Source organism: bacterium, from assembly GCA_030647005.1.
Classification (GTDB): Bacteria; Patescibacteriota; Patescibacteriia; order JACPHY01; family JACPHY01; genus JAUSKG01.
The window spans coordinates 1-54,468 of record JAUSKG010000008.1; the positions used below are offsets into that span (position 1 = coordinate 1).

61 protein-coding genes and 1 tRNA gene are annotated in these 54,468 nt (G+C 62.1%); 11 read left to right on the forward strand and 51 right to left on the reverse strand.

What is annotated here, in order from left to right:
* The first annotated feature begins 88 nt into the window (after positions 1–88).
* Together Q7S96_00720 and Q7S96_00725 are read left to right on the forward strand one after the other, a co-directional pair.
* The gene (locus Q7S96_00720; GenBank protein MDO8462784.1) at positions 89–1,309 is read left to right on the forward strand and encodes a hypothetical protein; all 1,221 of its coding nucleotides are present in this window, start codon (positions 89–91) and stop codon (positions 1,307–1,309) included.
* A 150-nt stretch (positions 1,310–1,459) separates the two neighbouring features.
* The gene (locus Q7S96_00725; GenBank protein ID MDO8462785.1) at positions 1,460–2,428 is read left to right on the forward strand and encodes a DUF5671 domain-containing protein; all 969 of its coding nucleotides are present in this window, start codon (positions 1,460–1,462) and stop codon (positions 2,426–2,428) included.
* Here Q7S96_00725 and Q7S96_00730 read toward each other — a convergent pair.
* The 19 genes from Q7S96_00730 to Q7S96_00820 all read right to left on the reverse strand — a co-directional run bounded on the left by Q7S96_00730 (position 2,425) and on the right by Q7S96_00820 (position 16,248).
* Entirely contained in the window at positions 2,425–2,667 is a 243-nt protein-coding gene (locus tag Q7S96_00730) for a DUF167 domain-containing protein (protein MDO8462786.1), read from the reverse strand. The genes Q7S96_00725 and Q7S96_00730 overlap by 4 nt on opposite strands.
* A complete protein-coding gene (locus Q7S96_00735) occupies positions 2,664–3,149 on the reverse strand; it encodes a hypothetical protein (protein ID MDO8462787.1) in 486 nt (161 codons plus the stop codon). The genes Q7S96_00730 and Q7S96_00735 overlap by 4 nt, the downstream gene beginning before the upstream one ends.
* A 207-nt stretch (positions 3,150–3,356) precedes the next feature.
* The gene (locus Q7S96_00740) at positions 3,357–4,280 is read right to left on the reverse strand and encodes a peptidylprolyl isomerase (GenBank protein ID MDO8462788.1); all 924 of its coding nucleotides are present in this window, start codon (positions 4,278–4,280) and stop codon (positions 3,357–3,359) included.
* 164 nt (positions 4,281–4,444) lie between these two features.
* The gene (atpC, locus tag Q7S96_00745) at positions 4,445–4,879 is read right to left on the reverse strand and encodes an ATP synthase F1 subunit epsilon (GenBank protein MDO8462789.1); all 435 of its coding nucleotides are present in this window, start codon (positions 4,877–4,879) and stop codon (positions 4,445–4,447) included.
* A 534-nt stretch (positions 4,880–5,413) separates the two neighbouring features.
* Complete coding sequence (gene atpD, locus Q7S96_00750) at positions 5,414–6,775, reverse strand: F0F1 ATP synthase subunit beta (protein ID MDO8462790.1); 1,362 nt, start codon at positions 6,773–6,775, stop codon at positions 5,414–5,416.
* Positions 6,776–6,841: 66 nt separating this feature from the next.
* The gene (atpG, locus tag Q7S96_00755) at positions 6,842–7,762 is read right to left on the reverse strand and encodes an ATP synthase F1 subunit gamma (GenBank protein MDO8462791.1); all 921 of its coding nucleotides are present in this window, start codon (positions 7,760–7,762) and stop codon (positions 6,842–6,844) included.
* A gap of 8 nt (positions 7,763–7,770) precedes the next feature.
* The gene (gene atpA / locus Q7S96_00760) at positions 7,771–9,300 is read right to left on the reverse strand and encodes a F0F1 ATP synthase subunit alpha (GenBank protein MDO8462792.1); all 1,530 of its coding nucleotides are present in this window, start codon (positions 9,298–9,300) and stop codon (positions 7,771–7,773) included.
* A gap of 14 nt (positions 9,301–9,314) precedes the next feature.
* On the reverse strand, positions 9,315–9,845 hold the full coding sequence (atpH, locus tag Q7S96_00765; protein MDO8462793.1) for an ATP synthase F1 subunit delta: 531 nt from the start codon (positions 9,843–9,845) through the stop codon (positions 9,315–9,317).
* Positions 9,842–10,351, reverse strand: a complete 510-nt coding sequence (gene atpF / locus Q7S96_00770; GenBank protein ID MDO8462794.1) for a F0F1 ATP synthase subunit B — start codon at positions 10,349–10,351, stop codon at positions 9,842–9,844. Before atpF ends, atpH begins: the two co-directional genes overlap by 4 nt.
* Positions 10,352–10,353: 2 nt before the next feature.
* Positions 10,354–10,623: an ATP synthase F0 subunit C gene (atpE, locus tag Q7S96_00775; protein ID MDO8462795.1), complete on the reverse strand. Its 270-nt coding sequence runs from the start codon at positions 10,621–10,623 to the stop codon at positions 10,354–10,356.
* Positions 10,624–10,697: 74 nt separating this feature from the next.
* On the reverse strand, positions 10,698–11,444 hold the full coding sequence (gene atpB, locus Q7S96_00780; GenBank protein ID MDO8462796.1) for a F0F1 ATP synthase subunit A: 747 nt from the start codon (positions 11,442–11,444) through the stop codon (positions 10,698–10,700).
* 6 nt (positions 11,445–11,450) lie between these two features.
* Positions 11,451–11,684: an AtpZ/AtpI family protein gene (locus Q7S96_00785; GenBank protein ID MDO8462797.1), complete on the reverse strand. Its 234-nt coding sequence runs from the start codon at positions 11,682–11,684 to the stop codon at positions 11,451–11,453.
* A gap of 90 nt (positions 11,685–11,774) precedes the next feature.
* Positions 11,775–12,686 (reverse strand): TatD family hydrolase, encoded by a 912-nt coding sequence (locus Q7S96_00790; GenBank protein ID MDO8462798.1) that lies wholly within the window; start codon positions 12,684–12,686, stop codon positions 11,775–11,777.
* Positions 12,687–12,691: 5 nt separating this feature from the next.
* Positions 12,692–13,219 (reverse strand): CvpA family protein, encoded by a 528-nt coding sequence (locus tag Q7S96_00795; GenBank protein ID MDO8462799.1) that lies wholly within the window; start codon positions 13,217–13,219, stop codon positions 12,692–12,694.
* Positions 13,220–13,245: 26 nt separating this feature from the next.
* Complete coding sequence (locus Q7S96_00800; GenBank protein ID MDO8462800.1) at positions 13,246–13,755, reverse strand: GreA/GreB family elongation factor; 510 nt, start codon at positions 13,753–13,755, stop codon at positions 13,246–13,248.
* A 166-nt stretch (positions 13,756–13,921) separates the two neighbouring features.
* A complete protein-coding gene (locus Q7S96_00805) occupies positions 13,922–14,287 on the reverse strand; it encodes a metallopeptidase family protein (GenBank protein MDO8462801.1) in 366 nt (121 codons plus the stop codon).
* Positions 14,288–14,685: 398 nt separating this feature from the next.
* Positions 14,686–15,690, reverse strand: a complete 1,005-nt coding sequence (locus Q7S96_00810) for a tRNA-dihydrouridine synthase (protein MDO8462802.1) — start codon at positions 15,688–15,690, stop codon at positions 14,686–14,688.
* A gap of 6 nt (positions 15,691–15,696) precedes the next feature.
* On the reverse strand, positions 15,697–15,924 hold the full coding sequence (locus tag Q7S96_00815; GenBank protein MDO8462803.1) for a VF530 family protein: 228 nt from the start codon (positions 15,922–15,924) through the stop codon (positions 15,697–15,699).
* A gap of 144 nt (positions 15,925–16,068) precedes the next feature.
* Positions 16,069–16,248: a hypothetical protein gene (locus Q7S96_00820; GenBank protein ID MDO8462804.1), complete on the reverse strand. Its 180-nt coding sequence runs from the start codon at positions 16,246–16,248 to the stop codon at positions 16,069–16,071.
* Positions 16,249–16,545: 297 nt separating this feature from the next.
* Here Q7S96_00820 and Q7S96_00825 point away from each other — a divergent pair, with 297 nt between their 5' ends.
* Positions 16,546–17,244: a hypothetical protein gene (locus Q7S96_00825; protein ID MDO8462805.1), complete on the forward strand. Its 699-nt coding sequence runs from the start codon at positions 16,546–16,548 to the stop codon at positions 17,242–17,244.
* Between the two features lie 187 nt (positions 17,245–17,431).
* Here Q7S96_00825 and Q7S96_00830 read toward each other — a convergent pair whose 3' ends face one another.
* The 3 genes from Q7S96_00830 to metG (Q7S96_00840) all read right to left on the reverse strand — a co-directional run bounded on the left by Q7S96_00830 (position 17,432) and on the right by metG (Q7S96_00840) (position 20,189).
* A complete protein-coding gene (locus Q7S96_00830; GenBank protein MDO8462806.1) occupies positions 17,432–18,253 on the reverse strand; it encodes an SAM-dependent chlorinase/fluorinase in 822 nt (273 codons plus the stop codon).
* 155 nt (positions 18,254–18,408) lie between these two features.
* Positions 18,409–18,484: transfer RNA gene (locus Q7S96_00835), tRNA-Met, on the reverse strand.
* 37 nt (positions 18,485–18,521) lie between these two features.
* The gene (gene metG / locus Q7S96_00840; protein MDO8462807.1) at positions 18,522–20,189 is read right to left on the reverse strand and encodes a methionine--tRNA ligase; all 1,668 of its coding nucleotides are present in this window, start codon (positions 20,187–20,189) and stop codon (positions 18,522–18,524) included.
* A gap of 326 nt (positions 20,190–20,515) precedes the next feature.
* On the opposite strand from metG (Q7S96_00840), the gene metK reads away from it, so the two are divergent.
* Positions 20,516–21,664 (forward strand): methionine adenosyltransferase, encoded by a 1,149-nt coding sequence (metK, locus tag Q7S96_00845; GenBank protein MDO8462808.1) that lies wholly within the window; start codon positions 20,516–20,518, stop codon positions 21,662–21,664.
* Positions 21,665–21,746: 82 nt separating this feature from the next.
* Positions 21,747–23,003 (forward strand): PLP-dependent aspartate aminotransferase family protein, encoded by a 1,257-nt coding sequence (locus Q7S96_00850; GenBank protein MDO8462809.1) that lies wholly within the window; start codon positions 21,747–21,749, stop codon positions 23,001–23,003.
* A gap of 167 nt (positions 23,004–23,170) precedes the next feature.
* On the opposite strand, the gene metG (Q7S96_00855) is transcribed toward Q7S96_00850, so the two are convergent.
* The 8 genes from metG (Q7S96_00855) to Q7S96_00890 form a co-directional block, all read right to left on the reverse strand.
* Positions 23,171–24,694, reverse strand: coding sequence for a methionine--tRNA ligase (gene metG, locus Q7S96_00855; protein ID MDO8462810.1), 1,524 nt, complete (start codon positions 24,692–24,694; stop codon positions 23,171–23,173).
* Between the two features lie 12 nt (positions 24,695–24,706).
* Positions 24,707–25,174, reverse strand: coding sequence for a peptide-methionine (S)-S-oxide reductase MsrA (gene msrA, locus Q7S96_00860; protein MDO8462811.1), 468 nt, complete (start codon positions 25,172–25,174; stop codon positions 24,707–24,709).
* A 62-nt stretch (positions 25,175–25,236) separates the two neighbouring features.
* A complete protein-coding gene (locus tag Q7S96_00865) occupies positions 25,237–25,599 on the reverse strand; it encodes a hypothetical protein (GenBank protein ID MDO8462812.1) in 363 nt (120 codons plus the stop codon).
* A gap of 71 nt (positions 25,600–25,670) precedes the next feature.
* Positions 25,671–27,143 (reverse strand): DUF4173 domain-containing protein, encoded by a 1,473-nt coding sequence (locus Q7S96_00870; protein ID MDO8462813.1) that lies wholly within the window; start codon positions 27,141–27,143, stop codon positions 25,671–25,673.
* Positions 27,140–27,847, reverse strand: a complete 708-nt coding sequence (gene rsmI / locus Q7S96_00875; protein ID MDO8462814.1) for a 16S rRNA (cytidine(1402)-2'-O)-methyltransferase — start codon at positions 27,845–27,847, stop codon at positions 27,140–27,142. The genes Q7S96_00870 and rsmI overlap by 4 nt, the downstream gene beginning before the upstream one ends.
* Positions 27,837–28,325 carry a CBS domain-containing protein gene (locus Q7S96_00880; protein ID MDO8462815.1) on the reverse strand — a complete coding sequence of 163 codons (489 nt, stop codon included), beginning with the start codon at positions 28,323–28,325 and terminating at the stop codon, positions 27,837–27,839. Before Q7S96_00880 ends, rsmI begins: the two co-directional genes overlap by 11 nt.
* Positions 28,326–28,374: 49 nt before the next feature.
* Positions 28,375–29,085, reverse strand: coding sequence for an endonuclease III (gene nth, locus Q7S96_00885; GenBank protein MDO8462816.1), 711 nt, complete (start codon positions 29,083–29,085; stop codon positions 28,375–28,377).
* A gap of 71 nt (positions 29,086–29,156) precedes the next feature.
* Complete coding sequence (locus Q7S96_00890) at positions 29,157–29,882, reverse strand: hypothetical protein (protein ID MDO8462817.1); 726 nt, start codon at positions 29,880–29,882, stop codon at positions 29,157–29,159.
* Between the two features lie 243 nt (positions 29,883–30,125).
* Here Q7S96_00890 and Q7S96_00895 point away from each other — a divergent pair, with 243 nt between their 5' ends.
* Positions 30,126–30,995, forward strand: coding sequence for a hypothetical protein (locus tag Q7S96_00895; protein ID MDO8462818.1), 870 nt, complete (start codon positions 30,126–30,128; stop codon positions 30,993–30,995).
* A 55-nt stretch (positions 30,996–31,050) separates the two neighbouring features.
* Here Q7S96_00895 and Q7S96_00900 read toward each other — a convergent pair whose 3' ends face one another.
* From Q7S96_00900 to mnmA, 15 genes are all read right to left on the reverse strand, one after another.
* On the reverse strand, positions 31,051–32,490 hold the full coding sequence (locus Q7S96_00900; protein ID MDO8462819.1) for a hypothetical protein: 1,440 nt from the start codon (positions 32,488–32,490) through the stop codon (positions 31,051–31,053).
* Positions 32,491–33,040: 550 nt separating this feature from the next.
* The gene (locus Q7S96_00905; GenBank protein MDO8462820.1) at positions 33,041–33,727 is read right to left on the reverse strand and encodes a glycosyltransferase family A protein; all 687 of its coding nucleotides are present in this window, start codon (positions 33,725–33,727) and stop codon (positions 33,041–33,043) included.
* The gene (locus Q7S96_00910) at positions 33,724–34,776 is read right to left on the reverse strand and encodes a glycosyltransferase family 4 protein (GenBank protein MDO8462821.1); all 1,053 of its coding nucleotides are present in this window, start codon (positions 34,774–34,776) and stop codon (positions 33,724–33,726) included. The genes Q7S96_00905 and Q7S96_00910 overlap by 4 nt, the downstream gene beginning before the upstream one ends.
* Positions 34,773–36,293 (reverse strand): flippase, encoded by a 1,521-nt coding sequence (locus tag Q7S96_00915; protein MDO8462822.1) that lies wholly within the window; start codon positions 36,291–36,293, stop codon positions 34,773–34,775. Before Q7S96_00915 ends, Q7S96_00910 begins: the two co-directional genes overlap by 4 nt.
* Before the next feature lie 64 nt (positions 36,294–36,357).
* Complete coding sequence (rpsI, locus tag Q7S96_00920; protein MDO8462823.1) at positions 36,358–36,774, reverse strand: 30S ribosomal protein S9; 417 nt, start codon at positions 36,772–36,774, stop codon at positions 36,358–36,360.
* Positions 36,771–37,139 carry a 50S ribosomal protein L13 gene (gene rplM, locus Q7S96_00925; GenBank protein ID MDO8462824.1) on the reverse strand — a complete coding sequence of 123 codons (369 nt, stop codon included), beginning with the start codon at positions 37,137–37,139 and terminating at the stop codon, positions 36,771–36,773. Before rplM ends, rpsI begins: the two co-directional genes overlap by 4 nt.
* An 11-nt stretch (positions 37,140–37,150) precedes the next feature.
* Positions 37,151–37,501 carry a 50S ribosomal protein L17 gene (gene rplQ, locus Q7S96_00930; protein MDO8462825.1) on the reverse strand — a complete coding sequence of 117 codons (351 nt, stop codon included), beginning with the start codon at positions 37,499–37,501 and terminating at the stop codon, positions 37,151–37,153.
* A 5-nt stretch (positions 37,502–37,506) separates the two neighbouring features.
* The gene (rpoA, locus tag Q7S96_00935) at positions 37,507–38,334 is read right to left on the reverse strand and encodes a DNA-directed RNA polymerase subunit alpha (protein MDO8462826.1); all 828 of its coding nucleotides are present in this window, start codon (positions 38,332–38,334) and stop codon (positions 37,507–37,509) included.
* 95 nt (positions 38,335–38,429) lie between these two features.
* Positions 38,430–39,041: a 30S ribosomal protein S4 gene (gene rpsD, locus Q7S96_00940; GenBank protein ID MDO8462827.1), complete on the reverse strand. Its 612-nt coding sequence runs from the start codon at positions 39,039–39,041 to the stop codon at positions 38,430–38,432.
* Positions 39,042–39,077: 36 nt separating this feature from the next.
* A complete protein-coding gene (gene rpsK, locus Q7S96_00945) occupies positions 39,078–39,500 on the reverse strand; it encodes a 30S ribosomal protein S11 (GenBank protein ID MDO8462828.1) in 423 nt (140 codons plus the stop codon).
* Between the two features lie 111 nt (positions 39,501–39,611).
* Positions 39,612–39,998: a 30S ribosomal protein S13 gene (gene rpsM / locus Q7S96_00950; protein MDO8462829.1), complete on the reverse strand. Its 387-nt coding sequence runs from the start codon at positions 39,996–39,998 to the stop codon at positions 39,612–39,614.
* A 38-nt stretch (positions 39,999–40,036) separates the two neighbouring features.
* Entirely contained in the window at positions 40,037–40,150 is a 114-nt protein-coding gene (gene rpmJ, locus Q7S96_00955) for a 50S ribosomal protein L36 (protein MDO8462830.1), read from the reverse strand.
* 4 nt (positions 40,151–40,154) lie between these two features.
* Positions 40,155–40,370 carry a translation initiation factor IF-1 gene (gene infA / locus Q7S96_00960; GenBank protein MDO8462831.1) on the reverse strand — a complete coding sequence of 72 codons (216 nt, stop codon included), beginning with the start codon at positions 40,368–40,370 and terminating at the stop codon, positions 40,155–40,157.
* A 253-nt stretch (positions 40,371–40,623) separates the two neighbouring features.
* A complete protein-coding gene (locus tag Q7S96_00965; GenBank protein MDO8462832.1) occupies positions 40,624–42,471 on the reverse strand; it encodes an alanine--tRNA ligase in 1,848 nt (615 codons plus the stop codon).
* Between the two features lie 94 nt (positions 42,472–42,565).
* Positions 42,566–43,606, reverse strand: a complete 1,041-nt coding sequence (gene mnmA / locus Q7S96_00970) for a tRNA 2-thiouridine(34) synthase MnmA (GenBank protein ID MDO8462833.1) — start codon at positions 43,604–43,606, stop codon at positions 42,566–42,568.
* 26 nt (positions 43,607–43,632) lie between these two features.
* Here mnmA and rlmD point away from each other — a divergent pair, with 26 nt between their 5' ends.
* The 3 genes from rlmD to Q7S96_00985 all read left to right on the forward strand — a co-directional run bounded on the left by rlmD (position 43,633) and on the right by Q7S96_00985 (position 46,196).
* Entirely contained in the window at positions 43,633–44,958 is a 1,326-nt protein-coding gene (gene rlmD, locus Q7S96_00975) for a 23S rRNA (uracil(1939)-C(5))-methyltransferase RlmD (protein ID MDO8462834.1), read from the forward strand.
* Positions 44,959–44,979: 21 nt separating this feature from the next.
* On the forward strand, positions 44,980–45,828 hold the full coding sequence (gene era, locus Q7S96_00980; protein MDO8462835.1) for a GTPase Era: 849 nt from the start codon (positions 44,980–44,982) through the stop codon (positions 45,826–45,828).
* Between the two features lie 98 nt (positions 45,829–45,926).
* Positions 45,927–46,196 carry a hypothetical protein gene (locus Q7S96_00985; GenBank protein MDO8462836.1) on the forward strand — a complete coding sequence of 90 codons (270 nt, stop codon included), beginning with the start codon at positions 45,927–45,929 and terminating at the stop codon, positions 46,194–46,196.
* A gap of 204 nt (positions 46,197–46,400) precedes the next feature.
* On the opposite strand, the gene Q7S96_00990 is transcribed toward Q7S96_00985, so the two are convergent.
* The 6 genes from Q7S96_00990 to Q7S96_01015 form a co-directional block, all read right to left on the reverse strand.
* Positions 46,401–47,054 (reverse strand): alpha/beta fold hydrolase, encoded by a 654-nt coding sequence (locus Q7S96_00990; protein MDO8462837.1) that lies wholly within the window; start codon positions 47,052–47,054, stop codon positions 46,401–46,403.
* A 253-nt stretch (positions 47,055–47,307) separates the two neighbouring features.
* Positions 47,308–48,048, reverse strand: coding sequence for a slipin family protein (locus Q7S96_00995; GenBank protein ID MDO8462838.1), 741 nt, complete (start codon positions 48,046–48,048; stop codon positions 47,308–47,310).
* A gap of 256 nt (positions 48,049–48,304) precedes the next feature.
* Positions 48,305–49,036 carry a hypothetical protein gene (locus tag Q7S96_01000; protein MDO8462839.1) on the reverse strand — a complete coding sequence of 244 codons (732 nt, stop codon included), beginning with the start codon at positions 49,034–49,036 and terminating at the stop codon, positions 48,305–48,307.
* Complete coding sequence (locus Q7S96_01005; protein ID MDO8462840.1) at positions 49,033–49,596, reverse strand: RNA polymerase sigma factor; 564 nt, start codon at positions 49,594–49,596, stop codon at positions 49,033–49,035. The genes Q7S96_01000 and Q7S96_01005 overlap by 4 nt, the downstream gene beginning before the upstream one ends.
* Positions 49,597–49,679: 83 nt before the next feature.
* Positions 49,680–50,249 carry a prohibitin family protein gene (locus Q7S96_01010; GenBank protein MDO8462841.1) on the reverse strand — a complete coding sequence of 190 codons (570 nt, stop codon included), beginning with the start codon at positions 50,247–50,249 and terminating at the stop codon, positions 49,680–49,682.
* 1 nt (position 50,250) lies between these two features.
* The gene (locus tag Q7S96_01015; GenBank protein ID MDO8462842.1) at positions 50,251–50,937 is read right to left on the reverse strand and encodes a YidC/Oxa1 family membrane protein insertase; all 687 of its coding nucleotides are present in this window, start codon (positions 50,935–50,937) and stop codon (positions 50,251–50,253) included.
* A gap of 261 nt (positions 50,938–51,198) precedes the next feature.
* Between Q7S96_01015 and Q7S96_01020 the strand changes: the two genes are divergently transcribed.
* Together Q7S96_01020 and Q7S96_01025 are read left to right on the forward strand one after the other, a co-directional pair.
* The gene (locus tag Q7S96_01020) at positions 51,199–53,115 is read left to right on the forward strand and encodes a helicase-related protein (protein MDO8462843.1); all 1,917 of its coding nucleotides are present in this window, start codon (positions 51,199–51,201) and stop codon (positions 53,113–53,115) included.
* A 105-nt stretch (positions 53,116–53,220) separates the two neighbouring features.
* On the forward strand, positions 53,221–54,336 hold the full coding sequence (locus tag Q7S96_01025) for a hypothetical protein (protein ID MDO8462844.1): 1,116 nt from the start codon (positions 53,221–53,223) through the stop codon (positions 54,334–54,336).
* The last annotated feature ends 132 nt before the right edge of the window (positions 54,337–54,468 follow it).

Consider the following 54,468-nt stretch of genomic DNA (forward strand, 5'->3'; position numbering starts at 1 on the left):
AGTCGCCCACACCCTCGGATGGAGGTCTAAAGACCTCCGCTACAATCTTTGACGCTCACGCGCCAGCCGCGGAGAGAGAAGATCCATTATGTCCGAACGTCCCCCCTCCGAATCCCCCCGCTCCCACATTGCCAGGGAAAACCTCCCCCGCGAGGTCCGTTCCTACGTCCGCAACCTCGAACAGCAAATCCGAGACCACTTCCGCTCCCTCGGATACCAAGGACCCCTCACGAACATTGATGAGGTGGAAACCGCCGTCGCCTCCCTCCGCACCACCGCCACCCCCCGCGACCTCCCGAGCATCACCCACCTCACCACCCTCTCCCACGCCCTCTCCGAGGCATACCGCACGGGAACCATCCCCGAATCCGAATCCTTCTCCCTCCCCATCACCGCAACCGTCCTCCCCCATGAGGACTCCGCCTCCTCCTTTGAGGCAGAGCGCGAGATCACCCTCGATCTCCAAGAAATCCTCGACTCCTCCCTCACCTTCCTCCAGGACAAAGCCCCACCATCCTGGGTATCCTCCCTAGAAGAAGAGTTCCCCACAGGCCTCCGCCTTACCCCCGAGCAGCGCGAAACCATCAAAACCGCTATCGAGCACGGCTTCACGAGCGCGATCCTCCTCCCCGATGCCAAAACCCAAGGCATCACCCCCACCCCCGAGCACCCGGAAACCCTCGAGGACACCACGAATCACCTCCTGAACACCTGCTCCAACGCCGATGGCGCTCATCCTGTCCCAGGACTCCCCACCAATGACCCCGATGGCCAGTACGCCGCTCCCTACCTCAGAGGCGAAACCCTCAAAACCCCCACCCTCCCACCGGAAACCACCCCCATCGAGAATACCGACCCTCCCCACACGAGAACCGTCCCCCAACGTACCCGCCCCTACCTCCTCCTCTACCGCAAGGATGGCATCCTCCCCGAGACGAGAAACCAGACCTTCCCCCAGTGTGAGACCATCCTCACACAGCGCGCCACGGACTGGAACCTCCCCACGCTCACCGGCTTCACCACCCTGGAGCACCTCCTCATCCAGCGCAAGGAGACCGAAGCCCGTGCTCCGCTCGCCCCCACAGAGCGCACCGCACAGTACGGTGATCCCCGAGTCCACGGCTTTGATATGTGGAGCACCCAACCCGATGACTCCCGTTGGGCCTGGAATCTCGACTCCCGCGTGTCGGGTGGTTGCGCGGGTGGCTATTGGAGCTCGGGCACGCGGCAGTCGGGTCTCGTCTGGGATGATGCGGTGCGTCGGCTTGTGGCGCTCGGCGCGCGCCCCGCGGTCGTTGTGGAGCTTTGATCTGGTGTCATTGCGAGGGAGTCCCGAGGCAAGCTCGGGATTCCGGCTTGCTTCCATCTCGCAACGTCGGAATCCGCGACTGAAGCAATCCCGGCCATCCAAGGTCGCGCGCGTCATCTCTCTCTACTCTTCATTATTCTTCAGCACCCTATGACCACCACCAGTAAGCCCGGGCCCAAGGAAGTCGTCCTCCAGCTCTTCGTCATTGTCACGCTCTACGTTATTGCCGTTGAGGTGGGGATCCTCCTCCACCAGCTCATCAACGCGTGGATTTCGGATGTCGCGGCGGATGCGTATCGCAACCCGATCGAGTACATGAGCCCGCTGCGCCACGCGATTGCGATGCTCATTGTCTTTGTTCCAATCCACGCATGGGCGCGGCGAGCACTCCACCGGCTCGTTGATACGTCTGAGGCGGTCCGCGAGCTTCGGTCACGCCGATGGCTCGGGTACTTCACGATCGCCATCGCCGCACTCATCCTCGCGGGTGATCTCGTCGCAGTCATCAACCGGTTCCTCGATGGTGAACTCACGTTGCGCTTTGGCCTCAAGGCCATTGCGATCCTCGTCATCGCCGCCGTCGTGCTGTGGTACGAGCGCGCGGAACTTCACCGCGACACAAAACCAGCACTCCATCGGACGATGCACGGTGTGGGCATCGGTGCACTCGTCGTCATCAGCGTCGCGCTCGTCGCAGGATTCACCGTTGCCGGTGCCCCACGCTCCGCGCGGAGTGTAAAGATTGATGAGCAGCGCGCAAACCACCTCATGAGCATCCAGCAAGAAATCGTCGCGTACTGGGATCTCCGCCGCGTGCGCCCCGCGCGACTCGAAGACCTCAACGACCCCATCCGCGGGTACGCGCTGCCCATTGATCCGGAGACCGGCGCATCGTACGAGTACGAGGTGCGCGGCGATCTCTCGTTCTCGCTCTGTGGGACATTCACGACCGATACACTCACGAGCGCTACTCCCACTCCGCAGCTCCCACGCAGCGTGTACGGAGACGTTACCGCACAGTACTGGCAGCACGCGCAGGGCCGACACTGCTTCGAACGCACCATTGATCCCACGCGCTACCCCACACCGGACTTTATCTCGAAACCACCGATCTACTAAGCGGGTCGGTGGTTTTCGATGCGTACGATTTTCTCGCGTCCGAGTGCGCCGCGCATGATCGAGAGTTGCCAACGCTTGCACCCGAGGTGCTCCGCGAGAAGCGCGATGAGTCGCTCGTTCGCCTTGCCGTCCGCAGGCGGCGCATCAACCCACGCGCGGTACTCGTTGCCGGAGACGTGCTCCACGCTCCCGCGCTTCGCGTTCGGCTGCACGTGGACCCGAATGGTGCGGATGTTCACAGGAGGACACGAAAGACCCCGATGAAAAATGAGAGTGCCGCGAATTGTGTCACCATCCCCAGTGCAAACGGTGTCTCAAAACGAATGATGTCCACGTGAATCCAATCGTGGATACGCTTGAACTCCGCAAGTGGACGCACGCGCGGAAGCAACGCACCTAGGCCCTGTCCCACATCCGGCAACACCCCGCCAACGATACCGGCGAGCACCGACCACGTCGGCAACGTCACCCATGGCATGAGGAGCCACGCGAGCACGCCGAGCATGATCACGCCATCCACGCACGCCAATCGTATGAGGAACCGCACCTCCTCACGGTGCGTGCACGTCGCACCCGCGCACGGCGGCGCGAGGTTCTCATCACCATGCGGAATGATATCGAGTGTGAAGTGCGAGATCACCCCAAAGAGAAACCCGAGAATCGGGTTGCCCGTGAGCGCGCCAACGGCCGCGCCTGCGGTTGCGTGCACCGTAAGAAACATAGTTCGGGAGCGTAAAAAGATGCGTCATTTTGGGTCCACTTCCGTCATTTCGAGCGGAGCGGGAGCGAAGTCGAGAAATCTTGTTGAGCAGTAGGATGGTGCTTGTACTGTTGGATGAGATTTCTCCACTCCCTCGAAAACTCGGTCGGTCGAAATGACGGAAGGGGGAGGATTGCGGACTCACTCGGTCGAAATGACGAGGAGGATTCATTCGACGATCATCATTTCTACGATTACCTTATCCACCGGATGGTCGCGCTGATCGCGCTCGACTTGCTCGATCGTATCCACCACTTCCATACCCACAACGACGCGACCGAACACCGTATGCTTACCGTCGAGCCACGGCGTTGCGTCGGCGGTGACAATAAAGAACTGGCTCCCGTTCGTGTCCGGGCCGCTGTTCGCCATGGCGAGCGTGCCCCGCACGATCTTCCGCGCATTGATCTCATCCGCGAACATTTCTCCCGGTCCGCCGGTACCGTGCATACGGAAGTCATCTGGCTGCGTCCGCGTGAGCGGGTCGCCACCCTGGATCATGAAGTCGGGAATCACACGGTGGAACTGCGTTCCGTTGTAGAAGCCCGCGCGCGCGAGCGTGAGGAAGTTCGCGACGGTCTTCGGCGCATCATCTGCGTAGAGCTCGATCTCGATGCTGCCGTAGTTCGTGCGGAGGGTTACGGTCGGGAGTACTGCTGCTGACATAGATACGATGGCATCACTGAAACGGATCGGTACGCGAACGAGATGGAGCTCGCGTCCGTCCTTGGCTGAGGATTCATACGCTTCGAGGTAGCCGGTGTCCGTCGTCGGCGACGTGTACGCAATCGTCGCATCCCACGGCCCGGGTGCGGTGTACTCCGGTGCGTACGCCGTCGTGAACGTCCGCGCGAGCGTTTTTCCATGCATGTCCACCACGCGGAGCGCAATCGTATTCTCAAATGCGATTCCCAAGCCGCTCGCTACAATGGGGCTCGCGACAAACGCATCGCGCTCCGGCGTTGTAATGGTGATCGGAACCCACGTCGCCGTTGGGGGAACCTCCGGAGCCGGTGCGGTCGCGGTTGGTGGCACCGCACTCCCGCACCCCGCACCGACAAACACGAGTACACCCAACACAACGCTTGTCATTGCGAGCCGAATCCGTGAGGCGTGGCAATCCCGGCCACTTGGTTGAACGGGATTGCCGCGTCGAGGACTCCTCGCAATGACACCAGTATGGAGTTTGAAGGGTACTCTATCCATAGTCCATCTCAGTGTATCAATGTATTAATGCACCACGAAGCGAAACCCCGCTACCCCCGCTTCCTATACTTCAACGCAACGCGGTGCTTGGCGAGCTCGCGCTCGAGCGCGGCGGCCGTCGCGGCAAACGCGGTGTCGTCTGCAAAGCGCTTCTCCGCGAGTGCCTGGCGCGCACGCTCACGCGCCGCTTCGATGGCAACGATATCCAATTCCTCCACGCGGATGGCCTCGTCTGCGAGAATCGCAATGCGCCCACCCGTCGCTCCCGAATCCCCCGGGAGCACTTCAATGAACCCACCGGCGATGACCATCGGCTCCTCTTTTCCATCGCGAACGATGCGCAACTCACCTGGCTTGAGCTCCGCCACATAGGGAATGTGATGCGGAAGCACGGTGATCTCCCCCTCCGTGGTCTGGAGGGTCACCTGATCAATCGCCGCGTCGTACACCGTTTTCTCGGGTGTGATGATGGAGAGCGTCATCATAAGCTGCAGGCCGACAGCTGCAAGCTGCAAGCGTTTAGGTCACATTCTGTGCTCAATGGAGCCATTTTATTCTGACCCACTTGACATTGGAGCAAAACCGTGCTATCGTATATAGTTGTGGTGTGGACCAGAGGTGTCGTGGGGTGTTTGCTGAACCCCTCAAGTTGTAGACGCCGGAGGGGCGTTTGCTAAGCCCCTCTCCACACCGCAACATCCCTACAACTGCAGAGGCCGGGCAGATGGTGGCGCGTCACGCAGGGAGGAAGCCCTCGAAAGGCAACACCAGCAGTGCGACGGGCCCAAAACCGCACTGCGCCTCTCCGCGAATAGTCGTCGGCACAACCGCGAGTCCGTAAATGGTGGCGGCTCTCCAAGTGCATAACGACGGCGCGCGCCTCCTGCCCCGCCTCAACCTCCTTCGGTGCTCACGCACCAAGCAACACCGGAGCACTCGTCCCTCGTGACGAGTGCTCTTCCCTTTGTGAAACGCTCATCCTGATACCACTACTCCCTAGCTTACTATCCCCTAGCTCACTATGCGCGTACCTCCCCGATCCCGCCCTTCATGTAGAACTGCTGCTCGGGGACGTCGTCGAGATCGCCGTTGAGGATCATCTTGAATCCCTTGACCGTGTCCTCGCGCTTCACGTATGCGCCGGGCGTGCCCGTGAACGTCTCGGCCACGAAGAACGGCTGGGAGAGGAACTTCTGCACCTTGCGCGCGCGGGACACGGTCCGCTTGTCCTCCTCGGAGAGCTCCTCCATGCCGAGAATTGCGATGATGTCCTGGAGGTCCTTGTAGCGCTGGAGGACGCGCTGGACGCCGCGTGTGACGTCGTAGTGCTCAGTGCCTACGATCGCTGGATCAAGAATCGTGGATGTCGAGTCCAACGGGTCCACTGCCGGATAGATGCCGAGCTCCGCGAGCGATCGCGCGAGCACGACCGTGGAGTCCAGGTGGGAAAACGTCGTCGCTGGTGCCGGATCGGTGAGGTCGTCCGCGGGAACGTACACGGCCTGCACGGAGGTGATGGACCCGTCCGTGGTGGAGGTGATGCGCTCCTGGAGCTCGCCCATCTCCTGCGCGAGTGTCGGCTGGTACCCCACGGCGGACGGAATGCGGCCGAGGAGCGCGGACACCTCGGAGCCGGCCTGTGTAAATCGAAAGATATTGTCTATGAACAAGAGAACGTCCTGCTTCGCCTCGTCGCGGAAGTACTCGGCCATCGTGAGACCGGAGAGTGCCACGCGAGCGCGTGCGCCGGGCGGTTCATTCATCTGCCCAAAGACGAGCGTCGTCTTATCGAGCACGCCGGACTCGCGCATCTCGTGGTAGAGGTCGTTCCCCTCGCGCGTGCGCTCGCCCACACCGGCGAAGACGGACACGCCGCCGTGCTCCTGTGCGATGTTGCGGATGAGCTCCATGATAATGACGGTCTTCCCGACGCCCGCACCGCCAAAGAGCCCCACCTTGCCGCCCTTGAGAATGGGACACACGAGGTCCACCACCTTGATGCCGGTCTCCAGCACTTCCGCTTTCGTGGACTGCTTGATGAACGCGGGCGCGGGACGATGGATCGGCCACGTCGTTTTTGCCTGGATGGGTTCCTTTCCGTCAATCACCTCACCGATGACGTTGAACATGCGCCCGAGCGTCTCCTTGCCGACCGGTACACTGATCGGTGCGCCCGTGTCACGCACCTCCATGCCGCGACGCAGCCCGTCCGTCGTCTGCATGGCAATGCAGCGCACCTCGGAGCTGCCGAGCTGCTGCTGGACCTCAAGAACCACGCGCCCATCCGCGTGCTCCACCACGAGCGCGGTGCCGATTGCCGGCGGAACGCCCTCCGTGATGACATCAACGACCGGGCCGAGAATTTTCGTAATGGTTGTCATAGGTATGAACGTTGCCGCCTCCTTATAATCAGCGCATGATCTGTGCTATCTGCGCAGCGATCTCCCTCAGTGTGCGAGCGCAGCACTCCCCGCGCTGATTTCTGCAATTTCTTGGGTGATGACGGCCTGCCGCGCGCGGTTGAATGACAGCGAGAGCGCGTCAATCATCTCCGATGCCGCATCCGATGCGCTCCGCATGGCCACCATGCGCGCGGAGTGCTCCGATGCGCCGGTGTCCAGGTACGCCTGGTACACCTGGAGCTCCACGAGTCGCGGCAGCATCGTCGAGAGCACTGCGTGCGGGCTTGGCTCCATGAGGATGGTCGTGGCACCGCGTGCGCTGGGTGCGCGCTCCGCATTTGCCGGTACGCCCGCCTGCGGCCCGAGCTCCGCGAATCGCTGGAGCGGGAGGAGTGTACGGACGATCGGCCGCTGTTGGAGTGCCGACATGAAGTCCGTGAACGCGATGCGGACGCTGGTCACCTCCCCGCGCGTGAACGCGTCCATGGCAAGCCGCGCGGCCGGACGGAGCTCTGCAATCTTTGGCGCGACGCTCTTGTCCGTGAACGATGCGACGAGCTCCCAGCCCTGACGCTTGATGAACTGCTCGGCCTTCTTCCCGATGGTGACAAACTGCACCCGCTGCTCTGCACGCTCCCGCACGTCGCGCTGGAGTGTCCGGAAGAGCTGTGCGTTGAACCCGCCGCAGAGTCCTCGATCCGATGCCATGACCATATACAGCACGCCGGCATCCGCGTGCGCACCGTCTGATGCCTGCCGGAGGAGCGGGTGCATCGCTTCTGTCACCACCCCCGTGAGCGATGTCACCATCTCCCACGCGAGATGCGCGTACGCGCGGGACTGCAACGCTGCGGCGACCGCGCGGCGCATCTTTGCCGCCGCGACCATCTCCATGGCGCTGGTGATCTTTCGCGTGTTCTGGACGGACGTAATCCGCCGCCTGATGAGTCGGGGTGATACGGCCATAACACCTGCTACGCGGCGCGCTCACATTGCGCGCCGTACTCCTCGAGCATCGCCTTGAGCTCGTCCTCACGTCCGTCGTCGAGCGTGCCGGACTCCTCGAGTGCCTTCCAGAGGCCGGCGCGCGTATCGCGGAAAAACGGTACGAGGCCGGCAATCCACTCCTGCATGCGTGCAAGCGCGATGTGATCTGCGAATCCCTGCGTTCCGGCGTAGACGTAGGCCACTTGGAGTGGGAGCGGACGCGGTGCGTACTGACCCTGCTTGAGAATCTCCACCAACCGTTGGCCCCGCTCGAGCTGCTTCCGCGTCGTCTCGTCGAGCTCACTCGCAAACTGTGAGAACGCTTCGAGTTCACGGAACTGCGCGAGTTCGAGGCGAAGCTTCCCTGCCACTTTCTTCATCGCCTTCCGCTGCGCGGCCGATCCCACACGGGACACGGACAACCCGACGTTCACCGCAGGACGCACACCCTTATAGAAGAGATCCGGCTCGAGGTAGATTTGACCGTCCGTAATCGAGATGACGTTCGTAGGAATATACGCCGACACGTCGCCCGCCTGGGTCTCGATGATGGGTAGTGCGGTGAGCGAGCCGCCACCGTGCGCGTCGCTGAGCTTCGCGGCGCGCTCGAGCAGACGCGAGTGGAGGTAGAACACGTCTCCTGGGTACGCCTCACGTCCGGGCGGTCGCTTGAGGAGGAGCGAGACCTGTCGGTACGCCCACGCGTGCTTCGAGAGGTCATCGTACACGACGAGTGCGTCGCGACCCTGCTGCATGAACCACTCGCCGATCGCGCAGCCGGAGAATGGCGCGACGTACCACAGCGCGGCCGGATCGGATGCGCCGGCAAGGACGACAACCGTGTACTCCATCGCACCGGCTGCTTCAAGTCGTGCGACGAGTTTTGCTACCTTGGACTCCTTCTGACCGATTGCGACGTAGATGCAGGTGAGATCCTTTCCCTTCTGATTGATGATCGTGTCAATGGCGATGGCGGTCTTCCCGGTCTGTCGGTCGCCAATGATGAGCTCCCGCTGCCCGCGTCCCACGGGGATCATCGCGTCAATCGCCGTGATGCCGGTCTCCACGGGCTGGTGCACGGACTTGCGCGTGATGACGCCGGGCGCCACGCGGTCAACGGGAAGCCGCTCCGTAGATGCGATCGGCCCCTTCCCATCCACGGGGTTGCCGAGCGGGTCAACAACGCGACCAACGAACGCCGGGCCGACCGGAACGGAGAGGACGGTGCCCGTCCCGCGCACGCGATCGCCCTCGCGCACCCCTGCGGTCTCGCCGAGAATGACGCAGCCCACCGCATCGTCGCCGAGGTTCAACGCGATGCCCATCGTGGGTTCCCGCTGATCTCCCGACCCCTCGTGCATGAACTCCACCATCTCCGCCGCCATGACGTTACGGAGTCCGGCAACGCGTGCGACGCCGTCACCAACATCCATGACCGTCCCGACATTCTCGGGGGTCGTGGTGGGCGTGAATGCGGCGATCTGTGCTTTCAGTTGTTCGACGAGCTGGTGGCTCATAAGATGTGAGAGGTCTAGCGCGTGTGGAGCGCGAGGTGGCGACGGATCCTCCGGAATCGTCCGGCAACTGTTCCGTCCCAAAGACGCGAGTCATTGATGAGCACGCGCAGACCGCCGATGATGGCGCGATCCTCGGTGAATTCCGCGCGCACCTCACCGCCAAGCTGCTCGCGGAGCTGTGTAACGATGCGCTCCTGTTGCTCCGTGCGGAGTGGGATGGCACTCGTCACCATTGCATGCACTACGCCGCCACGCTCGCGCGCGCTCGAGATGATCGCGCGGAGGAGCGACAACGCACGCCGTGTGACGAGCATCCGGATGACCGCGAACGCGTGCGTACTCACGCGATCCTGTACGACGCCGCGGATCACCTGCTCCCGCTGCGCGCTCGACACACCGCTCCGCGAGAAAAATGCCGCAATCGCCGGTTCCCGTTCAAGTATTCCCGCGAACGTTTCGAGATCGCCCACTGCACGGTCGAAGCTCGCAGCGTCTCCCGCGAACTCCCCGAGTGCGCGCGCGTAGTGTGTTGCGGTGATCGTCACAGTGTCGCGGTTTTCAATTCTCGGAGTGCCGCATCCACGAGCTTCTCGTGCTCCGCGGCCGTGAGCGCGTCCGCGGTGGTCTTCTCGGTGACGGCGAGCACGAGGTCGCCGATTTCGCCACGGACGGTCGCGAGCAACGCGGCGTGGACGCGATCCGCGTCCTCCTGCGCGTTCGCGAGAATGACGCTCGCCTCCTCGGTTGCGGCCAGCGTGCGCGTCTTGCGGAGCGTCTCTACCTCCTCCGCTGCTCTGACGAGCACCGCGGCCCGCTCTGCTGCCGCTGCGGCCTGGAGCTGCGTGCGCTCCTGCGCGAGGTCCGCCATGACAACTGTCGCACGCTCCGCGTTCGCAACGCCTTCCGCGATCGTCGCGCGTCGCTTCTCAAGCATGGCCAGCACCGGACGGTAGAGAAACTTCCGGAGGAGAAAAAAAAGCACGAGGAAATTGACGATCTGCGCGATGAGTAGCCGCCAGTCAATGCCCAAATTGGTGAGCAGCTCGCCCATGCTTACACGAACTTGATGATGAGCGCAATGACGAGCGCGTAGATGGCGATGGCCTCCGCGAACGCGATGGAGAGGATCATTGCGGTCTGCACCTTTGACGCGGCCTCCGGATTGCGACCGATGGCCTCCATCGCCGCTGCAGCGAGGCGACCGATAGCGAGTGCCGGCGCGATCGCACCAATCGCGATCGTGAACGCAGCAGCGAGCGACTTCACTGCCTCAACATTCTGAAGGAGGCCCGTTGCGGCCTCGCGAGCAACTTCGGTCGGCATACCTGATGCGTGACTGAACGGCTGGACGAATGAGAAACGAGGGCGTTTCTCGGTGCTCCAACCCTCTCAGTGCGTTAGTGCGCAGCGTGGTGCTGCGCAGCCATGTTCAAATTGACCAAGGTGAGTACTGCGAACACGAGCGCCTGGATGAATCCCACGAACAACTCGAGCAGGAGGAACGGGAGCGGGATCATGTAGGGCACGAGTGTCGTCACAACGATGAGGAGCACCTCGCCCGCAAAAATGTTCCCGAACAATCGGAAGGAGAACGAGATGACTTTCGCAAACTCGGAGATGAGCTCGAGAATGCCAACGAAGAAGCCGATCGGCCCCCGAAAGTTCACAAACTTCCCGAGGTGCGCCATGCCGCCCACCATCGTGACGCCGATAATCTGTGTCACCACCACGGAGAACAGCGCGATGGCGAGCGTCACGTTGAGGTCTGCGGAGGCGGAACGAATGAACGGGATGATGATTCTCTCACCGCGATGTTCACCCCACACACCAATCGTACCAAGTCCCGGGACGAGTTCAATCCAGTTCGACACGATGACGAACAGGAAAATCGTGGCGACGTAGGGAAAGAACTTCAGCGATCGCTCGCGGTCGTGCGTCACACTATCCATGAAACCGAGGAGTGCCTCCACCACCGCTTCCATGACGTGTGCCATCCCGCGTGCAGGAATCATCGCCACGCGCTTTCCCGCGCGGGAACCGAGCACCACGAGGACCACCGATACGAACACCGCCATGACGAGCGTGTTCGTCACCGGGAACGATCCCACGTGCGCAATCGGTTCTGCCGCGAGCGAGATGACCATAGCAAGCTAGTGCTTACCATCAGCGATCACGTCCTTGGCTTTTCGCACGACGAGGATGCTCGAAGCGATGAGCGAGAGGAGGATGCCTCCGAGGAGAAACCACGGTGACGTCCCAAACCGCGCATCGAGCGTGCGCCCGATGAACGCGAAAACAACAATCGGGATGGCAACGAGGTACCCCAGCTGAAACGCGAGCCCGAGTGCAGTCCAAGTCCCATCGTTCTTTCCAGTGTCGTCCATAAACGCAAAATGCGTCCACAGCGACGTGCTGTGGAATATCCATTGTCCTTGCCGCCGACTCATCCGTCAACGATGAAAACAAAAAACAGCTCAACCCAGCATCTTTTTGAATAGACGCTCTGTGTTCTCAACGCTCGAACGCGCGACCTCGTTGAGCGAGAGCTTCTTCTGCTCCGCGACTTTCTCTGCAACGTGTCGCACGTATGCTGGCTCATTACGCTCGCCGCGATGCGGATCCGGCGTGAGGTACGGGCAGTCCGTCTCCACATGGAAACGATCCATTGGCACATCGCGCACGACGCGCATGAGCTCCTCCTGGATGGCGAGCTGTTTCTTCGTTGGCCGGAAGGTGATGACGCCGGTGAATGAAATGTTGAATCCCCTATCGAGGTACCGCTGCGCCTGCTCCCACGTTCCGGAGTAGCAGTGGATGAGCCCGCGCGGCTGCGTGCCGTCCCACGCACCATACGCATCCCCGAGGATCCGGATGGTCTCCTCGTGCGCCGACGCATCGGGACCCTCGCCATCCCGCACGTGCACCATGAGCGGCAACTCCTCCTCGCGTGCGAGCGCGATCTGCTGACGGAACGTGTCCTCCTGGGTGCGCCGCACCTCCTGCGGCGCAAGCCCGTCAGGGATATGATAGAAATCCATACCGCACTCCCCGATCCCCACGGTTTTCGGATGGCGCGCGAGCGCACGGTACGCGTCGAGATCAAAAACCTCCTTACGCGTCCGAAACGCGATACCTTCCGCATCCTCACCCACCTCGTGCTGATCCACCAACGTGTCCACGAGGTGAATCGGGTGCAATCCTACCACCGCCCAAATGTGCTCGTACTGCTCCGCGTACGCCACCGCACGCCGCGACGTATCCATCTGCGATCCGACCGCAAGCATCCACACGCCATCACCATCCGCGCGCCGAATTACCTCTGCCGCGTCATCGTGATACGCATTGAAGTTGATGTGCGTGTGCGCATCAATGAGGAACGGGTGCATACTCCCTACAGCACCTCCCTCGTCAGCACGCTCTCAAGTTCGCGTACGATCGCGGGCAGGAGCGGGATGATGATACTCGCAACACCAACAAGCCAACGTGCAATGTCAGAACCGGCAATGGCCTCCGTCAAGCCAACACTGATCGGGAAACGTACCGCGAGCCACAGGACGCCACCGATGACGAGTGCGCCCTCGAGAAACCCGAAAATCGCACCCGCGAGCCGATTGATCGTCTTGAGAAATGGAATGATCGCGATGATGCGGAATGTCTTATCAATGAGGTAGAACCCAAACCCCACGAGCCGGTTGATGAGCACGAAAAGCACAAAGAAGATCACCACCTTCGCGAGGTTCACGTTTCCACCAAACAACCATCCAAAGTACTCCGCGATGGGCACAAAGAGCCGGCCGGCGAGGAACGCGCCCGCGATAACACCCACGAGCGTCCCCGCCGCGCGGATGAGCCCGGACCACAACCCGTAGAGCACAAAGCCACCGAGGATGATGAGGAGGATGAGCTCGAAGAAGGACATAGGCATTCAGTATAGCACGCTCCCTATTACGTCACCGCGACGATGCGGTAGTGCTTCACGGTTCCGTTGATAGTGACGGACACCTCGTCGCCAGCTGCACGCCCCAGGAGCGCAGCACCGAGTGGTGAACTGTAGGAGATGCGTCCGCGCCCGGGGTTTGTCTCCGAGGACCCAAGGATGGTGTACGTCCGCGGAACGCCGTCGCGCTCGATCGTCACCGTCGAACCAATGCTCACGCGCCCGCGCACCATGGGCTGGTCCTCGATGATGATGGCGTGATCCAGGCGATGTTGGAGCGAGAGGATGCGATTCTGGATGCGCGTGAGCTCCGCCTTGGCCACCGTGTAGCCCACGTTCTCCGACCGATCCCCCATCTCCGCCATGCGGTTGGCCTCATCCGCGGCCTCGCGGAGCTTGCGCGTACGCAAGTCCTCCAGCTCACGTCGAAGTCGCGCCGCTTTCTCTGCGGTGATGACGTAATCGCGCCGCTCCCGCGAACGCCGCTCCGCCTCGCTCTTCCGCTGTGGCACACGCATAGAGGTTTCCCTTGTCTCATCCCGTCACTCTCCGCGTACTCATCATCAGCCCCCCCAACACCTCGAGTTCCATCGTAGCGGAAACCATTAGGTTTCCACGTTTTCTGAAGGAGGTGGCGACCTGAAGGTACGCCGCTACGGGTCCCGCAGATGTCTCTAGGGTACCTCAATACTTCCCCAACTCCTCAAGCGTATCATCCGACGTACCAAAGTGGTGAGCAATCTCATGGCGGAGCGTGTGGGCGATCTCGCGCTGCAATAGTTCAGGGTCATGCCCAAAATCCTGTTCCAACACCTCCTGGAACAGAACAATACGATCCGGAAGCATCGGCTCGTCAATGGTGCGATCCACCTGCGCGACACCTTCGTAGCACGCGTACATGGTCTCGCCGTCCGGCACCGCGCACTCCCGCAACTGCTCCACGGTCGGCGCGACCTCAATAACAACCGCCACATTCCGTAACCGCACACGAAACTGCTCCGGAATATCCTCCATGGCGCAAGCGACAAGTTGATCAAATGAGGAGCGCATAGATGTGTTGGGGCGTCTACAAAACCGTGTCACCTGTATTGGTGTGCCGCCCCATGTTCTCTCACGATTTCTCCAACACGATTTCTTGAGATATCACATCCGACTGTTTTTCTCTACCGACGTTTGCGGCGTACAAACCAAACAACCGCGAACACGAGAGCAGCAATTCCGATCATCGCTATGATAATCGGAAGGACGATCAAAACGTAATGCCACCACTCCCACTGTTCGATCGGCGTAGACACGACATCAGAAAGTCCCGGTCTCCGAAAAAGAGGCCGGCGCGGCCGCCATGCAAGCGCATCATGCGCAAAGCTCGCCCACAGGACGAACACACTCCCCATCACCATCCACGATCGCCGTATACGTCTCATCATACGTTCATGGAGAGCAACATCCTACGTGCTCAGCGGAGACACTTCCGGGGAGAATCCGGCAGTGCGCACTACTGCTGCAACCTCGGCCGACGATTCCGTTTCCATGAGTGCGGCGCGGAGCTCTGCTGCGCCGTGGAAGCCGGAAACATACGCCTTGAAGTGCCGCCGCATGACGGCGAAGCTCTTGTGCGGGAGAATCTGCTCGAAGAGTTGCGCGTGCTCCACCATGACGCGCAAGCGCTCGGCGAGTGGTACATCCTCAATGAGCACATCATGACTGAAGCACCACGGGTTCCCAAAGATGGCACGCCCGAGCATCGCGCCGTCGGCATGCGAGGCGATGACGCGTTCCCGTGCATCCGCAAGGTCGTCCACATCTCCATTTCCGAGGATGACGGTGGAGACGCCCAACGCATCGCGCAGCCGCACGGCTTCCGCAACATGTTCCCACCGCGCCGGAACCAGCGACATCTCCTTCCGCGTCCGCGCATGGAGCGTCACCGCGGCGAGATCCTCCGCGAGGAGCGCGGGCAGCCACGTCGCCACCTCGTCGCGCGCGTACCCAATGCGCGTCTTCACGGAGACGGGCAGTCCCCCCGCCCCACGCTTTGCCGCGCGAATGATCTCGCGCGCGAGCGTGGGGTTCTTCATGAGTGCCGCACCTGCGCCACACGCCTCCACGGTACGATCCGGACACCCCATGTTGATATCCACGCCGTCAAACCCAAGCTCCACTGCTACCGCAGCAGCGTACTCCATCATAGCAGGATCCGCCGTGAAGAACTGCGCGACGATGGGCCGCTCGCTCGCACTGAACATGAGGTCGAACATGAGCGGATTCTCCGCATCCGGTACCCCACGCTTCACGCGCGTGTGCCACAGCCCATCCGCCGAACAGAACTCCGTCCACAGCACATCCGGCTTCCCATACCGCGCGATGACACGCCGAAACGCCGCGTCCGTGACATTCGCCATCGGTGCGAGTGCCATGATCGGCCGCGCGAGTTTCTCCCAGAATGATTCCATACCCCTTCACCTCCCCGCACGCCTCACCACATCGAGGTAATACCGCTCCACCTTCGCCCGCGCCCACGGCGTCTTCCGCAAAAATGTCAAGCTCGACTTCACGCTGGGCTCACTCAAAAAACACTTCACCCGAACCCGCCGCCCCAACTCCTCCCACCCCACATGCTCGACAAGATACTCCAGCATCACCTGGAGCGTTTTCCCATGGAGTGGATCGCGAGGAGGGGCATTCATGAGCACTGATGATACGAACAGCGCCTATACAGTTTTTTTCCGAAACCGCGAAACCGTGTCAAGTCCACTTATCTTAGAATCTTTTTCTGAGAGAAGCACCCCGACATGCTGTCGGGGTGCTGAAGACGGGACCGCTTGAGAGCCCTAGTAACCCCGAAGCGGGACATCCGTCCGCAAGAAGTCCTTGAGCTCGCGCGTCCCGTCATCACCGAGACGCAAATTCGGAACCTCCGTGGTGATGTGCGCGCCACCTCCGGCGAACGTGACGTGCGAGTTCCCCGAGCCCCTGAAGACAGTCCCTCCGTCGAAACGGCTCACCACCATCTCGTCGCGCAGGCGTGCCGCTCCGGCACAGTGCGTCCCTGGATGTGGGGCCCCACATGTGAAGCAGATTCCACCGACACCTCCCATCTTACTCCTCCTTGTTCACCCCTCGAGATCAATCTCAGATGAACGCTATCATCATCTCATCTTCACGCATCGCTCGTCAATGGGAACCGTAGAAATCGAGAGTAAGAGGAGTGAACGGGGTTATGAGTGGTGGACACGCGCAGAGGTTGGTGGTATGTTCATCATGTGACGGACACGCACCTTCCACGCTCGATCCAACGGAGGAACATCATGGGCAGTATCGAGAAACAGATCCGAGAGTACATCGCGAGTCATTTTCACGACCGCACCATGCCATTTCCGGGGTACCTCGACGAGGTCATGGGGGTACTGCGGCCGCTCTGCATCATCGCGGCAACGGGTGAATACCCGCTGGCACAGGCAGATGCGGTGAATCTGGAGCATGTTTCAGACGCCATCGCCACGGCAATGGGGCGCGCAGTGAAGAGCGTCGTGATGGCTTCCGTATCTCGTCCGTTCCCACCACCCGATTGGATGAGCGCCGCGGTGTACCAAGACCATTGCGTGAGCACGTTCTGGGACGAGATCCTCGCATCCCTCCAAGGAACCCTCGGCGGTATCCTTGGAGCACAGTACAGTGCTCGGTATGGGTACGATCGCCTCGCAGCCATCCGTGACGTCTGGCAGGAACATGTAGGAGTTTCCATCGGCGTTGCGGCCATACGAAAGCTCGGGTGGGGAAATGCCCTCTCGTCGGGAGCGCAGATCCGCGTTCCTACCCTCGAACAGCGCATTGCGGAGCTCGGCGTCATCCAGGGAGGTGTGCTCGTTCCGTACCTGGCTGCAGCGACTGTCGGCGATACCGATGTACTCGAGAATCTCTACCAACTCGTCCTCCTGCTCCCAGAGGTGCTCGTACTCGGGGAGCGAAGCGATGCGCCGGGTGTCTGGATCGCACTCGCTGCCTAGCGACGGATCCGAGCAAAGCCCATGACGGAAACATCAGCGTCCCGCCCCTTCACAGGGGCGGGACTACTTTTACAGCAATGGCGTCGGTCCTACTCTCAGTCATCCATGGCTGTCATTTTTGTATCTGTTGGCAATCAAAATTCGCTCTTACGTATTGACGGGCTATACGGGGAGTACTGTTCAGTCCTTAGATTTTTCGTACTGCGAAGTCACTTCCGGGTTCTGGATTTCCGAACACCGCGCCTGCGGATGCGGAACAATCGCCAGCGTAGCGCAGCGAGAGCTCAAAACCGGGATTCGCCGGATCGCCACTGCTTCCTGGAGCGAATACGAGCGACCCCGCAGATTTTGCGAAGATGTTTTCGACGACAGGAACGCGCATCGTTTTTGCGCCGAGCTGCAGTTCGATCTCCGCGCCCCATGCGATGCCAAGCGTGATACGATCCCGTTCCGTGAACGAAGTTTTCACGTTGCCGTAGTTGTCAATGTGCAGCACAATGAACTCCGGCGGCATGAACGGAACATGGTCAAGAGAGAGCGTCGCACCCGTGACCGCGGCGACGTTGCCATCCATAACCGCACCGACGACCGCAGGAAATACGTCCCGTGATCGAAACTGGCTTCCCTCTGCGCTACACTGTGCGAGTGCAAGCGCGGTGATCCGTTCGCGAACGAGCGACAAGCAGTTGCCGGCGTTTGGCGTGACCACGCGTGCGCCCGTGTCCAGTGTTGCGATGACGAGCGGCGCGCCCGCTGCAGCAACGACACCGTTTTCGGTCTGCGTACGCGGGTCAGTGTTCAGGAAAAACGTCGTATCCGCCCCGCGACCCGCAGGGATACCGCGGTGGAGCTGTGCGAGGAGAAATGCGGTATGGATGGTGTTAAATGGTCGCGTCGCAACAAGATCCACCGTGAACGGGGTGGTTGTAGCGCGGCGCACTGCGAGGATGGCCTCCGTGGAAGCGAGACCGTCACTTCCGTAGTCGGCAATGAGGATGAGGTGTGGCATGAATATCACTGTACGTGAAACGAAAAGCGGCGACAACACAGCCGTGTGCGTCTCCGCCATCCATCTCCATCGAGCGTAGCAGGGAGATCATCTGGTTGCAAATGCCAATTCTTTGGATGGAAAACACCCCCCGACGATGGTCGGGGGGTGTTTGATGGTGGTGGGAACGGGACTTGAACCCGTGGCCTAGGGATTATGAGACCCTCGCTCTACCAGCTGAGCTATCCCACCGGTTCCGCCCTGATCGTGCCAGAGAGGAAAAAACCTGTCAAGGTGCGGGCGGGGCGAGCTTTGCCAGCTCCGCTTCGATGAGCGCGTCGTCGATGTGCCGAATGAGCGGCGTCGGCGGTGCAGTCGGAGAGGGTACCGTAGTCGGCATGCACCAACGAACATCATCGCAGCCGAGGTAGGTGCCGAGCGCGTCCGCGATGTGCGGCGTGAACGGCGCCATGAGCCGGCGAAGCGCGTCACCAAAGATGGCCGCGGTGGTAATCGCCTCAGCAGCATCGGACTGCGTTGCGGGATCGCGGATCAGTTTCCATGGTTGGCGTGCGTTCAGGTACTGGTTGCACTGTTTCGCGAGTGCGAGGATACGCTGCAGCGCGACACGAAACTCCGTACGCTCGATCGCCGTACCCACATCGGTGAACGCTGCTGCTGCCGCACCGAGGAGTTTGGCACTGTCGTCTGCGACGACAGCAGGCCGTGCACTACCGATGATGTCGCGATGTTGGTACACCAGCGTGTACGTACGGTTCCAGAGGTTGCCGATCGTCCCAATGAGGTCGCCATGGACACGCGCCTGGAATTCCTTCCAGGAGAACGACGTGTCGTGCGTCTCCGGGCCGTTCAGCACGAGGACGAATCGTAGCGCATCCGGATCGAACTTCGCCAACGCTTCTGGTAGCCAGAGTGCCATGCCCGCGCTCTTCGAGAGCTTCACGCCCTCAAAGTTGAGGTACTCGCTGGATACGATCGCGTCCGGTAGCTTGTACCCGAGCGCCATGAGCATTGCCGGCCAGATGATGGTGTGGAATGGGATGTTGTCCTTGCCGTGCACGTAGTAGTGCAACGCATCATCGTTCTCCCACCACTGGCGCCACCCCTCGGGGTTGTCCGTGGATGCCGCCCACTCCTTGGAACAGGAGAAGTAGCCCATGACGGCCTCGAACCAGACGTACATACGCTTTGCCACGTAGGCATCCACGGGAACCGGAATGCCCCAGGTGAGATCGCGCGTAATAGGGCGATCGTGCAGCCCGCGCGTGAGCCAGCTCGCCGTTACCGCGGATGCGTTCGATCGCCATGCGACGCTGCGCTCCTTGATCCACGCCGTGAGCCGCGCCTCGAACGCCGAGAGGCGGAAGTAGAGGTGCGTCGAGCGACGACGTTCCGGTTTGGTGTGACAGATCTTGCACTGCGGGGTGACGAGGTCGCCGGCATCGAGCGTCTGCCCGCACTGGTCGCACTGGTCGCCACGCGCACCCCTTGCGGCGCAGTAGGGACAGGTTCCTTCGACGTAGCGGTCCGGGAGGAAGCGTGTACAGGTGACGCAGTAGAGCTGTTCCTCCTCGCGCTCCACCATGTGCCCGCCGTCGTAGAGACGGCGGAAGAGGTCTTGCGCGGTTCGCTGGTGGAACGCACCCATGGTTTTCGAGTACAGCGAGTAGCTGAACCCGAGCTTGTGAATGAGCATCTCCACGACCTCATCGTGGTAGCGGCCGGCGATGATCTCCGGCGCGACACCTTCGCGCTCCGCAGAAACGAGAATGGGCGTGCCGTGGCAGTCGCTTCCAGAGACATAGAGGACGTGATCCCCATGTGCGCGGAAGTACCGCGCAAGAATGTCTGCCGGCAGGAGTGCCGCAACATGACCGAGATGGAGCGAGCCGTTGACATACGGCCACGCTGCTGCGACGAGAACGTTGCGATTCACGAGCACCTCCTTCAGGTGATAGGGACACCGAAGCATCCGTTTCGCACTAAAAGCGTAGAGGATATGTGGTGCGCCGTCAATAGAGCGCATTGTTGAGCCATGGAATCTTCGTGATGTGAGCGACGTTTGACAGTTCTCGTGAGGGTGTAAAGCTTGAGGTGGAATGGTTCCATGCAGTGTTGCATGAGACCGCTCGGCATCACCAGCGATGATCGAGATTCGGGGTGTCCTGGATTCCGCAACGGTTCTTTTCCAACAGAGTAACCATTCTCTACGTTGGAATGAGGTTTGCGATGTCAGTCGAAAAGAGTGGAATGCGATCGGCAATGGCGATGCGTGGCGCCCGTTCGTCGGCGAGTGAGTTCGTCACGGATGGGCATCCGGACAAGGTGTGCGATCAGATGGCGGACGCCATCGTTGACGCCGCCATGGAGCAGGATCCGAAGTCGCGAGTCGCGATGGAGGTCACGGGCGGACACGGCGGGGTCGTCGTGATCGGCGAGATGACCACGAAGGCGATCTTCGATGTCGGCGAGGTGTGTCGCAAGAAGTACCGCGAGATCGGGCACGCGGACGCGCTCGGCGTGTTCACGAACATCGTGCGGCAGTCGCCGGACATCTCCCAGGGCGTGGACGAGGGCAGGGGCATGGACCTCGAGCAGGGCGCTGGCGATCAGGGCATCATGACCGGATACGCCGTCGCGGACGGACCGATGCTCATGCCGCTCTCGCACACGCTCGCGCGCGCGCTCTGCGTGCGGATGCGTGAACTCGGCACGACCGGCCAGCTCCCCTGGATGCGGCCAGACGGCAAGAGCATCGTCGTCGTGAACACGGAGGGTTTGGTGACGCACGTCACGCTCGCCGCGCATCACTCGTCCATGGTCAATGGCGTGGAAATTCGGCCGGATGATCCCCAGAGCGAGAAGCGTGTGCTGGAGATGATTCGCGAGGAGCTGACCACGCACTGCGTGCGCGAAACGCTCCGCGATCGCCTCGTTCCGGATGCGTGGATCGTCGTCAACGGCACCGGCAAGTTCGTACAGGGCGGCTTCGAGGCCGACGCGGGCACGACCGGGCGCAAGCTCGCCGTGGACAACTACGGGCCGAACATCGAGATCGGTGGCGGCGCGTACTCGGGCAAGGACCCCTCGAAGGTGGATCGCTCGGCCGCGTACTTCTGCCGCATGGTCGCAAAGTCCATCGTCGCGGGCGGACACGCGCAGGAAGCACTCGTGAAGGTCGGCTACGCCATCGGGCAGTCGCGCCCGGTGTACATCTCGGTCGAGACCCCGCTCGTGCCGCAGTGCGCATCGCTCGAGGCGAAGGTGCGCGAGAAGTTCGACTTCCGTCCGAAGGCGATCAACGAGCAGCTCGGCCTGCTCACGCCCAAGGGCTGGTGCTACCAGGACACGGCGGCGATGGGTCACTACGGTGACGCGCGCTTCCCCTGGGAGCAGGTCGTCGAGCTGTAGGACGCCAAGGGGTGCCGCGGATAATCCGCGGCACCCCCTTTCTTTCAACCCACACCTCCAGTGCGCACAAGGAGTTTGGCCAATGGCAACGCGAGAAACGAGAAAAAACCTCCACCCCACCACGGCAGCATTCCATGCGGGGTACGATCCGCTCTTGTCTGAGCAGTCCGTAAAGGTTCCGGTATTCCGGACATCGACGCACGGATTCACGCACGCACGCGACGGCGAGAAGTCCTTTCAACGCGCCTACCACCTCCCGGGCGATGATGGCAGAGCCCCTGGGTTGATCTACGCGCGCGTCAACAATCCGAGCATCGAGATCTTCGAGGACAAGATCACGGCGATGGAACGCAGTGCGATGTCGGCGATGCTCTTCCCCTCGGGGATGAGTGCCATCAGCACGACGATCCTCGCGCTCGTTCCCCACGGCGGCCGCATCCTCTACTGTGATCCGGTGTATGGCGGATCGTACTTCTTCCTGAAGACGTTTTGCCCCGCACGATTCGGCACGCAGACGATGTGCGTCAACACGTGTGATCTCACTGCAGTCGAGACGGCGCTTCGGGAGCATGGCCCGTTCGACATGGTGTACCTCGAAACCCCGGCGAATCCAACGCTGTCCCTGACGGACATCGGTGCAGTCGTCGCGCTCACAAGGAAGTACGGGAAGCCGGACACGATCGTCGCCGTGGACAACACGTTTCTCGGCCCGGTGTTCCAGCATCCCTTCGAGCTCGGTGCGGACATCGTGCTGTACTCGGCGACGAAGTTCATCGGTGGCCATTCGGACCTCATGGCCGGAGTCACGCTGCTTCCATCCGACAGGCATCGGCAGGCGCTCGAGGACTATCGAACGATTCTCGGCGACACGCCGGCACCAGATACGGCATGGATGCTCACGCGATCGCTGGAGACGCTCTGGATTCGCATGGAAGCGCAGGCCAAGCACGCGATGGCCGTTGCCCATGCGATCGCCGAACATCCGAAGGTCGAACGCGTGCTATTCCCTGGCCTGCTCACCCCTACCAATGGTGTGCCATACGAGGTGTACAAGCGGCAGTGCAGCGGGCCGGGATCGGTAATGAGCTTCGTACTCAAGGATGCCACGCGCGATGGAGCATTTCGCGTGCTTGATGCGATGCAGATCGCGCGACTTGCGGTGTCGCTCGGTGGCACGCAGACGCTGATCTCACATCCGCGGAGCATGACGCACAGCGACATGACCATCGAGGATCTTGATCGGTGTGGCATCACGGAAGGCATGATCCGTCTGTCGGTCGGCCTCGAGTATCCCGATGATCTGATCGAGGACCTGCTGTGGTCTATCGATCAGGCGTAGTGGCAACGCTCGGAAAATAGACCCCCGTCCCAGAGTGGGACGGGGGTTTTACTTCGTCTTGGTACGATGAGATAATCACATGTGCATTGGCACACTCCACGACGACACGTTTGACGATAAGATGCTTCCCTTTTTTGGAAGAGGGGGGGGAATGATGCGGCGGTCGCTTACTGCAAGGGTGGGAAGAGGTGGGGGAGGTTGGCGATGGGGGTGCCTTGGGTGATGCCCCAGCGTTGGAGGTCGGTGAGGGGTTGGGTGCGCCAGTCGGTTTGGCCGAGAGCGAGGAGGATGTTGTTGGCGGTATCGGGGAGGAAGGGGGCGAGCATGAGGGCGATGTGGCGGAGGAGCTCGGAGGTGTTGCCGAGTACGGTGAGGAGGTGGTCGCGCTTTGTGGGGTCTTTTGCGAGCACCCAGGGTTGCTCGCGCTCGATGTACTGGTCGGCACTGCGGATGCAGTCCCAGATGGCGGTGAGGGCTTCGTGGGGGAGGAGCGCGTCCATGGCGGCGGTGTAGGCAGTCCAGGCCACTTCGTGCATGGGGGTACTTCCGGTTGCGGGAACCTTGCTGTCTGCGTACTTCCCGACCATGGTGAGCGTACGCGCGGCGAGGTTGCCGATCCCCTTCTGGAGGTCGGACTCGTAGCGCAGACGCAGGCGGTCTTCGGAAAAATCGCCATCGCCGCCAAAGGGAATCTCGCGCATGAGGAAGTAGCGCAGAGCATCAATGCCGTAACGCTCTGCGAGGAGGACGGGGTCTGCGACGTTGCCGCGCGACTTGGACATCTTGGCACCGTCAATGGTGAAGAAGCCGTGGGCGAACACGCGCTGCGGGAGCGGGAGGCCGGCACTCATGAGCATGGCGGGCCAGAGCGCACAGTGGAACTTGAGGATGTCCTTGCCTACGAGCTGGACACTCGCCGGCCACCGCGCTGCGTAGGCGGCATCATCCGTGCCGTAGCCCATGGCGGTCATGTAGTTGGTGAGCGCGTCGAACCAGACATACACGACGTGGTCGGGATCACCCGGGAACGGAATCCCCCACTCCTTGCGCGGGCGCGAGATACTCACGTCCTCCAGGTGGTCACGGACGTATGCGATGATCTCGTTGCGCCGTGCGACGGGTTGCACGAAGTCCGGGTGGGCATCGTAGTGCGCGAGGAGCTGATCGCGGTACTTAGACAGCTTGAAAAAATAATTCTGCTCTTCAATCTGCTCGACTGCGCGCGTGTGGAACGGACACATACCACCATCGAGTTCCTTCTCGGGGAGAAACGCCTCGCACTCCACGCAGTACCATCCGCGATAGGTGCCAGGGACGATGTCGCCGTTCTTACGGACGGCGTTGATGAGCTTATTCACGCCAGTGATGTGCGCGTCCTCCGTAGTGCGGATGAAACGGTCGTAAGTGATGTCGAGCGTGTCGAATGTCTGCTGCCAGACCGCGGACATCGCATCCACATACCCCTGGATCTCCGCCCGCGTGATCTCGCCGTGCGCTTTGCCGAGTTTTTTTGCTGCGGCCTCGGAGTTTTTCTGCGAGTTCTCGTCCGTGCCGGTCACGAAAAACGTCGCATCACCGACCATGCGATGCCACCGCGCGAGCGCGTCCGCCACGAACGTGGTGTACGCGTGCCCGATGTGCGGCTTGTCGTTAACGTAGTAGATGGGCGTGGTGATGGAGAACGTGGACATAGATGAAAGATGCTAGCACACACCGCCGTGCTTCTCGTGATAGTGTTGGTGCTCGTCTTCGGCGCGAGAGAATGTCTGGGCGGGTTCGATGGTAGTGGCGACGAGACGCTGATGGGTTCCGGATTGCTCGAGCGCGACTTTGGATGCTCGCGCGGTGCGCTCCTGCTCCGGCGAGTGCGCGAAGATGACCGAGCGGTACTGGCGACCAACGTCCGGACCCTGCCGATCCACCTGCGTGGGATCGTGCATCTTCCAGAACGCCGTGAGGAGCTGCTCGTAGGTGACACGCGTGGGATCGAACTGCACTTGACACACCTCTGCGTGGCCGCTGTCACCTTGACACACGCGCTCGTACGAAGGGTTTGGTACCGTGCCGCCCATGAACCCTACCGCAGTGTCGGTCACCCCGTCAACGGCACGGAATGCGGCTTCCACGCCCCAGAAACACCCGGCACCGAAGGTTGCTGTTTGTGGTTGCATAGCACCATCATTGTAGCAGATATACAAAGGAAGAGCGGCCCGGGAGGGGCCGCTTCTTGGCTTCAGCAAACGCAGGCGCAACCTGACGGGACGCACGCGCACTCGAACTTCCACTCGGTGCAGTGACCCGACTTGTTGGACTTCAGGCAGGTGCTCTTGTACCGCTTCGCGAAGCACTTCTTCTTGGGCGGGTCTTCCTTCTTGGGAGGATCGTCCTTCTTCGACTCGTCGCCCTGCTCGGCCTGCGCGAGCAACCCTTCGTCCGGCGACGGTGCGACGTAGCCGATGCGCTCCGCGCCGCCGGCCATCGCGTAGAGGTTGAAGGCGATCCCCGATGTCGTTTCAGGAACCGTTGGTACCGATGTGCAACTCAACCACGCAGCTCCAGCGATGATGAATGCACAACTCGTCACGATCGTTCTCATGATTGCTCCATTCCGAAAGAACCATCTCCCCGCGACGTGCGGGGATTCCTACAGGGAGGATAGCACCGCGCTCACGGGAGCGTCAAGGGTGCGGCGATCTTCCGACACGCGTGGCTGGCGAGGAGGTGGTAATTTTGCCAGGGCGTGCGGAGGACATCGCACTTCCACTGTCGCCGCTCGCGCTGCTCCTCGCTCGGTGAGATGGAAACGGGGAGTGCATCGAGGGCGCTCCAGGCGTCCGGGCTGAGCGCGAGGATGTACAATGCGTCGAATTCGGGGTCTTGCGCGTTACCGCTGAGCTCGCGGCGCACATTCCAGGTGGCAACGGTGTACTCCATCGGCACACTCATGGTGAGCGTGAACACGATGACACCAAGGATGGCGATCGTGCGCGCGACGTACGCGAGCGGGCGCATGCGCCAGAGGGACGCGAGGACGATGCCGAGGGTGACACCGAGTGCGATCGTCGCGATGAACGCGTACACGCGGTCGAGCGTGAGCCCGTACACGGAGACGTAGCGCACGATGCGCGTGATGGCACTCACGGCGACGACGAGCGTGAGGAGCGTGAAGATCGTGCTCGCGATGCGCGTGACGGCGTGCTGCGCGCGCTCCGCCGACTGCGTCATCGTCGGGTACCAGAGGAGCACGGTGAGGAGCGCGAGCGCGCCCGCGAAGAGGAGCGAGAAGAAGCTCTCGCGCGCGAGCGTCGCGTAGGTGAAGTCGTGCGCGCGCATCCATGCGTCGCTCGCGAAGAACTCGGGGAGCTGGAATGCCACGAAGGTGGCGAAGAGCGCGTCGAGGAGCACGAAGAACGTCGCAGCGGTCACCGGGCGCATGCGCGGGTCAAACGGCGCGTGATGCTTCGCGGGGAGCACGATGAGCCCCACGAGGAACCCGCCGAGGAGTACCGCGATGGCGACGCGAAAGGCCCATGCGATGAGTTCGCCGTTGAGCCGGAAGGAGGTGAGGACGTACTCCAGGAATGACTCGAAGGCACCGTTCGCATCGGAGAGGATCGCCCCGAAAACGAAGAGGAACGGCAGCGCGATGAGTACGCCGAGGATGCCGCTGCGGAGGTGCTGCGCCCGGATGCTCCGGTGCTCGCCGAGCGCGTCTTGCACCATGTGCTGTGTTCCACGCACACCCAGCGGAAGGAGCGCGAACGGCCCAAGGACGGCAAGCCACACCGCGTTCCGTACCGTGAGTCGGGTACTCAGGAGGTGCACGGCGAACGCGATGAGGAGCACACCGGTGGCAACGAGGCCAAAGGCCATGACGAACGGATTGGCGTAGAGTGTGAGATCACCGGCGAGGATGATGGTGGGAACAAGAAGCCAGTACGCAACCGGATGCACGCTGCGCTTGCTCAGGCGCGCGAAGAGCGCGAGGAGCCCCGCGATGCCGACGATGAACACGCTGGTACCGAACCCGGGCTCCTGGTAGCCCGTGCGCGTCCATTCGCGGAGCACGAAGTAAAAGAGCGCAACGCCGATAGCGTACCACGCGATGCGCTGACGCTCGTGGGGGTGGAAGGTGATCATACGGATGAGCGTGATGATGAAGCACGCCGCGCGCCGGCGATGCCGATAACGAACTCGCCTTTGTTACTCCCGCGGGTGAGCGCATCGAGGACATCGCGCGCCGTGCCGCGGTAGATAGTTTCAAATTTCTTCGTGAGCTCGCGACCGACGACGATCGGACGGGTGCCGAGGAGCGGGAGGAGCGCGGTGAGTGTCTTTACGATGCGATGCGGCGACTCGTAGAAGAAGACCGTCTCTTCCGACTGCGCGATGCGCTCAAGGATTGCCTTTCTCCCGCTCTTGAGTGGGAGGAATCCTAGGAAAAGAAAACGATCCGTAGGGAATCCGGTGACACTCGCGAGCGTCGTGAGCGCGGATGCACCCGGGATGGGCTCGATATGCACGTCCGGCAGGAACTCCGCCACACGCGCGACGAGGATGCCTCCGGGGTCGCTCACGCCAGGCGTTCCCGCATCGGTGACAAACGCGACGTGCTTCCCCACGCGCAACGCATCGAACACCGCGTCCATTGTGCGCTGCTGCGCGTGCTGATCGAGACGGTGGAGCGGCGTGCCGGAGATCTCGTACCGCGCGAGAAGCTTTGCGGTCTGGCGCGTGTCCTCGCAGAAGAGCACATCGCACGCGCGGAGCGTCTCGAGCGCGCGGAGCGTGATATCCTCAAGGTTCCCAATGGGGGTCCCGATGATGCTCAGCTTAGCCGACATGCGCCTGCTCGTGATCGCGCTGCGTCTCCTCGAGCCCGAAGTGCACGCGGAGGATCGTGCGGAAGATCGTGTGACGAGACACCATGCCGACGAGCTTCCCGCGGTCAACCACCGGAACGCGATGGATGCCGGTCGCGACCATGAGCGCGCCGATTTTGAGGACGGGTGTGTCGGATGGAACGCTCTTCACGCGCGTGGACATGAACTGCTCGACGGTCTTCCCCTGCGCCGCGCGTGCTTCCTCCTCGAACGCGAGGAGGTCTGTGTACGCCTGCGGCCCCGCGTACCATTCCTCGTAGCTCGGATAGATGGCACGAAAAACATCCTTCTCCGACACCACGCCCACGACGGTACCGCTCGCGTCCACGACCGGCGCACCGGTGATATGGTGGAGGAGCAACAATTCCACCACCCGACGCCACGGGGTGCCAACCGGAATCGTGACGACGTTTCGCTGCATGAGGTCGCGGACGATCATAGGGTGATGAGATTGGCGGAAAATGGCTTCCTGTGGTGAGTATAGCGTGCTAGCGGGACACTGTCACGCCGCGGCGTTTGCACTGATCACGGAGGGGGCACTGAGAGCACTTTGGCGAGATGGGCGTGCAGGTATTCTGCCCGAGCACGACGAGGAGCGGGTTCCAGGACGCCCAGAGCCGCTTGGGGAGCGTGTCCATGAGCTTGTGTTCCGTTTCTGCGCGGGACTTCGATCGGATGACACCAAGCCGATTAGAGATGCGGTGCACATGTGTGTCCACGGTGATACCGACCGAAATACCGAGTCCTTCGGTGAGCACGAGGTTCGCGGTCTTGCGCCCCACACCTGGGAGCCGGAGGAGCTCCTCCATCGTGTGCGGCACCTTCCCATCGAACTCGCGCAGCAGCAGCTTGGATAGTGCGATGAGGTGCTTCGCCTTCGTGTTGTAGTAGCTAATCGGGTAGAGGAACTGCTGCAACCGCCCGAGCGGCATCGCTGCGAGCTGCTCCGGCGTGTTCGCAATCGCGAAGAGCTTGACCATGATCGGGTACGTCGTTGCGTCTCGTGCCTGCGCCGAGCACACGGTGGAGACGAGGAGCTCAAAGAGCGATCGCTGCTCGAGCACCATCGTGGTGCCGAGCGGAATTGCAAACCGCTTCGTCGTGCGCTTGAGGATGCGCACGATCAACGCAGGATCCGGCTCATGCGCCGCATCGTCCCTGCTCGGTGATCTCCATGTGCGCGCGTCCTCGCTCGGCATAGCGTGTGTTCATCATAGCAAGGAAACACCACCCCGTGGGGGGGGTGGTGCTCGGCGTCCACGTCGCAACGCTACGTTTCGACGGTGATGGTGCGCACGTCGGGACGCGGTGTTGGAACGACGTGGAGGTCACCAATGACGACCGACCGTTGCTTCTGCTTTGGAAGTTTACGACGATACCGCAGGACTGCATGGATCGCCTCCCGCATGCTCGATACCCCGTGGACGAGGTAGACGGGCCCGTGCTCGCCATTGCGCAACGCGTACGTTGCGGGCTGCGCAGAAACTTCCTCGTCATCCGTCACGCGCTCCGCACTGCGCACCGTGAGTGAGGGATCCCTGATCACCCACTCGGTTCGTGTGCGATGCCGACCGATATGCGACCGCGCAATCCCGTCGAGGAAGGACGAACGGAGTGGATGATTCCAGTTCGGCCTCACGAGGTACGCGATCTCCGTGTCACCGCGATGGACCGGGTGTTTCACGAGCAGGGCGGAGTGCAGCAGCGGACGGTAAAGACGGGAGGTTCGTCTCGGGGTGAGCACTGCGCGATCACGTCCGGAGACCACGAACATGTCAATGAATGCCCTCAGCTCGTTACCGGACATGGGGTCCACCCCCCACTGGATGAGGTAGACGCGAAATAGCGTGCGTACGAACCGCACGACCACGGGCGATACAACCTTCGCCCGAGCGATCGCATCGCGCTCCTGTCCGCGGATGGCGCGTCTGAGGATGTTGATGGCACGGTGAAAGTCATTGACATGCGAAACCGATGTTTCGGATGATGCGTTCACGTTGTTCCTCCTGTGCTTTGGTGCTTGGACCAAAAGCGAGGGCTCGTTGGTTATCAAAGGACGATTCCACACTCGTCTCCTAGCGTAGAACAATCGCGCTCCGTCGTCAATGGTTGACGGGAGATGCCGCGTATGGTACGGTCGTGGTGGCAAGCAGGCGTGGTGCCTGCTCTCTGCCAGCACCTTGAAAACCCCTCACGTACTGGCCCTCCAATGCCTGGGCCACCTGAAGAGGAGAGGACAATGGACGAGATGACACAGGAGCAAGGACCGCTCACCGCAAACGATTACTTCCGCCGCATCTTCAACCCCGACAACACGTTCGAGGATCGCATGGGCTGGGTCAAGGTCATGCCGACCAACGCTTTTGCGACGAGGGAGGATAGGACCAATCACGTCGCGATCCTCATGTACATCGGAGATGAACGAGAGCCGGAGGAATTTCGTGCCTCGCTGTCGACCTTTTTCTCGCTGTCGACGGCGATCATCTCCACGAACCGTGAGCTGTGTGTCGCAGAGCTCCGCGCGGAGGCCCGAAAGATGCTCGTCCGACACTACGCGAACAGGGAATGCTGCGGAGTGCTCTCCGACGATACGACGTGGAATCTCGTGGAGTTCTTCGCGGCGGATCGGCGGCACTGCAACTTCACCGCGCGCGACCTCCGTCGGCTCCAGGGCTTCCTCATGAACGCGTGGACGGACGTGAGTAAGAATATCCGCACGCACGGTGCGTGCGTCAGCACTCACACCTTCGCGCGCGTCCTCATCTTTGCACGATGCTACGCGTTCCTGCGTAAGATCGCGCTCCGCGAGGCGATTCCGCTGTTGTTCGAGGAGCTCTGCAGGAAATACGACTCCGACGCGCAGCAGCGTCGCATCGTTGACGATCGCGTCCTCGTTGACCGGTGTGGCTCGCACGCACCGACCGATGTCCTGCGCATGATCATCGTTGCCGGTGATGCCCTGCGCCACGGACTCGGCATCGGAAACCTCGACGATCACCCGGAGAGCGAGACCGCGCGTACGCTCCTGGCACTCCTTGCCGCGAGCGCGCACTACTACGCAGACGCGCTCCTCCCGGACCTCGCGTCATCCGTAAGAGCGAGTGCATAGACCCCTCGCGCCGTGCACACCAGACCCCTTCGATCCATGGATCGAAGGGGTCTCTCTATGCGTCTGCGGTTGTACTGTACAGGAGCAGGATGAGTCCGAGCCCGAGCGGGTGGTTGAGGTATGGGGAGGTGGCGTGAACGACAAGGAGAGCGAGGAGCGCGAGCGCGAACGGCGTTGATGCGCGACGACGCCGTGAGCAACCGCACGCGATGAGTGCGCCGATGAACCAGAGCTGGAACGCGACACCGACAATCCCCCGCTCGAGGAGGTCATCGAGGAAGCCCCACTCGAACGCGGTGGCGGTGTACATGCCATCGGGATGCGCGGCGAGCGTGCGCGGGTCCTTCGTGGCGTAGGTGACCGTCGCGCCAAAACCGTTGCCGAAGATGGCGTGGGCTCGCATCGCTGTCGCGAGCGGGCCGATCTGCTGCCAGCGGTTCCCTACCGCTTCGTCCTGCTGGAACCGCGCTGCAAATGTCGCGCCGAATCCGGCGGTCGTGAGCGGATGCGGGTACGGTATCCGCACAAGCACGAGCGCGACGAGGAGACCGATCGCGATGGATGCGGCTCCGCTTTTTATGCTCCGCGTATGCGTGCGGATGAACGCAGCACGCTTCCGGATCGTTGGCGGCCAGAGGAGCCAGAGTGCACCGATCCCCGCGAGTGCCGCGAGGCCAACCCAGAAGCTCCGCGAGAGCGAGAGGAGGAGGACGGTGACGGAGCCGCCAAAGACCGCGTAGCGCATGAGATGACCGCGTCGCTCCGCTTGTTGTATCGTCCCGAGGGCAACGAGCAATGCCGGGAAGAGCCAGACCATGCTCTGGAGGAAGATGCGCGGGAAGCCGCCGGGGAACACCGTCACCTCGCCGAGGCGCGTGTCGCGCACCCACTGGTAGAGGGCGATCCACAGGCCGCCGAGGTCGTGCGTGAAGAGGAAGAGGAGTGCCGCGGTACGGAGGATGAGGAAGAGTGCGCCCGCGAGCACCGTTTCCGCGAGCCACGTGGTGCCGCCGCGCGTGGCGAGCACGAACGCGGGGAGGAGCGCGAGGAAGAGCCAGGCGTTTGCATCTTGGAAAACGAGGGGGAATGGATGGCGCGCGACACCAAGGATGACACCGAGGATGAGCGACAGCGCAAACGCTGCGACCGCCCAACGCGTCGGGTGCGATGTCACCGTGCACACGAGTTGCTCGCGCGCGACGCGCGTCCGCAGATGCCATGCGGAGGCAATGAGCATCACCGCGAAGATACCCATGCGCAGCGAGAGCGTCACCTCACCAACCTCGAGCACGAGCAATTGTCCAAAACTCCCCCACAGGAGCTCCAGGAGCACGGCGGCGACACCGATGCGGAGATCCCATAGTGCGCCAACCGCAACGACGAGAACCACAAGAAGGTACGCCGGCACCGCGAACGGCGCGTACCCCCACGCGTTCATCGAGAGGAGGTCGAGCGTGAGTCCGGCGAGAAGGATGGCGAGCGTGCGTCGGTGCATGTACTTCTACACTACCAAAATCAAACCCCTCCGATGTACATCGGAGGGGCCGATGACTACAGGTCGTCATCGTCGCTGTCCTCGTCATCAGAGTCCGAGTCCTCCGACTCCTCACCGTCCTCCGGGGTGTCCTCTGACTCCTTCTCCTCTGCGTCTACATTCCAATCGGCCATAGATAGTAGCTCCGTGGGAAAAACCGCGCACGGTCCATTGCATGTTCATAGGGAACGACGACCTTTCACGGCCAGTGTACCCGCTTGGAACGCATCGGCAAATCACTGTCAAGTGTTGCGTGCTGTGGATAGAAACTAACTCCCCCGAACATGATTCGGGGGAGTTAGTGCTGTCGCGAAAGCGACCGGTGCTACGCGGCTGCCTCACCGGTTTCCTCGCCTGCTTCCTTGGGAGCTTCCTCGCCCTCGGGAACCTCCACGTCTGCATCCTGATTGAGCATTTCCATAGTGTATGTTCCAAACAAAAATACTCGCCACGACGGAGAGTACCGATTCATCACCATTTCGACCTTAGCAACACAATAGCACAGAACGCATTACGTGTCAATGCCATGCTTCTCAAAAATACGAACCCGGGCGCGCTCATACGCGAGGACGCGCGCCGTCTTCCACGGTATGCGGTAGAGCAGCGATGGCACCCAGCGGCTCATCGTACCGCGTGTGCTCGTGATGGTGAAGAGCATTTCCGGAATCGCAACACCCGTATGACCGCGTTCGAGCATCGTGAGCCAGAGATCCCAGTCCTGAAATCGCGCGAGCGTGGGATCGAAGCGTGGGAAGTGCTCGCGCCGCAGGAGTGCGGTCGTATGGATGAATGGCATGCGACGCAGACGCTCCGGATCAAACGGAAGCGCGGGAAATCGCTTCCACCCAAATCGGAACGACGGATACGCGAAGCTTACCTCCGGGTGCTCGCGGAGCGCGTGGTACATCGTTGCCAGTGCGTGCGAACGTAGTACGACGTCCGCGTCGCAGAAGAGGAGGAGCTCGCCGCGAGTTGCATCCGCGCCACGATTGCGCGCAGCGGGCGCACCCGCGTGCTCCTGACGTACCCACCGCAGACGGCCCGAGAGCTCGGGGATATCCACGGGAATGAGGGGCTCCGGAGAACCATCATCCACGACGATGACTTCGATGTCGCGGAGTGTCTGTGCAGCGATCGCAGCGAGGCACGCATGGAGTGTCGCGGTGCCGTTATAGACAGGAATGACGATAGAGATCATAGGACGACCGACAGTGCTGCGCGAAGCGACGCGGCAAACGCACGTGGGCCAAACTGTGACAGTGCGCGCGTGCATCCAACGGTACCGAGCGCACGAGCGCGGTGATGATCCTCGAGCAGCGAGGTAATCGCCTGTGCTGCGGCCAGGGGGTCTCCTGGCGCAACGAGGAGCCCGGTTGTTCCATGGACGACGGCATCCGGCACGCCGCCGCTCTGCGTGCCAACGACGGGGAGTCCGAATGCACCGGCTTCGATGTACACGATGCCGAATCCCTCGATGTCACCGTCCGCACGTTCCTCCGGAAGCATCGCGAAGACATCCGCCGCAGCGTACCACTGCGCGAGTGCTGCATCATCGGCAGTGGTGACAACGCACGGTACGCGCACGCGCTCCGCGTGCGCCACGAGCGTCTGCGCGAGCGGCCCACTGCCAACGATGGTGAGATGTGCACGCGGGACGTGCTGTCGCACACGTACCATCGCGTCAATGAGCGACTCCATGCCCTTGCGCGGGATGAGGCGACCGACGGAGAGGACGAGCGGGACATCGCCGACACCGAGTGCATCGCGTGCTGCACTGCGCGCGATGCCTGCGCGAGATGCGATGGGGCCGAGCGGGGGCGACACGATGACCACCTGCTCCGACGATGCGCCGACGCGACGCGCGAGCCCAGCGGTTGCCGCACTGTTCACGATGACGCGCGTTGCACCGCGAAGGATGCGCGCGGCTAACCACCGCTTGCGAGGAGTCCGCAGCGCATTCGCGAGGTCAAGCCCGTGACAGATGACGCTGTACGCCCCGCGGAAGGTCCGTGCGCGGGTCCACGCGACGGTCCCGAGTGGGAGAATCTCGCCCACGATGAGGTGCGTGCGCGGGTCGAGGCGCAGGGCTTTGGGGATGAGCGTCGTCCAGCGCACCGTGGGGTTGCAAACCTCCACGGTGCAGCCATCGCCACCGAGCGCATCGGCTACGGCTCCATGGTAGCGCGCAGCACCGCCAACCCGCGGCGGGTAGTCAAACGTGAGGAGATGGAAAGATGGGTACGTCATACGGACGCCGGACGAAACGTGCGACGAATTTTTTGGATATCAGCGAACGAGATACCGCCAAGGAGGACGAGCGCGACAACGTAGAGCACCACACCCACGCCAATGAGCGCAGCGAGGGGGAGTTCATGGAGGAGCGCGATACCCGCAGTCATCACGAGGCACGCTGCCGTCGTGCGCAGAAACGGATCCAACACGGCATGCGCAGCATAGTGCACGTTGCGCCGGAGTGCGACGAGATTCACCGCAAAGAGCGTTACCGAGGAAACGAGCGCGGAGATCGCGGCACCCACTGCCGCGAATGGCGGAATGAGCACGATATTCGCGATCACATTCACGACCGTCGCGATGGCGAGGAGCTTCGTGTTGAGCGTCTGGCGGTCAATCGCATTGAGGAGATTCCCCGCTGGAAAATTTGCAAAGATGAACGGGAGTGCTGCGATGAGGATGATGAGCGGGACGACCGAGGCGCGAAAGGCCTCTCCGTAGAGGAGTGGGATGATGCGGTACGCGAGTGTGCCGATGCCGAATGCGATCGGAAGCGCAACGATCCAGAGCACACGGAGTGCCTGTGTGAAGAGCGTGCTGAGTTGCTGCCGATTACGCGTTGCGAGCGCACTCATCGCCGGATAGAGCGCGCCCATGAACGCGAGGGGAATGAACTGGAACGCGAACGTAATCTTAAACGCCACGCTGTAGATCCCCACCGTCGCAACGGCGACACCGCTCGCCGCGAGGAGCGTCCGGAGGAGGAACGTGTCCATGTACGTGTAGACCCGTGCGAGACCGCCCGCGATCGCGAACGGCGTTGCCATCGCGAGGATACTCCGCCAGGTCTCACCGAGTGAACGACGTGCACGCGCGCGCCACGCTCGCTCACGCACCGTGCCGAACACCGCAATGGCGATGTGTGCGATGCTCGCGACAAGATACGGCACGAGGAGCCAGATCGGCGCGATGGGCCTCCCGATCGTGAGGAGTGGCGTCGCTCCCGCGTTGATTCGGAGATCAGCGAGGAGGACGAGGATGCCGATACCGGTCACCGCGAGCACGAGCTGCCCCACCGCGAGGCCGATCGCCTCGTAGCTCACCCGCTGCAACCCGCGCAGGACGGCGTAGCACCCGAGATGGATGGAATCGAGCACCATGACGACGGTCGCAAGGCCGATCATCTGCCGCGTCGCATCATCGTGATTGAGGACGTACGAGAAGAGCGTGACAACACCGACAACCACCACGGTGGACATCGCCCTGAGCGCGAATGCACTCACGACGTACGACGCGGTCCCTTCGCGATCCTTCGCGGTCTCGCGCGTGAGCACGGGTGCGATCCCCCAGTCGGCGGCGACCGCGAAAAGCGCAGTGAATGCGAGTGCGAAGAAGTACTGCCCCGTCCCCTCCTGCCCAAAGGCCATCGCGACGACCGTGAAGTAGCCAAAGGAGATGAGCTTCTGGAGGATGGAGCCAATCGTGAACCACGCAGTGTTCCGCGCGATACGTTGTGCGGCGTGCTCGTCCATGTACCCACAGCGTAGCAGAATACGAACGACCGCGCCGAGATGTCGGCGCGGTCGTGGTGCTGTCCTAGCGCTTGGACCACTGTGGTGCGCGACGTGCCTTCTTGAGACCGGGCTTCTTGCGCTCCTTGATTCGTGCATCACGGGTGAGGAATCCGACCTTCCGCAGCGCACGGTGAAACGTCGGGTTGAGCTTCTGGAGACCGCGCGCGATGCCGAGCCGTGTCGCATCCGCCTGTCCACGCAATCCGCCTCCGCGGACGAGTACCGAGATGTCCAGTTTATCGCTCTGGCCAACCGCCTCGAGCGCCTGCGTACAGACCGCACGCGCGGCGATGGTCGTGAAGTACTCGGTGTACGGCTTGCCGTTCACCGTCATGGTCCCGGACCCGTTCTTCGTGATGCGCACGCGCGCGGTCGCGGCCTTCCGACGTCCAACGGACTGGAGCGGAAGATCCTGAATGGGAGTAGGTGTGATACTCATACGTCAATGCGGAGCCGCCGGAGCATGTGCCGACGCAGCGTGTTCGCCGGCAGCATGAGACGAACCGCGTCATGGAGCACGCGAGCTGGATCGCGATCCCACCGCGTCTGGAGGAGCTCGCGCTTGAGACCGCCCGGGTAGTGCGAGTGTTTCATGTACTCCTTCTGCTCGAGCTTCTTGCCGGTGAACCGCGCACTGCGGAGGTGTACGATGCGCACGAAATCACCCGCATCAATATGCGGCGTAAACGTGGGCTTATGCTTCCCACGGAGGAGATGCGCAACCTCCGTCGCAATACGTCCGATGGTTCGACCGGTTGCGTCAATCGTGTGCTCGCCGCGAGTGATGGGATACTGCTTTGCCATACGCGTCGTAATCAAACGAGTTCGATAACGGACTCCTCAGCGCCGTCGCCCGCACGCTGCCCGATCTTTGTGATCCGCGTGTACCCGCCTGCCCGCGTCTGGTACTTCGGGCCGAGTACCTCGAGGAGCTTCGCAACAACCTTCGGGTGGCGCAGCGATGCGAGGAGCCGTCGGCGCGTCGCGAGGCCCGGCGTCCGCGCGAGCGTGATGCTCTCCTCCACAATGGGACGCACCGCCTTTGCCTTCGCCGTGGTGGTACGCACGCGCTCGTGGAGCAGAACACTCTCCGCGAGGTTGCGTAGGAGCAACCCTCGCGGTCCGGTCTTCCGATCGAGCGTGATTTTTGATTTCCGGTGGCGCATATCCACTACACGGTTTCCGATTCATCATCACCCGCAGATGCCGCAGGGCCTTGCAGCGTATCCTCAACGATGGACTCGCCTCCCACCGGCTCCAGAACACGTTGTTCCGATTCCATGAGAGATTCCACAGGTGCCTCCGTCTCCTCCGGTGGGTGTACGATGAGCGCAAAGTGATTGATGAGCACCTCTGCACCGCGTCGCACCGCCTCCTCGGGCGTGATCGTCCCGTCGGTCTCGACGGTGAGGACGAGGCGGTCGTAGTTCGTGATCTCGCCGACGCGGGTATTCTCCACACGGAACCCAACGTTGCGCACCGGAGAGAACACCGAATCGAGCGTCATCGTGCCGAGCGGTGCGCGCTCCTTTCCACGGACATCCGCCGCGACGTAGCCGCGGCCGCGCTCGGCCGAGATCTCCATGCGCAGTGTTGCTCCATCTGCGGTCAGCATTGCAATCTGGAGCTCCGGGTTCACAATCTCGACATCGGCCTGCGGTGTAATCGCCGCAGCAGTCACCGGTCCCTTCCCTGATGCTTCGAGGACGAGGCGGACGGGTTCGTCCGAGAAAATCTTCAAACGGAGCTGCTTGAGGTTCATGAGGAGCTCGAGCGCATCCTCCTGGACATGCGACAGCGCCGCGAACTCATGGGAGATGCCGTCAATCTTCACCGCAGTGACGGCTGCGCCCTCAAGGGACGATAGGAGTACACGTCGCAACGCGTTGCCGAGCGTCGTTCCATACCCAAAGTAGCACGGTTCGATCGTCACCGTGGCCTCGTTAGGTTGCTCACCGGGCTGCCAGTGAAATGTGGACGGGAGAATGAATTGATCCATACGGTACGTCAGGGAACAAAGAACCGTTGGGCGGAGAACCGGGGTGCTGCTGGAGCACGACACCGTTCTCTGTCCATCGGTGCGAAGTTCACGCGCTAGCGTGAGTAGAACTCAACGATGCTCTGTGTGCGAAAGACCGGCTGTGCGTCCTTGATCTCCGGCATGCGAATGACCCGTCCAGAATGCGTCGCGGGTTCTGCCGCGAGCCACGCCGGAATGGAAATCGCCGCCGCAACCTGCGCGTAGTCCTGGAACATACTCGATGCCTTCTTCCGCTCACGGATACCGATGACATCATCAACCTTCACGGTGTAGGACGGAATATTCAGTTTCTTTCCGTTGACGGTGATGTGTCCGTGGCTCACGGCCTGACGAGCAGCGGCGCGCGTCTTCACGAAACCGAGCCGGAAGACGACGTTGTCCAGCCGACGCTCGAGCTTGGCGACGAGGAGCTCAGACGTGTTCCCCTCAACGCGCAGCGCGTCATCGTAGTACTTCCGGAGCTGTCGCTCCATAATGCCGTAGATCATCCGCAGCTTCTGCTTCTCGAGGAGCTGTGCGCCGTACTCCGTCACCTTCTTCCGAAGGCGCGGCCCGTGCATGCCGGGCGGGTAGGATCGACGCTGCGATGGACAGCGAGCCGCATCGCAGAGTTTTTCCCCTGCGCGACGGCAGACACGATGTTTTGGTCCGAGGTAGCGACCCATAGGAGACAGTGACAAACTGACTACTTCAAAAAAACACTAAATCCGACGTGGCTTGGGCGGACGACACCCGTTGTGCGGAATCGGCGTGGTGTCAGCAATGCTCAGAACGTTGATCCCATTCGCATGCAACGCGCGAACCGCCGACTCCCGGCCCGAACCGATTCCACGAACAAAGACATTCACCTCCTTGAGTCCGATCTGCTCGATCTTGCGGACGACATCACGCACGACGATGCTCGCAGCGTAGGGCGTTGCCTTCTTTGGGCCACGGAAGCCGCACACGCCAGCACTCGACCACGCGATGGTGTTCCCGAGCGGATCGGTGAGTGTGACGACCGTGTTGTTGAACGATGCCTTCACGTACAGGTTTCCCCGCGGCGTCTGCTGACGCGGTTTCCGCGAGCGACTCCGCACCTTCGCTTTCTTCGCCGGTGCCTTCGCATCGCGTGCGTCAAGCAACTCATCCGCCGCGGCCTGCTCCGTCGCCGGATCAGGACGTGTGGGGATATCGTCCTGCTGCTCCGGCGCTGCTTCTTGGGTGATAGGATCTTCCATGTGTCCAATGATCCGTTAGGTCTTGTCGAGCTTCTTACGGCCGCTTCCCATCGTTGAACGCTTGTTGCCGCGTACGGTGCGCGAGTTCGTCTTGGTGCGCTGTCCGCGAGCCGGCAACCGTCGCGCGTGCCGCATCCCGCGGTAGCACCCGATGTCACGCAACCGCTTCACGTTGCCCATCTGCTCACGACGGAGTTCTCCCTCGACGCGGTACTGCTTCTCGATCAACCCGCGGAGGGTCTGCACCTGACTGTCCGTGAGGTCCTTCGTTTTTGTCTGCGGTGCGATGCCGGACTCCGTGAGGATACGCGCAGCACGCGAGTGGCCGATCCCAAAGATCGACGTCAGTGCGATGCAAATGTGCTTCTCGTTCGGAAGTGTGATTCCAGCAATGCGTACCATAGGTTTCACGTGCGCAGTCCCGAGGGGTGCCTCATGCACTATCCCTGTCGCTGCTTATGCCGTTTTGTCGCGCAGATAACATACAGCCGTCCTCTCCGGCGGACGAGCTGGCAATCCTTGCATCGTTTTCGGACGGACGCCTGTACCTTCATACCATCAGTACCGATAGATGATGCGCCCACGTCGCAGGTCATACGGCGTGAGCTCGACCCGTACCTTATCACCCGGGAGAAGACGGATGCGGTGCATACGCATGCGACCTGCAAGGTACCCGTTCACCTCATGTCCATTGTCTAGCTCAACACGGAACGTGGTCGAAGGGAGTAATTCCCGCACAATGCCGTCCACGGTGATGAAATCCTTGCTCGGCATCGGTACGGACTCCACCTGCGTTGCACCTTTCCGTCCGCGTCGTTTCTTCGGTGACGACGAGCGACCCCCGCCGGAGCGTCTCTGTGCCATAGGTACGACTCGTGAACCGCAATACCGTGAAGTACGTGAACATTCCACTGTGCTCAACGTACAGAAAAAAACTCGGATACCGCTATCCGTCGTTACCCACAGAATACGTGTCTGCGTTATACATGTCAACACTTCCAATATTTTGGCTCCACTGAGCACTTTCCTATGCTTCCACTCTACTACCGGCAACTTCCACATGCGGACCTCCTTGTGTCACCACTGCGCGGATTCTCCGCACTCCCCTACTCACTGCCTCCTCCTTCGTGATGGTGAATGTACCGATCATACTCGTACGCGCCACGTGTGGCCCTCCGCAAATCTCGCGAGAGTACGCGCCATCAGCACTGCCGATCGTGTAGACCTTTACACGTTCCCCGAGTGCCGCATACGTATCGTCGAAAAGACCGATTGCACCCCGCGTTCTCGCCTCATCTGCAGTGAGGAGCTCATAGGAAACCGGAAGGTCGTCTACAATCTGCTGCTGCACGAGCTGCTCCACCACGCGGAGGTCTTCCGGCCGCACCTTCTCCGGGTGTGTGAAATCAAAACGCATGCGCTCCGGCGTGATGTTTGATCCCCGCTGCTCGACGTGCGCACCGAGCACACGACGGAGTGCCTCATGGAGGAGGTGTGTCGCGGTGTGGTAGCGGATGGACTGATCCGAGTGATCCGCGAGCCCGCCGATGAAGCGTTGCCCCTGCGCACTACGCGAACGTTCGGCGTGTGCTTCCGCCGCCAGAGCAAACGCTGCGCGGTCGAGCGTGAGCGGCGGATCGTGCTCGGTCGCAACATCCACCATCACCTCGAACGGGAACCCGTACGATTCGTAGAGCGTGAACGCATCGGCACCGGAAATCTTCGTCTCCCCGGATGGGAGCGCATCCGCGATCCTCGCGAACTGCCGCTCACCACGCACGAGCACTTCCCGAAATCGCTCCTCCTCCTCGCGCAGCTCAAAGAGGATGCGACTCCGATGCTCCTCAAGCTCCGGGTAGGCCGCGCGATAGTGCGCGATGATCTCCTCGGCGACCCGCACGGTCCATGCGGGTGCCTCAATCCCGAGTCGCTTCCCGGAACGTACCGCCCGACGAATGAGCTTCCGTACGACGTACCCCTGATCCACGTTCGATGGTGCCACCCCGAACGGATCGCCCACGATGAAGGTGGCGGCGCGCAGGTGATCCGCAACGATGTACCGCGCCCGCTCGTCCTGTTGCGTCGCGAGCGCGTCAATGACGCGGAGGATCGGACGGAAGAGATCTGTCTCGTACACGTTCCGCTTTCCCTCGAGCACCGTGAGGATACGCTCGAGACCCATGCCGGTGTCCACGTTGCGACGCGCGAGCGGTTCGTAGGTGCCGTTCGGCGTGCGACTAAACTCCATGAAGACGTTGTTCCAAACCTCCACCCACCGCTTGTCCTCGGGGTCAAATCGTTCCGGTGCCGCGCCATCTCCGGTCCAGACGAAAATCTCCGTGTCCGGACCCTGCGGTCCCGGGTTCTTCCCTCCGGCGGGCCACCAGTTCTCCCCCTTATCGAGCTGCACGATGCGCTCCTCGGGAATACCAAGCGAACGCCAAACCGCTGCGGACTCCTCATCGCGCGGACAATCCGCGTCGCCTGCGAACACGCTCACCGCGATGCGCCGCGCATCAATACCAAACCACTCCGCACCGGTGAGGAGCTCAAAACTCCACCGAATGGCATCGGCCTTCCAGTAATCGCCGAGTGACCAGTTGCCGAGCATCTCAAAAAACGTGAGGTGCGTTGCATCACCCACTTCATCAATATCACCGGTGCGCACGCACTTCTGCACGTCCGCGAGTCGCGTCCCCGCCGGGTGCTCCTGCCCCATGAGGTACGGGACAAGCGGGTGCATGCCCGCGGTCGTGAAGAGCACCGAGGGATCATGCTCCGGGATGAGCGACGCAGACGCGAGGATAGCGTGCCCGCGTTCTCGGAAGAATCGGAGGTACGTCTGTCGGAGGCGATCAGCGGTCCATGGTTCCATACAGCTCCCAGCGTATGCCATGCGACGACGGTTTGCAACTATTCTTCGGCGCTCCCGCGCCAGCTTCGGAGGGATGGAGGCCTGAAGGCCTCCGCTACGCCATAATAACTGCGCCGCCAATGATGCGCGCACCGTCGTTGAAAACGATGGCCTGACCTGGTGCGACCGCAAGCTGTGGGCGGTCGAAATCCACGACGACGCGATGAGCGGTGGTGCGGATGGTGCACGGCTGCGGCTCCTGTCGGTGGCGGATGCGTGCGAACAACGCGCCATCTGCCGGTGGCATACCACCGATCCAGTTCGCGTGCGTCGCCGTGAGGACACGCGTGAAGCGCGCGGGGTCCTCCGGCGATGCGGTGACGGTGATTTCCTGGCGCACGGCATCACGCGCCACGACGTAGCGCGGAGCTGGCTGACCGCCAATGCGTACCCGCTGGCCGATCGTGTAGGCCTGCCCCATGGGGACGGTGCCGAGGTGACGACCATCGGTGGTGACGACTGCCGCGGGAATCGGCTGTTCGTGCGTGGCGAGATACCCTGAAAAATCCTGCGTGCCGAGGAAGCACACCCCTCGCGTAGACGGACGATCCCAGTTGGGGAGTCCGCGGAAGCGCGCCATCGCACGCACCTGTGGCTTCGCGTAGCACCCGATGGGGAACACCACCGTAGCGAGCTGTCGCGTCGTGCACTCCCAGAGGAAGTACGATTGATCCTTCTCGCCGTCCGCACCGCGGAGGAGCTCGATACGACCGCGCGCGGAGCGCCGGATGCGCGCATAGTGCCCCGTGGCCACCGCATCGGCACCGTGCTCTGCTGCGAGCGCGGAGAGCTCCGCGAACTTCACGCGCCGATTGCACGCTGCGTCAGGGTTGGGCGTCACCCCTTGCGTGTAGCCGCGACGCATGGGCGCGAGGACCTCGCGCTCGTAGAGCGCACTCACATCGCGTACGATGAAGGGGATGTCGAGCACTGCCGCGACGCGACGCGCGATCGCGATATCCTCCTTCGCCGGACACGTCGCACTCCCGTCGTCAAACTTCAGGTACGCGCCCACGACGGTACACCCGCGCTCGACGAGGAGCGCGGCCGCGACCGCAGAATCAACACCACCCGAGAGTCCGAGGATCACCCGCATACGCTATGCGTCATACTAAGACCTCCATGGACTGTACCATCAACGCCCTCGATCATCAAGGGCGTGGCGTGTGTCACCCGAACGGCAAGACGGTTGCCGTTCCGTTTACGCTCCCCGGCGATGTTGTGCGCGTTGCGCTGCGCGGCAAACAGAAGGGCGTCCACCGTGGTGCAATCGAGGAAATCATCACCCCGTCTCCGGATCGTGTGCAACCGCCATGCCCGTTCGCGGGACGATGTGGCGGTTGTCCGTGGCAGATGATGGACGGTGCGGCGCAGATCCGACACAAACGCGACCGCATCGCTGACGCGCTCCGCGACATTCCCCACCCGCCCATCCCCGACCCGATCCCCTCACCGGACCAGTGGTACTTCCGCAACCGCATGGACTACGCCGTCGGTGCCGATGGCTCGCTCGGGCTCCGCGAGCCCGGAAAGTGGTGGGAAGTCCTCAACCTCGAAACATGCCTCCTCATGTCCCAGCCGGCGGTCGCGTGTATGGATGCCTTCCGCGCGTGGATGCGCACGAACGCCATCGCACCGTGGAACACACGAACGCACGAGGGCTTTGCACGCGCCCTCGTGCTGCGCGAGGGCAAGCACACGGGCGAACGTATGGCCGTCGTCATCACCGCAGCGCCGCCGCAGTCCACAGCAGCGGGAACATTCCCGGGAAGCGATGCACTCGTGCGCGCACTCGCCCCACACTGCACCTCCGTACTCTGGGGCGTGCAGTCCCGCGTGGCTGATGTCTCGTTCGCCTCGCACTACGAGACGCTCCTCGGCAGTCCCGTGCTCCACGAGGAGCTCCACATCGCCGACGATCCCCCGCTCACGTACACCATCCCGCCCAACGCATTCTTCCAGACGAACACACGCGCGGCCGAGCAGCTCGTGGCGACCGTACGCGAGTACGCGGCACTCACACCAACCGAGACGCTCGTGGACCTCTGCTGCGGCGTCGGCACGTTTGCGATTGCGCTCGCGCGCGATGCCGGACGCGTCATCGGTGTCGAGCTTGAGGAGAGCGCGGTCGCCGTCGCACAGGAGAACGCCCACCGCAACGGAGTAGAGCACGCCGAGTTCCATCACCTCCCTGCGGAGCAGTGGTTGTTCCCCAATGCGACGGTGGACTGCCTCATCGTGGACCCACCGCGCAGCGGCCTGCACCCGAACACCCGCGCGAGCATCCTCGCGAATCCGCCACGTCGCATCGTGTACGTCTCGTGCAACCCCCACGCGCTCGCCGAGGATCTCCGCGTGCTCGGCGAACGGTACAAAATCGCGCGCATCCAGCCCATTGACCTCTTCCCGCACTCCCCGCACGTCGAGACAGTTGCCCTCTTGACCTGAGTATGCTATGGTGCACACAGTATGCGATCAGGTTTCGTCACCCTCGCCGGCCGATCGAACGTGGGGAAATCCACGCTCCTGAACGCGCTCTGCGGCACGAAAGCGGCAATCACCTCTCCGCTGCCACAGACAACGCGAACGCCGATCCGAGGTATCATCAACGACCCCCGTGGCCAGGCCGTCGTCATTGACGCGCCGGGGATTTTTGAGTCCGCCCATGGGCCGCTCACGCGCCAGGTAAACGCCGCAGCGCGCGATGCGCTCCATGGCGTGGACCTCATCCTCTACGTCGTGGACCCCACGCGCGATGTCGGCACTGAGGAGCATCGCATCGCCACGCTCATCCGCGCGACCGGTGTTCCGGTCGTACTCGTTGTCAACAAGGCGGACCTCCCGAGTCACAAACGGAAGTGGCGCCACCAGTACCTCGACATCATCCCGAACGTCGTCGGGGTCCACGATGTTTCCGCGGGCAAGAACCAGCACCTCACACCGCTCGTTGATGCGATCTTCGCGCACCTTCCCGAAGGCGAGGCGCACTACCCGACCACGCAGCGCGCGGATGTCCCCAAGGACTTCTGGATCGCGGAGATCATCCGCGAGAAGATCTTCCTCACGATGACCGATGAGATCCCCTACACGACCGCGGTACGCGTGGACGACATCGCGGAGCGCGAGAATGGGACGCTCGCGATCGCCGCGCGCATCCTCACGACAAACCCACGCTACCGAAAGATGCTCATCGGCAGCGGCGCAACGCGCATCAAGCAGATCGGCCAGATGGCTCGGAAGGACCTCGAGATCGCGCTCAGCCGCCCCATCTACCTCGAGCTCCATGTCCATGTGGACGAAAAATGGGTGCAACGGTGACGCGCCGGTTGACAACCCGCGAGAAGTTCCCTACAGTACGAATAGCATCGGGGCGTGGTGCGCCGATGGGAAACCGTTTTTGGAGGAATGGTTCATTGATGGCCAAAAAAGCAAGAAGAACGACCCGGACTGCTGCGGACTTCGTTGCGTACCTGCGGGAGCTGCAGCTCGACCGCAAACGCGCGTTCGCGAACGCGCTCGCCACGAGCAACGAACGCTTCGGTGTTCCGCTCGAGATCATCGCGGGAAGTGCGCACGTCGCGACCGATGCGGCCCGCTGGAAGCAAGGCAGGGCACTCCCGCAGAACGGCGACCGCGTCAAGATCATCACGCGCATCTGCGAGTACCTCGGCCACGCCGCCGCGTAGCAGCGCACGAACGCGCCCCGACACCTTGTGATCGGGGCGCGTTTTCATTGTGAACGCAATCATTCTATGCGGGGGAATCGCGTAGGGGCGGGTATTATACCCGCCCGTCCGAATGAGGGGGAACGCGGACGGGAGGGGATAAACCCCTCCCCTACCCTCCCATGCTGTCTCACACGAAGTCGGACACCGCGAGGGCGTGTCTTCTTACACCTGCGCCGCGATCCATGCGACGACATCCGGCAGGAGAGCTGCATCTCGGTTGAACATCTCCGTGCCGTGCGATGCATCGTCGAGCACGCGCACGGTAGCACGGTCGGCGAGTGTTTCGCCGAGTGCGGCGATGGTTTCCGTGGAGTAGGCATCGTTCGCGCCGCCCGCGACGAGGTACACGCGCTGGTGGGGCGCAACGGCACCCGCGAGGGCATCCGCGCTGATGCCATGGTAGATGTGCCCGGGAGACAGGAGTACGGCTGCGGGAATCGCGAGGTCGCCGGTGAGTGCGTCGAGTGCGAGGTTTGCGCCGATGGATGCGCCGACGACGACAAGGTGTTCCGAAGTCATGCCGCGCTCGTGCAGGAACGCAATCGCCGCACGGACATCTTCACGCTTCTCCTGCTGCTCGGCATTGGAGAACGAGGCGTACCCATCGGGCCCACCGGTGGATGCACCGTGGCCGCGCTGATCGAATGCGAGCGATGCGATGCCAACGCGCTGGAGCTCCGCCGCAAGCTCACGGTACGATTCCTTCGTTGCTGGCATCATGTGGAGGAGGAGTACCCACCCGCGCGGCGCATCCACGGAATACCAATCAGCGGCCAAGTGCTTCCCATCCGCAGTGGTGAGCGTGATGTGCTCCATAAGGAGAGAGCTCCAATCATGGGTCATGCGAGGAACCCCGGTATGACCGGGATTGCCGCGTCGCGGACTCCTCGCAATGACATGTTCCTGTCATTGCGAGGAGTGAGTCCGCGAGCGACGTGGCAATCCCGGCCATTGAGAGTAGTCGGCTTTCACCTTGTACTGATATGACCGGGATTGCCGCGTCGCGGACTCCTCGCAATGACAGGGGGGGGACGCGGACTCCTCGCAGTGACAGAGGCGCGTGACTCCCCTACCGCTTGCTGAGACCCTCGAACGCGCGGAGCACTTCGAGCGGGACTGCAAAGATGACGGTGTTCGACTGGTCGGACGAGATATCGTTGATTGACTGGAGCGTGCGGAGGTGGAGTGCACCAGGGGATGCGCTGAGTATCTCGGCGGCCTTTGCCATGTTCGCGGCTGAGGCCACCTCGCCCTCGGACTTGATGATGACGGCGCGCTTCTCGCGCTCGGCCTCGGCCTGCTTTCCGATCGTACGCTCCATGTCGCTCGGCAGCGAGACATCCTTGAGCTCGACGTTGCGCACCTTGAGGCCCCACGCGTCCGTTTCCTTGTCCACGATCGCGCGGATGCGCTCCGCGAGCTGCTCGCGGTTGGCGAGGAGCTCATCGAGTGTCACCTCGCCCACGATGTTGCGCATGGTCGTCTGCGCGAACTGCGAGATCGCAAAGCGGAAGTTCTCTACCTCGATGAACGCCTTGCGCGCATCGGACACGTTGTAGTAGATGACCGCGTTCACCGTCACGGAGACGTTATCGCGCGTGATGGCCTTCTGGTCGGGGACATCCACGGCCTTGATGCGGAGATCCACCTTCACCATCCGCTGGAAGACCGGCACGACGATCCGCCAACCAGGGTTTTTCACCGCGCTGAACCTTCCCATGGTGAAGAGCACGCCACGCTCGTACTCGTTGACCTGCTTGAGGGTCACGACGAGGAGGACAATGATGGCGATGATTGTCGGGATGGACATAGCGTTGATGGTGATAATTTCGTACCCCCAGCATAGCACAGGGATGCGATGCACGGGCAAAACACCACGCCAGCCGGTCGGGCTGGCGTGGTGTCTATGAGCGAGCGCTCGTTGCGGGAACTCGCGCTCCCCCGCCGCTCCACCGGTCACATGCCAAACCGGTGGTGGTCAATGCGACAGGGAACATCTCGCATCGAGGAAAGGTGGCCTTTCATGAGGTACTACAATCGATCTGCTCGCAATATTTCATTCGCCATCACGGTGTGAGAATCATGGTATCGGAAAAAATCGAACGCGCCAGAATTGGCCGAACACCGTAGGCGCGCACGATGCCGTTCTCGATCTCTCCAACGACGAATACCTGCGAGCCAATATGTATGGACATACCGAACGGCCACCGTGTTTCCGGGACCGTCCGCACGGTGATTGCGCCCGCAGTCGTCATGATCTCCAATGTGTCCGCGCTCGCGAAGGTGACGGTACCGCGATACGCACCGCGCACGTCCGTGCTGCCGCCGTGCTCGTAGAGCTCGCGCACGAGTGGCGCGGATCCCCGAGCCGTGCGGGCGCTCAGAATCGGGTGGAGTGGTGTCTGATCAAGTGCGAGCCCGAACGAACCCGAGAGTGCGAGAGCGGCGATGACTGCGACGACAATCGGTCGTCGGTACAGGAACGGGAGCAGTCGCGCCATCCGCGCGAGGATGAGAATGAGTACGGCCGACACGATGACGAGCCCCCACGGGAACGCGCGGAAAAACAGCACGAGCCCGTGTGTACCAAAACCCGGGAGGAGGAGCACGCCAGAGGTCCGAAGGGAGAAGATGCCAAAGCTGATGAGGTAAATTGCCAGGATGAACACGAACGCCGACACGAGCGCGAGGAGGATCGTGCCGAGGAGGATACGCGCCTTTGAGCGCATGTGGAGCTCTCCGCGTTCGATCTGCTCGAGCACGCGCGTAATGGGATCTCGGGGGCTTCCGTTCGTCATACGGATGGACGCTGTGCGAGGAGCTGTTGCTTCGCGCGGCGGAGTCGCACACCCACCGTCGCGACGGGGATGTGCATGATGTCTGCAATCTCGCGATACGAACGCTCCTCAAGGTAGTAGAGCACCACCGGCTCGCGGTACTTTGGATCGAGGACGCTGAGCGATCGCTCGACCATGCTCTGCAGCTCTCGCCTCTCCACGTAATCCGCCGGCGTCTCCTTCGCAACAGGGTGCGGAAAGAGCGTGTCCGGATCGAAGAACGGCAACGGCTCGCGCTTCTTGCGCTTGATCGTGTTGATGCACTCGTTATGCGCGATGCGGTAGAGCCACGTTGAGAACGACCGCGACGCGTCGAACGTATTGAGGTGCGTGTACGCCTTCACGAATACCTCCTGAACGACATCGTCGCCATCCTCGCTCCCGAGGAGGAAACGACGGACGTACCGCTGGAGTTTCGCCGCGTAGCGCTCCATGAGTGCACCGTACGCCTCCGCGTCACCGCCTCGCACCCGCACCACGAGCTCCTCATCGGTGGATCGTTCCTGTTCAACGGTCATCATACCTATCCTACTGCAACATCGCGTCGGTTCTTTCATGGCACCCCCGACGACCAACATCCGTGCTCGTCGCACGGATGTTTGCGTTATCGCTCTCCTCGACCGATCTCCGAGAGGAGGACGTTCTCCACGATGATGCCGCGTGGGAGGAAGATGCGCGAGAGCTCATCGCGCATGTCGAGCTCCACGGCATCGCGCTTCGTCGAAAGGATATCTTGCATCGTGTAGCGCGACGCGATCATCCGGAAGCGGCTCCGGATCGTCGGACGGATGATCTTCTCGACGAAATCCTCACCGATCGCCTGCCAGATGGTGGGAATCTGCTCCTGATCCAACCGGAGGAGCACCGTCCCCTCGATGGAGATCGTATCACCGTCGGTCGTTATCGCCTTCACCGACTGGTCGCCGAGCGCGGCGGATCGTTCAAGTGAGAACCCGTGCTGGATGGTGTACTCGAGCGTCTGCGTGTTGAAGAGCTTCGCGCGCTGCCAGAATGGAATCTTGAAGTGGAGCCCGGGCGTCAGGACCTTCTTGAGCACGCCACGACCGAGGTCGTAGACGCATGCGACGTACCCGGGTGGAACGTTCACAAAAAAACCCTTGAGGACGTCCTCCACGACGAACGTGTACATGAGCTTGTCAATGTGGTCGGCCATATTACGCATCCGCGGTCATACCCTGACGCAATCCAAAGATGACTGCGCTAAAGGCCATCGTCGTGAGGATGAAGAGCGACTTCACCATGGGGAGGTACGCGAGGAGTACCGCTGCGGCGATCGGGAAGAAGTAGCGGTAGAACACATCACGCCGCTCGAGCGCGTGTCGGCGCGGCGCCTGCGTGATCGCGATCTCTAGGAAGAGCATAGCACCAACACCCACCGCCCACCAGGTGTTGCGAAGCGCGACGTCAAACCCGAGGAACATCGTGTTGATGATATCCGGTCGCCGGACACCGTCATAGAGGTCTACGAGCTTCGCGGGATCAATGCCGCCGAGGAAGACCTGGTAGAGGACGAGGAGGACGAGCACCTGGACACCGAGCACGACGATCTTCGCCCACGGATTGATCTTGTGCTGCCGGAGGAGTTTCCGCGCCTCCACGCGCTGCTTGATCGGATCGTTCTTGAACTGACGCTTAATCTCCTCGATGGCGCGCGAGAGCGTTTCGAGCTTCCCGCGCTTGTGCTCCGCGAGCACGCTGAACGGCAGGAGCGCGAGGCGCATGATGACCGTGAGTTCGATGACTGCAATCGCGAGGTTCTCTCCCGCTGCGCGGTCATACAGAAAAAACAGCGCGTTGAGGAGCGGCTGGTAGAGTGCATCATGCCAGAGAGTTGCGAGCATAGACGTGCAGTAGTTCCATCGTACCTGATGGCTTGACAGTCGGGCAACTGCTGCGTACTCTGACACTGCACGGCTCTTTTGTCAACCGAGGGAGAGGCAAACCATTTTTTCCTAATGCTCCCTCTGCAGCTGGCGCGGGAGCGCCAAAGATTGGAGGCAATCGTGGTGAAACGACGGAACGACCGATACACCGGAGACCTCCTCGCGTGGGCTGCGACCCAGACGGAGGTGCCGCTATCATGGAGGCCGCCAGTCCTCCGCATGATTCATCCCGAAACCATCGAGGTCCGGCCGTATGTGGATATCGTCTTTCACGCATGGGAGCAACACCGACGCTTCGGCGTTGTCGCGGCGACCGCGAGCGGGAAAACGTACATGGCGTACCTCCTGGCCGACGATCCGCTCGCGAGCGGGCTCCGCGTGCTCATGACCGCGCCAACCTCGACGCTCTGTGAGCAACACGCGGCGCTCGCGCGACGGGTGTTCCGACTTGATGCCGAGGCGATCTGCCTCATCCCGGGTCGCCTATCGCCCAAGCGACGCGCGATACTCTGGGCGCAGGGACGCATCTCCATCGCAACGCCACAGACGCTCGCGAACGATATCGAGCGCGGGATCGTCCCACTCGACGACGTGGGCCTCGTCATCATTGACGAGTGCCACCACGCGGCAAAGACGCACGCGTCCATCGCGGTCGCACAGGCAATCGCCGCGCGCGACGGGCGACTCGTCGGCCTCACCGCGTCGCCGGGGAGCACCTACGAACGCATCGAGCGCGTGCGCGCAAACCTCCACCTCGCGGCGTGGATTGACATCGCGGACGAGGAGACGAGCGCGTTCCGACCGCCGGTGCGTCGCGAGGCGCACACGGTGCCGCTCCCGCCTGATGTACGATCCGTTGTGGACGGCATGGAGAATGTCCTCGAGCGTGTGACGGGTGTCCTCGCGCGTCATCGCATTCTCGAACGCGCGGAGCGCACGCCGTCGCTCAAATGCCTCAAGCATGCTGCGGGCCTCAAGGAGCTCCCGGGTGCTTGCCGCGATGCCGACGCGCAACGACGGCTCCGCGACCTCCAACCGTACCTCAGCGTCGCGTTTCAGCTCACCGCGATCCTCACGAGCATCGTCTCGGACGACTACCGCGTCGCGCTCGCGCGCATAAAACGCGCGTGCACGAAGCGATGGAAGCTCGGCAATGGCAAGCCCGGTGGCCTCACCCGCGCTGCGCGACGGCTACGCATCACGCCGGAAGTGGAGCGCGCGCGTGAGCTCCTCGCATCGCTCGCGGCCGCAGATGCGCTGCACCCGAAGCAGCAGGCGCTCCTCACCCTCATCGGCGAGGCACGTCGCAACGCACGCACGGTGCGCGGGCTCATCTACAACCGGTTTGCCGCAGGATGCCGGGAGCTCGTGGAGCTCCTCAACACGACGTTCGGCGCAAACACCGCCGTCGCGGTGCTCGGGCAGCAGTACATGCGTCCCGCAGATGCCATCGCGGCGCTCCAGATGCTCGCAGATGGTACGGTCTCGTTCGTCGTTGCCACCGATGTCATCCGCGAGGGCGTCCACATCCCCGCGGTGGATCTCCTCGTGCTCTACTCGCCGCCGCGGAACGCGATCGAGCTCATCCAGCTCGAGGGGCGGACGGGGAGGACCGCACCCGGGACCATCGTCGGCATCGTGGCGGATCACCCCGCGGACAGCCGGTACACGATCATCGCGCGCACCGCGGCCGCACGCATGCGGACGCTCCTCGAGCGGCGAGTGCACCGCGCCACCATTGGCGACGGCATCCACCGCTCACGGTTCTCCGGTGCACCGGAGAAACCCGCCGGCTCGTTCGTCCGCGACTTGAGCGCGGGGTTCGTGTTCGAGCGCTTCCGCGTTGAGGAGGCGCACGTCATCGCCAAGCCGAACGCACGACCCTACGCACGGTTCGTGCTCGCGGACCGTACGGGCCGCATCCCCTGCTTCCACTGGTGCCCGGACGGTCTCGCCGCAGCAGAACGCATCGTCAGCGACCTCACCGCCGGCACGATCGTCATTACCGCCGGCATCGCTGACGAGTACCGCGGAGACCTCCGCATCACCATCAACCCGCGCGAGGGTCAGCACCTCACGCGGTGCCCGGATGAAGACCTCACACCAAACGACTACATCGAAACGCTGCCCTTCTAAAACCCCGCTTTTGCGGGGTTTTCTTCGCTTCTCCTTGACAAAATCACAAAAATGCGCTATGGTGAGGAGACGCATTTCGCGTCCGAGAAAAAGGAGGGAGAAACGATGCGTAGGATCTTTTCCATCATCACCACCGTGCTGCTGTTCGCAGCAAGTTGTTCCGAGGATCGCGTCGAAGAGCGCGAGTTCGAGCATACCACGATCCATGCCGTGGTGGCTCCGACACCGACACCCGCCGCGCAGCCATGCACTGTCGAGACCGCGCTCGAGGCATTTCCGAGAGCGATGGATGGCATCACCGCGGCTCGCGACGAACGCGCACGCCGCTACGTGGAGGATGATGCGGCTATGGTGGCTGCCGGACGCGCAATCACGCCGCAACCGCGGATCAAAATGCCGACCACGCCACCGGTCGCGGCCACCATCGAGCATGTGGGGTATGACCTGAAGGCCGAGCAGTTCTCGGGCTCATGCGCACTCCGAGAGGATGTCGATACCCGACGGACACTCGGAACGACGACGCTCGATCTCACGGACAACTGGCCGGGTATCATCGCGCTCGTCGGCTCGACGTTCAACGCTGTCATCGCGCGAGAGACACGGGCCAGATGGAACACCATCGACGCCGATGCAAAAGGCATCTACGGGTTCGTCATCTTCACCGCTCGTCATCTCGAGCATGGGGCCGCCCGCGCGCTCGTCCATGCAACGCTCGGTGCGATAGACGCGGACAGCATGGTTGCAACGGCCTTCATCAGCTGGGCCATCCGCGAGTTCCAAGCAGCCACGACGGAAAATGCCAACCAGGTGCGCATTGACATCGAGGCCTACCTCAAGGCAGCCGAGGAGGCCAACATGATCCCGATCCACGCCGATCGGCTGATCGCGGAGACAGAAGAGGACAGCTGGGACAACGCGGGCACTCCGACCGGCATGCTCTATCGCCTCTGGCTTCCGGTGTTCCAGAGCGCGGGAACAGAAAAGGCGGACGCACGGCTCCTCCGCATCCGCTTCGTCCTCGTTCGAGCGTTGGCGGCCTATGACCCCATGAACGCACCCCTCCGGGCCGCAGTGCTCAGCACCGATGTACGAGCAGCTTCCAACGCGACGCTGAGCGAAAAGGAACGCACGTTCCTCCTCTCGCAACTCGCGATCATCCCCCCCTTCCAGGCCACAACCCCCGCACCTGCGGCGGTCGTTCCCGCCGGAGAGTGGCGGTAGATAGACCCCAGAGACCCCTCGGCAGATGCCGAGGGGTCTTGATCTTTCCATTTTCGTCATTTCGACCGACTGAGTCCGCAACTTTTTCCGTCATTTCGACCGACAGAGTCCGCGAGGGAGTGGAGAAATCTC

Excerpts from the sequence above, each read along its gene's own strand:
- Q7S96_00735 (MDO8462787.1), bottom strand. The coding sequence starts at position 3,149 with ATGTTTCTTACGGTGCACGCAACCGCAGGCGCGGCCGTTGGCGCGCTC.
- msrA (MDO8462811.1), bottom strand. The coding sequence starts at position 25,174 with ATGCAACCACAAACAGCAACCTTCGGTGCCGGGTGTTTCTGGGGCGTG.
- Q7S96_00795 (MDO8462799.1), bottom strand. The coding sequence starts at position 13,219 with ATGTCCTTCTTCGAGCTCATCCTCCTCATCATCCTCGGTGGCTTTGTG.
- Q7S96_00915 (MDO8462822.1), bottom strand. The coding sequence starts at position 36,293 with ATGGACGAGCACGCCGCACAACGTATCGCGCGGAACACTGCGTGGTTC.
- Q7S96_00990 (MDO8462837.1), bottom strand. The coding sequence starts at position 47,054 with ATGGAGCACATCACGCTCACCACTGCGGATGGGAAGCACTTGGCCGCT.
- atpA (MDO8462792.1), bottom strand. The coding sequence starts at position 9,300 with ATGAGCCACCAGCTCGTCGAACAACTGAAAGCACAGATCGCCGCATTC.
- Q7S96_00740 (MDO8462788.1), bottom strand. The coding sequence starts at position 4,280 with ATGACAAGCGTTGTGTTGGGTGTACTCGTGTTTGTCGGTGCGGGGTGC.
- Q7S96_00815 (MDO8462803.1), bottom strand. The coding sequence starts at position 15,924 with ATGAATGCCCCTCCTCGCGATCCACTCCATGGGAAAACGCTCCAGGTG.
- Q7S96_01005 (MDO8462840.1), bottom strand. The coding sequence starts at position 49,596 with ATGATGACCGTTGAACAGGAACGATCCACCGATGAGGAGCTCGTGGTG.
- Q7S96_00965 (MDO8462832.1), bottom strand. The coding sequence starts at position 42,471 with ATGGAACCATGGACCGCTGATCGCCTCCGACAGACGTACCTCCGATTC.
- Q7S96_00995 (MDO8462838.1), bottom strand. The coding sequence starts at position 48,048 with ATGTCCATCCCGACAATCATCGCCATCATTGTCCTCCTCGTCGTGACC.
- rplM (MDO8462824.1), bottom strand. The coding sequence starts at position 37,139 with ATGGCAAAGCAGTATCCCATCACTCGCGGCGAGCACACGATTGACGCA.
- metK (MDO8462808.1), top strand. The coding sequence starts at position 20,516 with ATGGCGATGCGTGGCGCCCGTTCGTCGGCGAGTGAGTTCGTCACGGAT.
- Q7S96_00880 (MDO8462815.1), bottom strand. The coding sequence starts at position 28,325 with ATGATCGTCCGCGACCTCATGCAGCGAAACGTCGTCACGATTCCGGTT.
- atpG (MDO8462791.1), bottom strand. The coding sequence starts at position 7,762 with ATGGCCGTATCACCCCGACTCATCAGGCGGCGGATTACGTCCGTCCAG.
- Q7S96_00825 (MDO8462805.1), top strand. The coding sequence starts at position 16,546 with ATGGGCAGTATCGAGAAACAGATCCGAGAGTACATCGCGAGTCATTTT.
- Q7S96_00985 (MDO8462836.1), top strand. The coding sequence starts at position 45,927 with ATGGCCAAAAAAGCAAGAAGAACGACCCGGACTGCTGCGGACTTCGTT.
- Q7S96_00895 (MDO8462818.1), top strand. The coding sequence starts at position 30,126 with ATGGACGAGATGACACAGGAGCAAGGACCGCTCACCGCAAACGATTAC.
- Q7S96_00725 (MDO8462785.1), top strand. The coding sequence starts at position 1,460 with ATGACCACCACCAGTAAGCCCGGGCCCAAGGAAGTCGTCCTCCAGCTC.
- Q7S96_00720 (MDO8462784.1), top strand. The coding sequence starts at position 89 with ATGTCCGAACGTCCCCCCTCCGAATCCCCCCGCTCCCACATTGCCAGG.
- Q7S96_00785 (MDO8462797.1), bottom strand. The coding sequence starts at position 11,684 with ATGGACGACACTGGAAAGAACGATGGGACTTGGACTGCACTCGGGCTC.
- mnmA (MDO8462833.1), bottom strand. The coding sequence starts at position 43,606 with ATGCGGGTGATCCTCGGACTCTCGGGTGGTGTTGATTCTGCGGTCGCG.
- Q7S96_00850 (MDO8462809.1), top strand. The coding sequence starts at position 21,747 with ATGGCAACGCGAGAAACGAGAAAAAACCTCCACCCCACCACGGCAGCA.
- Q7S96_00805 (MDO8462801.1), bottom strand. The coding sequence starts at position 14,287 with ATGCGCTCCTCATTTGATCAACTTGTCGCTTGCGCCATGGAGGATATT.
- Q7S96_00800 (MDO8462800.1), bottom strand. The coding sequence starts at position 13,755 with ATGCGTGTGCCACAGCGGAAGAGCGAGGCGGAGCGGCGTTCGCGGGAG.
- Q7S96_01015 (MDO8462842.1), bottom strand. The coding sequence starts at position 50,937 with ATGCTCGCAACTCTCTGGCATGATGCACTCTACCAGCCGCTCCTCAAC.
- rplQ (MDO8462825.1), bottom strand. The coding sequence starts at position 37,501 with ATGCGCCACCGGAAATCAAAAATCACGCTCGATCGGAAGACCGGACCG.
- atpF (MDO8462794.1), bottom strand. The coding sequence starts at position 10,351 with ATGGGCGAGCTGCTCACCAATTTGGGCATTGACTGGCGGCTACTCATC.
- Q7S96_01025 (MDO8462844.1), top strand. The coding sequence starts at position 53,221 with ATGCGTAGGATCTTTTCCATCATCACCACCGTGCTGCTGTTCGCAGCA.
- Q7S96_00870 (MDO8462813.1), bottom strand. The coding sequence starts at position 27,143 with ATGATCACCTTCCACCCCCACGAGCGTCAGCGCATCGCGTGGTACGCT.
- rpsD (MDO8462827.1), bottom strand. The coding sequence starts at position 39,041 with ATGGGTCGCTACCTCGGACCAAAACATCGTGTCTGCCGTCGCGCAGGG.
- rsmI (MDO8462814.1), bottom strand. The coding sequence starts at position 27,847 with ATGTCGGCTAAGCTGAGCATCATCGGGACCCCCATTGGGAACCTTGAG.
- Q7S96_00790 (MDO8462798.1), bottom strand. The coding sequence starts at position 12,686 with ATGCACCCGTTCCTCATTGATGCGCACACGCACATCAACTTCAATGCG.
- Q7S96_01020 (MDO8462843.1), top strand. The coding sequence starts at position 51,199 with ATGATTCATCCCGAAACCATCGAGGTCCGGCCGTATGTGGATATCGTC.
- nth (MDO8462816.1), bottom strand. The coding sequence starts at position 29,085 with ATGCCGAGCGAGGACGCGCGCACATGGAGATCACCGAGCAGGGACGAT.
- atpB (MDO8462796.1), bottom strand. The coding sequence starts at position 11,444 with ATGGTCATCTCGCTCGCGGCAGAACCGATTGCGCACGTGGGATCGTTC.
- rpmJ (MDO8462830.1), bottom strand. The coding sequence starts at position 40,150 with ATGAAGGTACAGGCGTCCGTCCGAAAACGATGCAAGGATTGCCAGCTC.
- Q7S96_00910 (MDO8462821.1), bottom strand. The coding sequence starts at position 34,776 with ATGACGTACCCATCTTTCCATCTCCTCACGTTTGACTACCCGCCGCGG.
- Q7S96_00900 (MDO8462819.1), bottom strand. The coding sequence starts at position 32,490 with ATGCACCGACGCACGCTCGCCATCCTTCTCGCCGGACTCACGCTCGAC.
- rpsM (MDO8462829.1), bottom strand. The coding sequence starts at position 39,998 with ATGGTACGCATTGCTGGAATCACACTTCCGAACGAGAAGCACATTTGC.
- rpsI (MDO8462823.1), bottom strand. The coding sequence starts at position 36,774 with ATGAGTATCACACCTACTCCCATTCAGGATCTTCCGCTCCAGTCCGTT.
- Q7S96_00865 (MDO8462812.1), bottom strand. The coding sequence starts at position 25,599 with ATGAGAACGATCGTGACGAGTTGTGCATTCATCATCGCTGGAGCTGCG.
- infA (MDO8462831.1), bottom strand. The coding sequence starts at position 40,370 with ATGCCGAGCAAGGATTTCATCACCGTGGACGGCATTGTGCGGGAATTA.
- metG (MDO8462810.1), bottom strand. The coding sequence starts at position 24,694 with ATGTCCACGTTCTCCATCACCACGCCCATCTACTACGTTAACGACAAG.
- Q7S96_01010 (MDO8462841.1), bottom strand. The coding sequence starts at position 50,249 with ATGGCCGACCACATTGACAAGCTCATGTACACGTTCGTCGTGGAGGAC.
- era (MDO8462835.1), top strand. The coding sequence starts at position 44,980 with ATGCGATCAGGTTTCGTCACCCTCGCCGGCCGATCGAACGTGGGGAAA.
- Q7S96_00810 (MDO8462802.1), bottom strand. The coding sequence starts at position 15,690 with ATGGAATCATTCTGGGAGAAACTCGCGCGGCCGATCATGGCACTCGCA.
- atpE (MDO8462795.1), bottom strand. The coding sequence starts at position 10,623 with ATGCCGACCGAAGTTGCTCGCGAGGCCGCAACGGGCCTCCTTCAGAAT.
- Q7S96_00830 (MDO8462806.1), bottom strand. The coding sequence starts at position 18,253 with ATGCCACACCTCATCCTCATTGCCGACTACGGAAGTGACGGTCTCGCT.
- Q7S96_01000 (MDO8462839.1), bottom strand. The coding sequence starts at position 49,036 with ATGACGAACGGAAGCCCCCGAGATCCCATTACGCGCGTGCTCGAGCAG.
- Q7S96_00905 (MDO8462820.1), bottom strand. The coding sequence starts at position 33,727 with ATGATCTCTATCGTCATTCCTGTCTATAACGGCACCGCGACACTCCAT.
- atpC (MDO8462789.1), bottom strand. The coding sequence starts at position 4,879 with ATGATGACGCTCTCCATCATCACACCCGAGAAAACGGTGTACGACGCG.
- rlmD (MDO8462834.1), top strand. The coding sequence starts at position 43,633 with ATGGACTGTACCATCAACGCCCTCGATCATCAAGGGCGTGGCGTGTGT.
- atpD (MDO8462790.1), bottom strand. The coding sequence starts at position 6,775 with ATGACAACCATTACGAAAATTCTCGGCCCGGTCGTTGATGTCATCACG.
- rpoA (MDO8462826.1), bottom strand. The coding sequence starts at position 38,334 with ATGGATCAATTCATTCTCCCGTCCACATTTCACTGGCAGCCCGGTGAG.
- Q7S96_00820 (MDO8462804.1), bottom strand. The coding sequence starts at position 16,248 with ATGGTGGTGAGCCGTTTCGACGGAGGGACTGTCTTCAGGGGCTCGGGG.